The following is a 56238-nucleotide window of genomic DNA, read 5'->3' on the forward strand; positions in this document are numbered from 1 at the left end:
TCCGGCTGTGGAACCGGGTCGGCAAAGTCCGGGCCATCTCGGCCGTCGCGATCCTCGCGGCGCTGCTGGGCGGGCTCGTGATCGCCAACCGACTGACCCAGCACGACGCGTCCGCCAGCCCGGCCAAGGCCGCCGGCGCCGCGTTCCCGCTCTCCTCGTCGTCCGCGACCCCGTCCGCGTCGCACGACCCGGTGAACATCGACGAGGCCGACGCCTTGGCGAAGGCGAAGGACGCCGCCTCCGACGCCTCGGCCGAGGCCAAGGCCGCCGACGACGAGGCCCGCAAAAAGGCCGAGGAGGCCGCGAGCCGCTCGAACCAGCGCACCACGACGACCACGAGCGCCCCGCCCACGAACTCCCCGCCGAAGTACCCGGTGCCGAGCTCCTGCAACGTGTACTCGGGCAACAAGAAGGTCGGCTGCGCCGTGCTCGTGGCCTACGGCTTCGGGCTCGACCAGATGCCCTGCCTCGAGAAGCTGTGGGACAAGGAGAGCCACTGGAACGTCAGTGCCTCGAACAAGAGCAGCGGCGCGTACGGCATCCCGCAGGCCGTGCCGGGCAGCAAGATGGCCACCGTCGGCGCCGACTGGAAGACCAACCCCGAGACCCAGATCCGCTGGGGCCTGAACTACATCAAGAGCAGGTACAAGACTCCGTGCGGCGCGTGGTCGCACAGCCAGTCCTCCGGCTGGTACTAAAAGCCAGGGCCTCGATCGCCACGCCACCGGTGGCGCCGCTTGCGCGGACCTGTTACATCAGTGGCGTGGCGATCGACCCTGAGCGGCAGTCCGACCCGACGCGATTCGGCACCGAGGCGTTCTACGCCTCCATCGGCCGGGCGTTCGTGGCCATGTGCGCGTTCGTCCCGGTGCTGTTCCTCATCGAGTACTTCGACCGCCTGTCCGGGCACCGCCTGGACCAGGAGGGCGGCATCCGGCCCCACCACGTCGACGGCCTCGACGGCATCGTGTTCGCGCCGTTTCTGCACGTGAGCTTCGACCACGTGCTGGCCAACAGCATCCCGCTGATCCTGCTGGGCACGTTCGTGCTGGCCGCGGGCGCCGGCCGGTTCTGGCTCACCACGGTGTTCATCGCGATCGTCGCCGGCGTCGGGGTGTGGTTCACCGGGGCCGGCAACAGCGTCGTGGTCGGCGCCAGCGGGGTGATTTTCGGGTACCTCGGCGTCATCCTCATGCGCGGCGTGGTCGAGCGCAGCTGGTGGCACATCGCGGTCGGCCTGCTGATCGGTCTGCTCTACGGCTGGCAGCTCACCGGCGTCCTGCCGGGTGACCCGGAGATCTCCTGGCAGGGGCACTTGTTCGGATTTGTCGGCGGGCTGGTCGCCGCGATCCTGTTCCGCCGGCGCCGGCCGCGCAACTCCCGACCGGTCAACTCGGACGACACCCTTTCACTCGGCCCCGACCTGTCGTAGCGTCTGGCCCATGCGCGAAGTTGACCTCGCCATCGTGGGCGCGGGACCGGCGGGGCTGTTCGCCGCCTACTATGCGGGATTCCGAGGCCTGTCCACCGCGATCATCGACGCGCTGCCCGAGCCGGGTGGGCAGGTCACCGCGATGTACCCGGAAAAAATGATCTTCGACGTCGCCGGCTTCCCGGGCATCCGCGGCCGCGACCTGGTCGCCAACCTCGTCGACCAGGCCGCCCAGTTCAACCCGGAGTACCTGCTCGGCGTGCGGGCCGACGGCCTGTCCTATGAGGAAGAGCGGCCGGTGCTCACCCTCTCCGACGGCCAGGTGCTGCACTGCGGTGCGGTGCTCATCACCGGCGGCCTGGGCAGCTTCACGGCCCGCCCGCTGCCCGCCGCCGAGGGGTTCGCCGGCGAGGGCCTGGTGTTCTTCGTGCCACACCTGGCCGACCTGGCCGGGCACGACGTGGTCATCGTCGGCGGCGGCGACTCCGCCTTCGACTGGGCCCTCGCGCTGCAGCCGATCGCCAAGTCGGTGACCCTGGTGCACCGGCGCGACAAGTTCCGCGCGCACGCCTCGACCGTCGCCAAGGTCCAGGCGCTGCCGGTCGAGATCATCGTCAACGCCGAGGTCACCAAGATCCACGGCGACGACCGCTGCAGCGGGGTCGAGGTGGTGGTCCGCAGCGGGGAGGTGCGCACGCTGCCCGCCGACACGGTGGTGGCCGCGCTCGGGTTCACCGCCGACCTCGGGCCGCTGGCCGACTGGGGCCTGGAGCTGTCCAAGCGGCACATCCTGGTCGACTCGACCACGGCCACCAACCGGCCGAGGGTCTTCGCCGCCGGAGACATCAGCGAGTACCCAGGAAAAGTCCGCCTGATCGCCGTGGGCTTCGGCGAGGCGGCGACCGCCGTCAACAACGCCGCCGTGATCATCGACCCGGCCGCGCACCTGTTCCCCGGCCACTCCTCCGACAACGGCTGAACCACCCGGACCGCAACCTCTCAACCGCCGTCGGGCACCGCCGATGTGAACAGGCGTGGTGGGCGTCCGTCTCCAGGTCTGCGGCGTGCTGGCGCTCGGGCTGCTGCTCTCCGGCGGCCTGGGCCTGCTGATGCACCGCGTCGAGCTGGACGGCGCCGACGGCCACCTCGACGACGGCATGTTCTTCGGCGGCCTGGCGCTCACGCTGGTGATGGCGGCGCTGGTGTACACCCTGGCCACCTCCCGCCGCCGGGCCGAGGAGGGGGTCGAGCGCGCCACCGCCGGGCTGCGCGCCGCCGGGGAGCGGCTGCGCTCGTCGGAGGAGCTGCTGCAGCTGCTGCTGGACGGCGCGCGCGACTACGCCATCTACATGCTCGACCCGGACGGCCGCGTGGTGAGCTGGTCGAGCAACGCCGAGCGGCTCAAGGGGTACCGCGGCGAAGAAATCATCGGCGAGTCCTACACCCGATTCTTCACGCCCGAGGATCGCGCGTCGGGGCTGCCGGGCCACCTCCTGGCGCAGGCGGCCGAGCGGGGCCGGGTCGAGATCGACGGGCCCCGGCTGCGCCGGGACGGCACCCGGTTCTGGGCGCACGGGCTGCTCAGCGCCGTGCGCCGGCCGGACGGGTCGCTGCGCGGCTACGTCAAGGTCACCCAGGACGTGACCGCCCGCCGGCGGGCCGACCAGGTCATCGCCCGGCTCAACGCCGACCTGGAGCAGCGGGTCGCGGAGCGCACCGCCGACCTGCGCGAGGCCAACGCGGAGCTGGAGTCGTTCTCCTACAGCGTCTCGCACGACCTGCGGGCCCCGCTGCGCGCCGTCGACGGCTTCGCCAAGATGCTCGCGCTGGACTACTCGGCCGTGCTGGACGACCGGGGCCGCCGGTACGTCGGGCGGATCCGGGCCGGCGCCCAGCACATGGGTGAGCTCATCGACGGGCTGCTGGCGTTCTCCCGGCTGCAGCGGCAGGAGCTGGCCCGCCGCCCGGTGCGCCTCGACCGGCTCGTCGCGCAGCTGTGGGAGGAGCTCGCGGTCGAGCGCGGCGACCGGGACGTCGAGCTGGTCGTCGGCGAGCTGCCCGACGCGCTCGGCGACCCGCGGCTGGTCCGGCAGGTGGTGGCCAACCTGCTGGGCAACGCGGTGAAGTACACCCGCGACGCCCACCCGGCCCGGATCGAGGTCGGGCACCAGGTGACCAGCGACGGGGAGGCGACCTACTTCGTGCGGGACAACGGCGCCGGCTTCGACATGCGCTACGCGGACAAGCTGTTCAAGGTGTTCCAGCGGCTGCACTGGGCGGAGGACTACGAGGGCACCGGGATCGGCCTCGCGCTCGCGCACCGGATCGTGCACCGCCACGGCGGGCAGATCTGGGCCGACGCGGCGCCCGGGGCGGGGGCCACCTTCTGGTTCACCCTGCCGGTGCACGTACCGGCGCTGGAGCCGGCGCGATGAACCGGGTGCTGCTCGTCGAGGACAACCCCGACGACCTGGAGCTGGCCCGCCTCGCCTTCGCGCGCGGCCGGTTCGGCACCGCGGTCGACGTGGCGCGCGACGGCGCCGAGGCGCTCGACTACCTCTTCGCGCCCGGTCAGGAACCGCCCCAGGTGGTACTCCTCGACATCAAGCTGCCGCTGGTCGACGGCATCGACGTGCTGCGCCGGGTGAAGAGCGACCCGCGGACCCGGCACATCCCGGTCGTCATGCTCACCTCCTCGGCCCAGGACCGCGACCTGCACGCCTGCTATGAGCTGGGGGCCAACAGCTACATCGTCAAACCCGTCGACATGGAGCACTTCATGGCCGCCGTCAACAAGATCGGCGCGTACTGGCTGGGCCTCAACCTCACCGACCAGAGCTCATGAAGATCCTGCTCCTCGAGGACAGCCCCGACGACGCCGAGATGCTCGTGGACGAGCTGCGGCGGGCCGGGTTCGCGCCCACCTGCCGGCGGGTCGAGGCGCGCGCGGAGTTCCGGTCCGCCCTCGCCGACGTCGCCGGTCCGCCCGACGTCATCCTCGCCGACTACTCCCTGCCGCAGTTCAACGCCCTGGAGGCGCTGGAGGTGCTGCGCGCCGCCGGCCTGGAGATTCCGGTCATCGTGGTCAGCGGCGCGCTGAGCGAGGAGGCGTGCGTCGACGCGCTGCGCCACGGCGCCGTCGACTACCTGCTCAAGGACCGGCTGAGCCGGCTCGGGTCGGCGGTCGAGCACGCGCTGTCGCAGCGGCGGCTGCTCGCCGAGCGCCGCCGCGCCGAGCTCACCTTCCGGGCGGCCTTCGACCACGCGCCCGTCGGCATGGCCGTCACCGACCTGGCCGGCCGGGTGCTGCAGGTCAACCAGGAGCTGTCCCGGATGACCGGCCTGGGGCCCGCCGACCTCCTGCCCGCCATGATCTGCGACGACGACCGGCCGCTGGTCGAGGAGCGGCTCAAGCGGCTCGTCGCCGGCGAGGCCGACCGGGTCAGCACGCAGCTGCGGCTGACCCGGGCCGACGGCTCGATGCTCTGGGGCCAGTACTCCGCGTCGCTGATCGGCGGCGAGGCCTCCAGCGTGGTGCACCAGATCGCCGACGTCACCGACCGGCGCCGGGCCGAGGAGGCGCTGCAGCGGCAGGCCGAGAAGCTCGCGCGCACCAACAGCGAGCTGCAGGAGCTCGACCGGCTCAAGAGCGAGTTCGTGGCCACGGTCTCGCACGAGCTGCGCACGCCGTTGACGAGCATCCGGGGGTACACCGAGATCCTGGCCGACAGCGACGCGACCGCGCTCGGCCCGACCGAGCGCAAGATCGTGGCGATTATCGACCGCAACGGCCGGCGCCTGCTGGACCTCATCGAGGACCTGCTCACGTTCTCCCGGATCGAGTCGGGCACGCTCACCCTGTCGGTCGGGCCGGTGTACGTCCGGCAGCTGCTCGACGCGGCCGGCGAGGCGATCCGCCCGGCGCTGGAGACGGCCGGGCTCCAGCTCCTGCTCGACGTGGACGAGCACATCCCGGTGCTGCAGGGCGACGCGGAGCAGCTGGAGCGGGTGGTGCTGAACCTGCTCGACAACGCCGTCAAGTTCTCCGACCCGGCGGGCACGATCACGGTCACCGGCCGCGAGCGCGACGGCGAGGTCGTCGTCTGGGTGCGCGACACCGGCGTCGGCATCCCCGACCACGAGCAGGGTATGATCTTCAACCGCTTCTTCCGCACCGCCGACGCGCAGCAGCGCGCGATCAAGGGCAGCGGCCTGGGCCTGGCCATCTCGAAGGCGATCGTCGAGGCCCACGGCGGCTGGATCGCCCTCGAGTCCATCGAGGGCAGCGGCACGACGGTGGGCTTCGGTCTCCCGACGCCCTGAGCGCTCGCGTTATGGCTTGAGGCTCTCGGCCAGCTGCTGGAGCTGGCCCTCCTTCGCCTGGCCGACGATGATCACTGTGCGCGGGCCGGTGGTCTGCACGATCGCGCGCTCGCCCGGACGACCCTGCGAGTAGCGCTGCCACTGCGCGCCGGCGATCGTCACCTCCCCGTCGGCGTGGGCGTCCTGGCCGACGACGGCCGGCACGAGTACCGACGCGGGATTGGCACTTTCGGCCAGCTGCAAGGCGCCGTCGTCCGGGGCGTTGAACCCGAGCCGGAGGACGCCGTCGGTGTAGGTCGCCGACGCGATCCGCCAGCCCGGCGGCAGGCCCTCGGGCTTGAGCAGCTCGAACTGCCCGGCCCGCTGCACCGAGCCATACGCTTCGCCCGGATCGACGGTGGGCGGGGTTTCGTGGCCGAGATACCGGTAAAAGGCGACGATCAGGAACACCGGCACGAGCAGGACCAGCATGGACAGCGCCATGTCCCGGGGGCGGCGGGCCCTGGTCTCCCGGGTCGGCTGCTGTGTCGGAGTTGCCACGTGACCATCTTGACAGGCCGCGGGCGCCAGGTCCCTGTCAGGATTGCTCTGTTACCGAACACACCCACGCAACGACGCGCGAGGAGTGCACGATGAGTCGTGAGATGGACCGGAACCTGGCTCTCGACCTCGTCCGGGTGACCGAGGCGGCGGCGATGGCGGCCGGGCGCTGGGTCGGCCGGGGAGACAAGAACGGCGGAGACGGCGCGGCCGTCGACGCGATGCGCCTACTGATCAACTCCCTGCCGATGAAGGGCACGGTGGTGATCGGCGAGGGCGAGAAGGACAACGCCCCGATGCTGTACAACGGCGAGACCGTCGGCGACGGCACCGGCCCGGAGGTCGACGTGGCGGTCGACCCGGTGGACGGCACCACACTGATGAGCAAGGGCATGCCCAACGCCCTGGCCGTGCTGGCGGTGGCCGAGCGGGGCGCGATGTTCGACCCGTCGGCCGTCTTCTACATGGAGAAGCTCGCCGTCGGCCCGGACTGCGCCGACGTCGTCGACATCGAGGCCGGGGTGGAGGAGAACCTGCGGCGGATCGCCAAGGTGAAGCGCTCCAGCGTCTCCGAGCTCACCGTCTGCATCCTGGACCGCCCGCGCCACCAGGACCTCGTCCAGCAGGTCCGCCAGACCGGCGCCCGCATCCGCTTCATCTCCGACGGCGACATCGCGGGCGCGATCAGCGCCGCCCGCGAGGGCAGCGAGACGGATGTGCTGATGGGCGTCGGCGGTACTCCGGAGGGCATCGTGGCCGCGGTCGCCCTAAAATGCATGGGGGGCGCCATCCAGGCCAAACTGTGGCCGCGCGATGACACCGAGCGCGAGAAGGCCTTGGCCGCGGGCCACGACCTGTCGCGCGTCCTGCACACCGACGACCTGGTGAGCGGCGACAACATGTTCTTCTGCGCCACCGGCGTGACCAGCGGCGACCTGCTCAAGGGCGTCCGCTACCGCTCCGGCGGCGCCTACACCCAGTCCATCGTCATGCGCTCCCGCTCCGGCACGATCCGCTGGATCGACTCGTTCCACCGCCTGGAGAAGCTGCGCGCCTACTCCCTCGTCGACTTCTCCTAATCCTCCGGCAGCGCCGCGGGGCCCCACCCCGCGGCCCAGCCCTCACCCCGCACCACCCTCCCGCAGCCCGTGCGCCCCAGCCTCCCCGTGCTGCCGCACGGCGCCTGCGGCTACGGGGGCCAGCGGCGGGGCGGGTCAGTCTGCGGCTTGCGGGGCGCGGCGGCCCCGGGTTGCGCGGCGGCCTGCGGCTACGGGGGTCAGCGACGGGCCGGGGACGGTCTGCGGCTGGCGCGGCGGCTTGCGGCAGCGGCTTGCGGCAGCGGCTTGCGGCAGCGGCTTGCGGCGGGGTGGCGGCCTTCGGTCGCGCGGCGGCGGGCTGCGGCTTGCGGGCGGCGGCCAGCGGCGCGGCGGCGTCTCGGCGATGCGGCGTTACGCGAGCCAGTTGCGGTTGTGCCGATATGTCGGGCGACTCCGTCGCCGCGACATATCGGATTTTTCGCCTGTCGGGCGATAAGTCCGATAAGTCCGGATGCGAAGCGTCTGGACTTATCGCTGAACTCGTGTCGGGCCCTGGCGGGCCACGGCGTAGGGACACTGGCGCCCCGATGCGACCGAAACTCTCCGTGATCATGCCGGACTCGCCACCGACACCACCGGTTTTTCATGATCGTGGAGCAAACATGTACACCCGTGTACCTTATGTTTCCGCGATCATGGCGAACCGCGGTGCGGCCGTGGCAACCCGCATGATCACGGAGATATACCGCGCGCCAAGTCCTCCCAGATCGGGTTTAACGGATTTCCCGCCTGCCAGGCGAAATATCCGGAAATCATATTATTTGGGCGAAGTTGGCCCAGGCGCGGGCAGAGTGGGAGCGGTGCCAGCGGCCGGGGAAGCGGTGCTCGGGAAGAGCGCTGCGGGGCGAGCGCGAGGATACGGCGGGCTCGGGCTGCGTCGGGCACAGCGCGGGGTGAGTGCGGTGCTGGGGCGAGTGCGGCGGGGCGAGTGCGGCGCGGGGCGCGGGCGGCCGGGCGACGGCGGCGCGGCGCGGGCGCGGTGTGGGGCGAGGGTGGCGTGGAGTCGGGGGCGTGGGGCCGGGCGGTGGTGGGGGGAGTGGGGGCGGAGGGGGTTAGGAGTTGGCGGGTGGGGTGAGGCGGGCGCGGGCCGCGTCGAGCCAGCGCTGGCAGATGGCGGCCAGTTCCTCGCCGCGCTCCCACAAAGCCAGGGACTCCTCGAGGGTTGAGCCGCCCGACTCGAGGCGTTCGACGACGGTGGCGAGCTCGGCGCGGGCCTGCTCGTACGTCACGGCGGCGTTCTCGGTCACGGGGCGATTCCCTCTCCGGAAAGGAACAGTACTGAGTCGGTGCGGCGGTAGCCGACCCGGGCGTAGACGCGCTCCTGCGCGTCGCCGGCCGGGGTCAGGAAGGTCAAGGTTGCGCCGGCGGTGAAGGCGGACCGGGTCAGGTGCAGGGTGAGGGCGCCGCCGAGGCCGCGGCGTTCGTACTTCGGGCGGACTGCGATGCCGGCGATCTCGCTGATGCCGTCCCGTACCGCGACCGCCACGCCGCCGCCGGCCGGCTCGCCGGTGGTGGTGTCCTGCGCTAGGAGCTGGAGCTGGCCCGCGGCGGCCTTCGAGCGGGTGGCGGCGACGTGGGGCGGCGAAGGTGGCGGCTCGCCGAAGGCCTCGTGTTGCGCGGAGAGCATGGCCAGGACCTCGTCGTCCGTCGCGGGAGTCACGAGCACGATGCCGGCCGGGAGCGGCTGGTCGAGTTCGTCGCCCGGAGCGCATGACATGAGGGGTAGCCGGTCGGCGACGGTGAAGCCGGCGGACAGCAGGGCCGGCTCGACGTCGGGGGCCAGGCCCGGCAGGTACTCCAGGCGGGGCACCCGGTCGTGGGCGGCGAAGGCGGCGCGGAGGGCGGCCACGTCGGCGGGGGTCGGGGACGCGAAGGGGTCGGGGATGGCGTAGTTCAGGTAGACGTTGGGGTCGTGCTCGGTGATCGTCACTGTGAACGGGCCGGCGCGCTCCACGGTGCGGCCGGTGCTCGCGCTGGCCAGCATGTAGTCCTGCAAACGGCGGGACATGTTCAGCCCTCCACGATCGCGGACAGGGTGCCGTCGGCGAGCCGGATGCGCAGCGCGTCCTTGGCGGCCACGTCGGAGGGTGCGCGGACGACCGTGCCGTCGTCGCGCTGGACGATGGCGTAGCCGCGCTGGAGGGTGGCCAGCGGTGACAAGGTGCGCAGGCGGGCCAGGGTGTGCCCGAGCTCGGAGCCGGCCCGGTCCAGGCGGTGGGCCAGGCTGCGGGCGGCGCGGTCGCGCAGGGCGGTGACGTCGGCGGCGCGGGTGTCGACCATGGTGAGCGGGCGGGCGATCGACGGGCGGGAGCGCAGCGCGTCGAGGCGGTGCTGCTCGCGGTCGAGCAGGCCGCGCAGGGCGCGGTCGAGGCGCTGCTTGGCCTGGCCGATCAGGCGTAGCTCCTCGGCGAGGTCGGGGACGATCCGTTTGGCCGCATCCGTGGGCGTGGAGGCGCGCACGTCGGCGACGAAGTCGACCAGTGGCACGTCCGTCTCGTGGCCGACGGCCGAGACGATCGGGGTGCGGCAGGCGAAGACCGCCCGGCACAGCGCCTCGTCGGAGAAGGGCAGCAGGTCCTCGACCGAACCGCCGCCGCGGGCCAGGACGATGACGTCGATCGTCTCGTCGCGGTCGAGGACGGCGAGCGCGTCGATGATTTGCGGTACCGCGGAAGGCCCTTGAACGGCCACGTTGATGACCCGGAAGTCCACCGTCGGCCAGCGCCGGCGGGCGTTGGTGAGCACGTCGCGCTCGGCGGCGCTGGCCCGGCCGGTCACCAGGCCGACCCGGCGCGGCAGGAACGGCAGGCGGCGCTTGCGCTCCCGGGCGAAGAGACCCTCGGCCTGCAGCAGCTTTTTCACCTGTTCGAGGCGGGCCAGCAGCTCGCCCAGCCCGACCTGGCGGACCTCGTCGGCGCGCAGGCTCAGCGAACCCCGCGCGGCGTAGAACTCGGGGCGGGCGTGCACGACGATCCGCGCGCCGTCGGAGAGCCCGGGCGCGCCGAGGTCGACGACGTCGCGGTTGGTGGTGACGGTCAGGCTCAGGTCGGCCGACGGGTCGCGCAGGGTGAGGAACACCGTGTTGGTGCCGGGGCGCCGGGTGATCTGCGCGACCTGGCCGTCGACCCAGATCCAGCCCAGCCGCCCGATCCACTGCCCGATCTTCTGGCTGACGACCCGGACCGGCCAGGGCTTGTCGCTCGACGAAGCGGCGCCGTCCAAGTCGGTCATGCCGACCACCCTAACCGCGCAGGTAGGCCAGCACCGCCCGCACCCGCCGGTGTACGTCGTCGTCGGGCGGCAGGTCCAGCTTGGCCAGCAGACCGTTGATGTGCTTGGCCACCGCCGCCTCGCTGACCACCAGGGCGCGGGCGATCGCCGCGTTGGAGCGGCCCTCGGCCATCAGGGCGAGCACCTCGCGCTCCCGCGGGGTGAGCCGGGTGAGCGGGTCGCGGCGCCGGCCGAGCAGCTGCGCGACGACCTCCGGGTCGACCACGGTGTGCCCGGCGGCGACCCGTTCGACCGCGTCGGCGAACTCGGCCACGTCGCCGATGCGGTCCTTGAGCAGGTAGCCGACGCCGGCCCGGCGGCCGGACTCGAGCAGTTCGGCGGCGTACGTCTGCTCGATGTACTGGCTGAGTACGAGCACCGGCAGCGTGCTGTGCTCGGCCCGCAGCGCGATCGCGGCCTGCAGGCCCTCGTCGCTGAACCCGGGCGGCATCCGCACGTCGGTCACCACCAGGTCCGGCCGGTGGTCGCGGACCGCCGCGACGAGCGCCGGCGCGTCGCCGACCGCGGCGACGACCTCGTGACCGAAGCGCCGCAGCAGGCCGGCGATGCCCTCGCGGATGAGCACGCCGTCCTCGGCGATCACGACCCGCAAGGCAGCTCCACGTGTACCACCGTAGGTCCTCCTGCCGGGCTGGCCAGGGCCACCGTCCCGCCCGCCGCGGCCACCCGGTCGGCGAGGCCCGACAGGCCGCTGCCGCGGGCCGGGTCGGCGCCGCCGCGGCCGTCGTCGCGCACCTGCACGGTCAGCCGCCCGGCGGCGGTCGAGGCGACCACCCGCGCCCGGGTCGCGCCGCTGTGCTTGGCCACGTTCGCGAGCGCCTCGACGACGACGAAGTACGCGCACGCCTCCACCGCCGCGGGCAGCCGGTCGGGCAGCGCCGCCTCGACGTCCACCGGCAGCGGGGCCCGGTCGGCGACCTCGCGCAGGGCGGCGTGCAGCCCGCGATCCGCCAGGATTTTCGGGTGTACCCCCCGAATCAGCTCCCGCAGCTCCGCCAATGCCTCCTTGGCCAGCTCGTAGGCCCGCGCGACCGGCTCCGCGGCCGGGGACGACCCGGGCAGCTCCAGCCGGGCCAGGCCGAGCTGCATGCTGAGCGCGAGGAGCCGCTGCTGCGCGCCGTCGTGCAGGTCGCGCTCGATGCGCCGGCGCTCCACCTCGAACGCGTCGACCAGCCGGGCCCGGGACCGGGCGACCTCGGTCAGCCGGGCGTCGGTCTCCATCCGCGGGCCGAGGACGGCCTGGGTGATCGCGGCGCGGGCGGCCGCCCAGGCGCTCATCGGGTAGAGCAGCACGACGCCGAGGACGAGGCCGAACACCGAGCCGGCCAGGGTCAGCGACAGCGGGGAGTCGCGGATGTACAGCGGCCCGCAGACCAGCGCCGACACGCCCCAGGCCCAGACCGCGACGATCATCCCGTCGAGCCAGCACAGGGCGCTGGTCATCAGCATGGTGTACCCCAGCTCGCGCCACGTCGCCGGCTCACCCATCCGGGCGAACAGCCAGCCGCGCAGCCCCGGCCGGGCCGGCGGGCGGTGCGGGTCGGTGAGCCGCACGTCGTCGACGATGCGCACCCGGCGCCGCTCGATGCGGGCCACCACGATGCCGGACAACGCCGCGGCCAGGAACGCGGCCAGCCCGACCACCAGCACGCTGAGCAGGACGCCGAGCACCAGCAGGCCCAGCAGCACCGCGCCGACGGCGAGGCCGAGCACGCCGCCGGTGAGCAGGTACACCAGCGACCGCCACGGCCACCACGACCTCAGGAACCGCGCCGGGGGCAGCCGCAGCGCCTCCGTGACGGATCGGGGCCGCATGCTGCGACGGTACCGGCGGGGGCCCGCGCCGGCGGTAGTGCTGGCGTTACCGTGCGGTCTCACCGCCGCGCGACTGCGCCCGCGCCCGCGCGCCGGTTCGATCGAAGGCGTGACAACGACGCTGCAGACACACCAGGCGGTCGAGCTGTGGTCGGTGACCCGCCGCTACGGCGAGGGCGAGCGCGCCGTCACCGCCCTCCACGACGTCTCCGCCCGCTTCGCCCCGGCCAGCTTCACCGCGGTCATGGGCCCGTCCGGCTCCGGCAAGTCGACCCTGCTGCACTGCGCGGCCGGGCTCGACCGGGTCACCGCCGGCCGGGTGCTGGTCGACGGCGTCGACCTGACGCCGCTGTCCGAGCGGGCGCTGACCCGCCTGCGCCGGGAGCGGGTCGGCTTCGTCTTCCAGGCGTTCAACCTGGTCCCCGCGCTCACCGCCGAGCAGAACGTCGAGCTGCCGCTGCGGCTGGCCGGCCGGCGTGCCGCCCCCGGGCAGGTCCGCGCGGTGCTGGCCGAGGTGGGGCTGGCCGATCGGGCCCGGCACCGCCCGGGCGAGCTGTCCGGCGGCCAGCAGCAGCGGGTCGCGATCGCCCGGGCCCTGGTCACCGCGCCCGCGGTGCTCTTCGCCGACGAGCCGACCGGCGCCCTGGACACCGCCGCCTCGCGCGAGGTGCTGCGGCTGCTGCGCGCCGCCGTCGAGCGGCACGCGCAGACGGTCGTCATGGTCACCCACGACCCGCTCGCCGCCGCCCACGCCGATCGGGTGCTGTTCCTCGCGGACGGGGCGATCGCCGACGAGCTGCGCGAACCCGCCGGCGCGGAGCAGATCGCGGCCCGCATGGCCCGGCTGGAGACGCGATGAGCCTGTCGATGCTGCGGTACCACCGGGGCTCGTTCCTCGGCACCTTCGTCGCGCTGCTGCTCGGCGTGGCCGTGATCGCCGGCTGCCTGTCGCTGTGGGCCTCGGCCCGGCCGCGCGTGCCGGCGGAGCTGTCGGCCGCGGAGGTGATCGTCGCCGCGCCCCGCTACGATCCGCCCGGCGCCGGCTTCGCCTCCCACCGCCCCTGGTCGGCCGATGAGGTGGACCGGCTCGTGACCGCGCTCGCGCGGACGCCCGGGGTCGCCGCGGCCGTGCCCGACCGGCCGTTCTACGTGCAGCGGCTGGTCGACGGCCGGCCGGACGACGACGCCGTCGGCGGGCGCGGATGGGCGTCGGCCGGGCTCGGCCGGTACCCCCTCAAAACCGGCAAACCGCCGCAGCACCCCGGCGAGGTCGTCGTCCCGGAGAGGCTGGGCGTGCCCGTCGGCGCGCCGCTGCCCATGCTCACCGCGGCCGGCCCGGCGACCTGGACCGTGACCGGCACGATCGACGCTCCGGGGTACTACGCCGACGATGCCACCGCGCGCTCGCTGGCCGGCGGGGTGAAGTTCATCGGCCTGCGGCTGGCCCCGGGCGCGCGCCCGGGCGACGTCGCCGCGCGGCTGCCGGCCGCGCTCGGCGGGCTGGGCACCGCGCTGACCGGCGACGCGCGCGCCGCGGCCGAGCCCGAGCGCGACGCGCGCAGCCGCTGGATCGGCACCCAGCTGATCATCGCCACGGTGTTTGTCGGCGGGTTCGTCGCCGTGTTCGTGGTCGCCTCGACCTGCGCGTTCGGCGTGGCCCAGCGCCGGCGCGAGCTCGCCCTGCTACGCGCGGCGGGCGCCACTCCGGGCCAGGTCCGCCGGCTGCTGCTGGCCGAGGCCGGGCTGGTCGCGGCCGCGGCCGGGCTGCCCGGCGCGCTGCTCGGCACGGCGCTGGCGCCGCTGCTGTCCGGCCCGCTCGTGGCCGTGGGCCTGGAGCCGGCCGGCTTCCGGGTCGGGTTCACCTGGTGGGCGCCGCCGGCCGCGCTGGCCGCCGGGTTGGTCGTCGGCGTGGCCGGGGTGTGGCTCGCGGCCCGCCGGGCGAGCCGGGTGCCGGCGCTGGACGCGTTGCGCGTCGCCGCCGCCGAGCCGCGCCCGATGACGCTGTCGCGCTGGCTCGTGGGCCTGCTCGCACTGGTGGTGGGCGGCGGCCTGGCGCTGCTGGTGCCCGGCGCGACGGCGGAGCGGAAGGCCACGATCGTGCTGGGTTCCGCGATGGTACTGCTGGTGGCGGCCGCCCTGCTCGCCCCCGTGTGCGTGGCGCCGATCGTGCGCCTGGTGACCTGGCCGGTCCGCCGCGGCGCGACCGGGCTGCTGGTGCGGGCGGGGGCGCGGGTCGCCGCCCGGCGGGTGGCCTCGGCCGCGGCGCCGGTGCTGGCCGCCGTCGGGTTCGCGGTGCTGCTGGTCGGCACCTTCCAGACCGCGGAGGCGGCGGTCCGCATCGAGGACACCGGGAACATCCCCGAGGCGGCGGTGGCCGCGCCCGGCATCGCCGCGCCCGGGCTGTCCGAGGCGGCGGTCCAGGCCCAGGCCGGGCGGTCCGAGCTGGCCAGCACGGTGTACCTGGACTCGGGGCGCCCGCTGGACGCGGCCGGGGCCGCCGTCGAGGGGCTGGTCGCCTCGCCGACGCTGGGCTGGGCGCCCGGCCGGGCGGTGTCGCTGCGGTTCGTCGACGGCTCGGTCCGGTCGCTGACCGTCGCCGAGGTCTCCGACCGGGCCTTTCCCGACTCGGTGGTGCTGCCCCGGGACCTGATCCGCGCCCACGACCCGGCCGCGCTCACCCCCGTGGTCTACCTCGCGGGCGATTTCGTGCCCGCGCCCGGCGCCGAGCGGCTGACCGCGCGGCAGTACGTCGACCGGAAGGCCGGCGAGGAGGCCGACCTCGTCGACCTGTTCCTGGCGGTACTGCTGGGCATCGCCGTCGGCTACACCGCGCTGTCGGTCGCCAACACGCTGCTCATGGCCACGCACGCGCGACGGGCCGAGTTCCTGGTGTGGCACCAGGCGGGCGCGACGACGGGGCAGAGCGTGCGGGTGGTCGTGGCCGAGGCGCTGCTCGCGGTGCTGGTGGGCGCGCTGCTGGGGCTCGCGGTGGCGGTACCGGCGCTGCTGGAGGCGCGGGCCGGGTTCCAGGAGGAGATCGGGCGGCCGGTGAGCCTGGTCATGCCGTGGGGAACGGCGGCCGCGGTGGTGAGCGCGTGCGCGGCGCTGGCGGCGGCCGCGGCCGCCTGGCCATTCCTGCGCCGTCGGCCGGGCTCGGCCACGGCACGTACGATGGCGGGGTGACTGCTTCGAAGCGCGTCCTGCTCGCCAAGCCCCGCGGATACTGCGCCGGTGTGGACCGGGCGGTTCAGACCGTGGAGGAAGCCCTGAAGCTCTACGGCGCTCCGATCTACGTGCGCAAGGAGATCGTGCACAACAAGCACGTGGTCAACACGCTGCAGGCCAAGGGCGCGATCTTCGTGGCGGAGAACGACGAAGTGCCCGAGGGCGCCACCGTCGTCTTCTCCGCGCACGGGGTCGCCCCGGAGGTGCACGAGCAGGCCAAGTCCCGCAAGCTGCGCGCGATCGACGCGACCTGCCCGCTGGTCACCAAGGTGCACCAGGAGGCCCGCCGGTTCGCCGCGGACGACTACGACATCCTGCTGATCGGCCACGAGGGCCACGAGGAGGTCATCGGCACGACGGGTGAGGCGCCGGCGCACATCCAGCTGGTCGACGGCCCCGACGGCGCCGACAAGGTCACGGTCCGCGACCCGGCGAAGGTCGTGTGGCTGTCGCAGACCACGCTCTCGGTCGACGAGACCCTGGAGACGGTGGCCCGGCTGAAGCGGCGCCTGCCGCTGCTCATGTCGCCGCCGAGCGACGACATCTGCTACGCCACCTCCAACCGCCAGGACGCGGTGAAGGCGATGGCGCCCAACTGCGACATCGTGCTGGTCGTCGGCTCGCAGAACTCGTCGAACTCGCAGCGCCTGCGCGAGGTGGCGGTCGACGCCGGCGCGAAGGCGGGCTACCTGATCGACTACGCGAGCGAGATCCGGGACGAGTGGCTCACCGGCGCAACGACGGTCGGCGTCACCTCCGGCGCCTCGGTGCCCGACGAGCTGGTGATGGAGGTCCTCGACTTCCTCGCGAGCCGCGACTTCACCGACGTGGCCGAGATCACCACGGCCCAGGAGCGCCTGGTCTTCTCCCTGCCGCAGGAGCTCAAGCGCGACATGAAGGCCCGCGCCTCGGCCCGCTGACCCGCGACCACAACTCTCCGCGATCATGCGCGTCTTGCCGCCCGCGCACGCGTTTTTCCTGATCGCGGAAGGTTGATGTACCCATAGGTACCCTAAGTCTCCGTGATCAGGAAAAACTCTCCGCGCGCCGGCGGGACTCGCATGATCACGGAGAGATTCGTTGTAACTATTCAGGTTGGGGTGGGAGCCAGGCGTTGCCGGTGAGGGCGTCGCGCAGGGCGGTGAGGACGTGCAGGCCGTTTTTGCGCACGGTGGAGACGTAGCTGCGCACGGTCAGCCAGTGCTGGGCGCCGTGGGGGGTGCGCCAGCCGCCGGAGATCTTCTGCTGGATTTTGACCATGCGGATGTCGCGTTCGGCTTGGTTGTTGTCGAACGGGACGGTGAAGGTGTGGGCGAAGCGCCAGATCTCGCGCCGGAATCCGTGCATCCGGTCGATCAGCGCGAGGATCTTGCCGCGGCCGCCGCTGGTGGGGGGTGGGTTGGCGGCGTAGCCGGCCTGGACGGCCTGGTCCCAGCGGTGCAGCAGATCGGTCAGGACGGTCTGGTCGAGACGGTCCCGGCCGGCGGCGACGGCCTGGTTGACCTGGTGTTTGCCCTCGCGGAGCAGCCCGGCCAGGGTCCCGGCCCAGGTGTGGGCCGGGTCGTGTTCGGCCCAGCCGTCCAGTTCCCGCAGGTGGTGAGCGTTGCACAAGGCATGCCCGGCGGTGTCGTAGGCGGGGTGCAGGTACGACTTGAAGCCGTCGTGGACCGCGGTCTGGCCCGCGCCCAGCGCGGTGAGCACACCGATGACGTCGATGGCGTCCCGGCCGCGTTTGTCGTCCAGGTGGTAGAAGGTGCCCAGCGGGGTGCAGGCCACGTGCAGCCACCGCAGCCGGCCGGCCACCCGCAGCCCGGTCTCGTCGAAATGCACCACCGCCGCGGTGCGCAGGACCTGCCGCAGCCGTTGCGTGAAGCCGGTCAGCCGGGTCGCGGCGCGCCCGGTCAGCCCGGCGATCCACCCCGCCGACGGCGCCGCACCGAACAGATCAGCCAGGATCTGCGCGGTACGGTCCACCGGCGTGTGATGGCCGACCAGCAGATAGACCGTCAGGGCCGCGATCGACGGCCCGTACTGCGCCGGCGCGTCCACCCCCACCGGCGCCGCGGCTGTGGTGTGCGTCCCGCACGCGCAGGCGCACCGCCACAGCCGGTGCTCGGTCACCGCCAAGCGCATCGGCGGCAGGTCGAACACCTGCCGCGCCTCGAACCCGACCGGCGCGACACCGGCCAGGACCTCACCGCACCCGGCGCACGCCACCGGCCGGTGATCCACCACCGCATCCGGCTCATCCACCTGTGTCAACGCCGCACCCGGCGCGCCGGGCTGCTTGCCCGCCCGGCGGCCCGCCGCCCGCCGCTGCGACCGCGGCGCCGGCTTCCCCAGCCCATCCGAGGACGGCGGCTTCGACGAGTTGTGCGAGTCCAGCCCCAACCGCCGCTCCAACTCCGCCACCCGCGCCCGCAACACCGCGATCTGCTCAGCCTGGACCACCACCAACGCCGCCAACTCGTCATAGCTGGGACGCGGACCGGCACTCACAACGGACACCGTGCCCTAAACCACCCAGACGATCAAGTCCCTGCCGCCAACCACCTGAATAGTTACGATTCGTTCGCTCCGGGTCGTTATCGGAAAAATCCAGACACTTCGTGTCCGGATTTTTCCGACTTATCCCCTGACGGGGGATTTATGTGATCCTCAGCGGGCGGTCGCGATCACGCTGACCGGCGGGTCGCCGTGGCGGTACAGGGTGTCGACCACGACTCGGAGGCCGGGGTTGGTCCGCACCCGGTCGTAGGCGCGGTCGCGGATCCGGTCCCGGTCGAAGTCGATCTTCTCGGGGCGGGCCGGCTCGTAGCGGACCCAGGTCTCCTCGCCGATCATCGGGCCGGCGGTACCGCGCAGCTTGACCTTGATCGCCACCTCGAACGGCGTGGCGCCGTCCGGGTACACCCGCACCAGCACGGTGTAGCGGGCGGTGCGCGTCCCGCCCTGGTCGTCGACGTTCTGCAGGCCGAGGTCGACGTGCACGATCTCGCCGCGGGCGGTGATCGCTGTGGCGCCGGGTCTCCGGCCGAATCCGAACATGCCGGGGACGGTAGGCGGTGATACCCGCCGACTCGGTCGCGTCTGCGACACAGTGTGGTACGCCAGGCGACACAACTACTCGGGCAGGCCCAAGTAGCGGGCGTGGGCGCGCATCTGGTGGGTGAAGAACTCGTCGCGGGCGTCGATGGTGTTCTCGAACTGGCCGAAGAGCTCGAAGCTCACGTGGCCGAAGAGCGCCACCCAGACCGACAGGCCGCGGGCCATGGCCGCCGGGGGTACGTCGGGGCCCACCACCTCGCTGATGTGCCGCACGTCGGCGGCCGGGCCGGGGGGCAGGGGCGGATCGGCGGGTGAGGGCAGGACGCCGGCCGCGACGGCGTCGTTGAGGATGCGGCCGAGGACGGTCACCGTCCGGACGGCGGCGGGAACCGTGTCCTGGGGGGCCCGGTAGCCGGGGACCGGGCTGCCGTAGATCAGCGCGTACTCGTGCGGGCGGGACAGGGCCCAGTCGCGCACCGCGGCGCTGGCGGCGAGAAAGCGGGCCGTGTAGGCGTCGCGCGGGGCCTGGGCCTCGGCGTCCTCGACCGCGGCGCCCAGGGCGTTGTAGGCGTCCAGGATCAGGGCGGTCAGCAGGTCGTCGCGGCTGGCGAAGTAGCGGTACACCGCCGAGCTCACCATGCCCAGGTCGCGGGCGACCGCGCGCAGCGACAGGTTGGCGCCGTCGGTGGCCAGGTGGCGGCGGGCGACGTCCTTGATCTCGTCGGTCATCTCCGCCCGGACGCGGGCCCGGATCGAGTTCGCCTTCATGCGGTTCATCATCGCACATGCTCTTATATGAGAGCACTGCTCTTGAAATTGAGCGGGCGATCGTCCTATGCTCTATTGCGAGAGCGCTGCTCTCAAACCGCGCCACCGGGGGTGGTCTCTCCGGCTGGCCGGTCGATATGTCGGGCGCTGGCGCGCCCGACATATCGGACATTTCATGAAATTGGAGGATGTCATGCAGGTCGTCGTCGGGTCGGGTTCGGTCGGTACGGTCATCGCGCTGCGGCTCGCGGCGCAGGGCGAGGAGGTGCGTGTCGTCACGCGCAGCGGCAGCGGGCCCGAGCATGCGCTGGTCGAGCGGGTCGCGGCGGACGCCGCGGACGCGGAGGCCATGCTGCGGGTCGCCAAGGGGGCGAGCGTGATCTACAACTGCGCGAACCCGAACTACTACGAGTGGCCGACCGCCTGGCCGCCGATCTCAAACGCGTTGCTGCGGGCGGCCGAGGCCAGCGACGCGGTGCTGGCGATCACCGGGAACCTCTACGGCTACGGGCCGGTGACCGGGCCGATGACCGAGGACCTGCCGCTCGTCGCGAAGACCGTCAAGGGCCGGGTGCGGGCCCGGATGTGGCAGGACGCGCTGGCCTCGGGCGTGCGGGCGATCGAGGTGCGCTCGTCGGACTGGATCGGGCCGCGGTACACGGTCATCGAGCGGGCGCTGCCGGCCCTGCGGGCGGGCAAGACGGCCTGGCTGCCGGCGCCGCTGGATGTGCCGCACACCTACACGTACTTCGCCGACGCGGCACGCACGCTGGTCACGCTGGCCGCGGACCCGCGGGCGTGGGGGCGGGCGTGGCACACGCCCTCGGTGCCGCCGTTGACGGCGCGGCAGCTGCTCACCCGGGTGGCCGAGCTCGGCGGGCTGCCGGCGCCGCGGCTGCGGGCCTACCCGGGCGCGGTGGTGCGCGGCTTCGGGCTGTTCGACAAGATGGCCAAAGAGTTCGCCGAGATCCGGTACCAGCACGCCGAGCCCTTCGTCATGGACTCCTCGCGGGTGACGGCGGAGTTCGGCATCACCGCCACCCCGCTGGACGAGGCGATCACGGAGTCGCTTCAGGCCGCGTAATGGAACTCTCGCCCACTGATGACGATAAATCGTGATATGTCCGATAAGTCGTGGCGCGGAGCGCCCGACTTATCGGAGCTCTTGGCGCTGCGGACCTGGCGCGGACGCTCTTGGCGCCGCGGACCCGGCGCTGACGCTGTTGGCGCCGCGGACCGAGCGCGGCCGCTTTCCGCGCCGTGGACCGAGCGCGTCGCTCTTGGCGCCGCGGACCCGGCAGGGTCGGGGCCGCCCGTTCAGGGCAGGCCCCGGCCCGTTTCGCCCAGTCTGGCTCGGTGGAGCTTCGCATAGACCGACCCAGACCAGGCGCTGACGGCAGCAACGGTCGTGCGTTGCACGGACCGGAGTCAAAATCTTTAGAAATCTCCGCCGAAGTCTCCGCCGCCGAAATCGCCGCCGTCCCAGCCTCCGCCGTCACCGCCGTCACCGCCGTCGAAGTCCCCTCCGTCGCCGCCGCCGTCGTCGTAAGCCTGGTCGACGCCCTGGTCATAGCCCTGATCGACGCCCTGATCGAAGCCGGCGTTGTAAGCGGCGTCGTAGCCGTGATCGCCCCAGCCCGGGTCGAACAGCGCGTCGAAGACCAGCACCGAGCCGATGCCCCACGCGCCCGCCACGAGGGCGGTCTTCCACCAGGGCTCGGAATACCAGCCGGCCGGGACGCCGCGGCCGGCGACCGCGCCACCCGGGTAGTAGTACGGGGTTGCGTTGCCGGGCTGGGGGCTCGCCCGGTAGGAGTGGCCCTGGACGGCGACCTCGCGCTCCTTGGTGATCTGCCCGGCGCGGGCGCCGGCCAGCGGGGGCAGGTCGGGGCCCGGGTCGAGGCCCATCGCGGTGCGGGCCGCGCGGATGTAGGCGAGGCCCTCCAGGGCGGTCTCGCGTGCCAGGTCGTACTGCTTGAGGCTGGTCGCCCGATCGAGCTGCCCGCCGGCGGCGTTGTAGCGCTCGCTCGCGTCGACCAGTGCCTGCTTGACCGCCGGGTCGTCACCCGAGAGGTTCATCAGCTGGCCGCCGAGGCGTTCGTACCACCGCAGGGCCTCCTCCCGCGCATCGGCCAGCTGTTGCGCCTCGCGCTTCCTGCGTCCGAAGCCGAACACCGTCACCACTCCAACCAGGACGAGTAACCCATGCCTTCGACGGTACCGGTTTCTGTCATACCCCTACGGCATGCTGAATAGCGTGGATCTCCTCCTCGTGCTCGTCGGCCTCCTGGCCGGTGCCGCCCTCGGTTGGTTCGTCGCCCGGTCGCGCTCCGCGGTGGAGCTCGCCAAGCTGGAGGCGACGCTGCAGGCCAAGCGGGACGGCGAGGCCCGGCTGGAGGCGTCGCTGCGGGCGCTGACGCTGGAGGCCCGCGGGCAGACCCAGGACGCCGTGGCCGACGCGGTGGCCCCGCTGAATGAGGCGCTGGTGCGCTACGAGCGGCGGGTCGCCGAGCTCGAGCGCGACCGCGTGGGGGCATACGAGTCGCTGCGCGAGCAGGTCCGCGCCATGCACGAGGTCTCCGGCGAGCTGCGCACCGAGACCCACCGGCTGGTCTCGGCGCTGCGCGCACCGACCGTGCGCGGCCGCTGGGGCGAGCACCAGCTGCGCCGGATCGTCGAGGCCGCCGGGCTGCTGGAGCACTGCGACTTCGACGAGCAGGTGACGGCCGCCACAGATTCCGGGGTGGTACGTCCCGATCTGGTCGTCCGCCTGCACGGCGGCCGGCAGGTGGTGGTCGACGCGAAGGCCCCCCTGGAGGCGTATCTGTCGGCCCTGGAGGCCCCCGACGACGCCGCCCGCATCGCCCGCCTGACCCAGCACGCCCGCCACCTGCGCGCCCACGTCGAGGCGCTGTCCGCCAAGTCGTACTGGTCGGCCTTCGAGCCGGCCCCGGAGTTCGTCGTGCTGTTCGTCCCCGCCGACACCTTCCTCGACGCCGCCCTCCAGCACGACCCGGCCCTGATGGAGCACGCCTTCGCCCGCAACGTGATCCTCGCCACCCCGGCCACCCTGGTCGCCCTGCTGCGCACCATCGCCTACGCGTGGCGCCAGGACTCCCTGACCGCCAACGCCCTGGCCGTCCACCAGACCGGCCGCGAGCTTTACGCCCGCCTGTCCACCCTCGGCGAGCACCTGGCCAAGGTCGGCTCATCCCTGTCGACCGCCGTGACGTCGTACAACCGCGCGGTCGGCTCCCTGGAGGCCCGCGTGCTGGTCAGCGCCCGCAAGCTGGCCGAGCTGGGGGTGAGCGCCGACGACCTGCCCACACCGCCCCAGGTCGAGGCCGCGCCCCGCCAGCTGCAGGCCCCGGAGCTGGTCGACAGCGAGTATCAGGCCCTGCTCGCCGCCCTCCGCGAGGACCCACCCCAGTGACACGCGCCGCGCGGGGGAGGCAAGATCACCGCGCGCGGTGGCGCAGGAGCAGCAGTGGTGCCCTGGGGCGCTCCCGCTGTCCCCGCCCACCGAGACCCGGGAAGCGGTCGACAGTGAGTATCCGGCCCTGCTCGCCGCCCGCGCGAGGACTCGGGCCTCAGTAACCCACCCCACCGCCTTGCCCGCGGGGTCGGTCGCTGCCTGTCGGCGGTCGGTCGGGCGCGCTTTGCCTTGCCGGCCGTCGGGTGGAACAGCCCGATCGCGCCGGCGCGGGGTGGGCCGGCCATAAGTCTCCGTGATCACGCCGGGAGCGGCGCGGGAACGGCGGTTCTTCATGATCGTGGAGTGTGAATGTACCTATAGGTACCATATGTCTCCGCGATCATGGCGGAGCCGGGGTGTCGAAGCGGCCGCGTGCATGATCGCGGAAAGTTCTGGTCCCTGGGGTCCGTGGGCGTGACTTACGTGGGCGGGGGTGCGGGCTAAGGCGGCGGGGCTGCGGAAATACGGCGTCTGCCCAAGGCGCGCCGGGTGCCTTAGTTCATACCGTCGTTGGCGACGGAAAACCCGGCCACCATCCACAGGGGAGAGTCATGAGGAAACGATCGGTGTTGATCGCCTTGGCGACCGGCGTCGGGGCGCTGCTGGCGGGCACCACCGCGTACGCCGCCTTCAGCGCCAGCAGCACCTTCACCACCACTTCGAAGGCGGCGACGATGACGCCGCTGACCGTTGTGTCGAGCGAGACCGACTACGAGGGCGACCAGACCGGGCTGTGGCCCGGTCACCCCGCCGACGTGCTGCTCACCGTGGCCAATGCCAACGAGGTACCGGTCAAGGTCCTCGGCTTCGCCTGGACCTCGTTCCTGGCCAGCCCGTCCTGCACCGGACTCAACAACTTCCAGATCGCCAACGGTGACCTGGCCAACGGCGCGGTCGTGCCCGCCCGCACCGGGCGGGGTCCCGGCCAGGCGACGATCCGGCTCACCAATGCGGTGACCCTCTCGCCCGATGCGCCCGACGGCTGCCAGGGCGCGACCGTGACCGTGAACTGGTCAGTCGTGGTCCAGGCCGCGTAACGGCGACCGCCCCGGACGGCGCGGTGCTCGGACCCCGCGCCGCCCGGGCGGCCCTCAACGAAGACGGCGACGACTGGGTCCCCGGCCCACGTCAATTGGCGATACAGGTGCTGGCCTTGAGCACCGCACGGCAAGCCACGTGTCAGGGGCCGTCCGACGTCAGTGTGGGCTTACCTTGACCTCCGGCGCGGGCAGGTATTCGAACCAGGTGGCCTCGCGCAGGGTGTTCAGAATGCGTGCCTGGCCCTGCGGGTCCTGCCGGTCGATGAACAGCACGCCGTCGAGGTGGTCGGTCTCGTGCTGGATGCAGCGGGCCATGAGCCCGGCACCGACGACCTGGACCGGATCGCCGTGCTTCGTGTAGCCCTTGGCCTCGACGTTCAGCCGCCGCTTCGTGTCCAGGTAGACACCGGGAATGGACAGGCAGCCCTCGATGCCGTCCTGCACCTCCTCGTCGGGGAACTCGAGGACGGGGTTGACCAGGTGGTCGAGCTTGAGGTCGTTGCCCGGCAGGTCCGGGTTGATGGCGAAGACCCGCAGGCTCACCCCGAGCTGCGGTGCGGCCAGGCCGGCGCCGTGCGAGGCGACCAGGGTCTCGTTGAGGTCCTGGACGAGCTTGTCCAGCTCGGCGTCGAAGTCGGTCACGGCCTCGGCGCGCAGGCGCAGCGCCGGGTCGCCGACTTTCCTGATGGGCAGAACGGTCATCGGACGTCTCCGTCCGCTGTTGCCGAGCATCTCCCGGCGATCACGAGACATTTACGGTTCACGCCTGTACGACGGCACCGGCGACGGGAATGTTCACGACCGCCGCACCATCAAGCTGAACCTGCTGCCCAGCAACAACCCCAAACGAGATGCGCGGGTCAGTAGCGGTGGGAGCCCTGGGCGCCGCGGAGGGCTCGCTCGGCCAGGGCCAGGTCCGAGGCGGCGGCCCGGGCGAACGGGCTCGAGGCGCCCAGCAGCTCGGCGTAGATGCTCTGGGCGGCGCGGTACTCCGTGATGGCCTCGTCCAGCCGGCCCAGGTCGTGCAGGACGCTGGCCAGGCGGTGCCGGGAGACGGCGGTGTCCAGGTGGACCGGGCCCAGCAGGCGCAGCCGGCTGCCCAGGACGGCGCGGTGCTCGGACTCCGCGTCGGCCAGGCGGCCGGCGTGGTGCAGGGCCGAGGCGAGCAGGCTGCGGCTCATCAGGGTGTCGCGGTGCTCGGCGCCCAGCAGGTGGGCGCGGGCGCGCATGACCGTGCGGTGCTCGTCGATCGCGCGGTCGAGCTCGCCCATGTCCTGGAAGACCTTGGCGAGGTTGCTGCGGCTGATCAGGGTCTCCTGGTGGTTCGCGCCGAGCACGCGGGTGCGGGACTCCATCACCCGCTGGTGCTCGGCCTCGGCCCGGGTCAGGTCGCCCAGCTGGTGGTAGATCGTGGCCAGGTGGCTGCGGCTGGTCAGTGTGTCGGGGTGGTCCTCGCCGAGGATGCGGATCCGGGCGGTCAGCGCCTCGTCGCACTCCACCAGAGCCTCGGCCAGGCGGTCGAGGTCGCGCAGGACGGTGGCGTGCTGGTCGCGGGCGGTCAGCGTGTCGGGGTGGTCCCAGCCCAGGGCGTGGGCACGGGCGTCGACGATCTCCCGGTACGCCTCCTCGGCCTCCTGCAGCTGGCCGCGCCAGTGCAGGTCGGTCGCGCGCTGCCAGGTGGCGGAGTCGTCGTAGACGCGCGGGGCGGGGGAGGGGCGGCGGCGCGGCTCCGGGGCGGGCCAGTCGGCCGGGTCGTCGGGCTCGTCGTCGTAGTGGGCGGCCGGGGGCGCGCCGTAGACGGTGGACGAGGTCATGTGCTGATACACGTCGTCGTCCAGCCGGGCCGGCTGCTGCTGCGGGATCGGCTGCGGCTGCGGCGGAGGGGGCGGTGGAGGCTGGGGCGCGGCGACCGGGCGGGTCGGGATGCGCACCGGCTCGTAGGGATCCGGCTCCTCGAGGACCTCGATCGGCAGGTCGATCGGCGACTCGTGGTCGCGCCGGCGCAGCTCGCGGCGCAGGGAGACGATGGCGTCGGAGATGGCGTCGGAGTGGTCGCCGATGCGCCAGGCGACGGCGGTGACCGGACGGTCCAGGGCCGTGCTGAGCTGGCGGACGGAGCTGAGGATCGAGTCGTCCGGCGAGGCGTTGACGATGACCAGCGCCGCCTGGAAGGCCGCCGTCGGGCCGACCAGCAGCGCCTGCAGCGTGGCCTGCAGGCGCGCGATCGAGAAGCCGGTGCCGGCCCGGATGTCGACGATGATGTGGGCCTCGGACATGGCGATGGGGCCGAGGAAGTAGCCGAAGACGGGCTGGAGCTTCTGCCCCTCGCGCCCGGCGGCCTCGTAGAGGGCGGCGTTGGCCCCCTCGTGGTAGGCGATGGCCTGCGGGGCGTGGCCGCGGATCAGCTGGACGAACCGGTCGTAGGCGCCCTCGGCGTCGCCGTCCTGCTGGGCCCGGCCGGCCGAGGCGAGCCGCTCCTCGCGGTCGCCGGAGCGGAAGACGATCACGCCGCCGGTCAGGCCCGCGAGGCCGACCAGCACGCCGGCGCCCACGAGGGCGGCGGCGCCGGCGGTGCTGCGGAACTGCACCGTCGTCAGCACACCCAGGCCGACCAGGGCGAGCCCGACGAGCACGACGAGCGATCGGGTCTGGGCACTCCATCGTCCGCCAGTCATAGGTCCTCTACACCGTCGAACAGGGGTCACTCCGGGCGACATGGCTAGATCCGTAGCGTGACGAGAATCCTCCCATGAACGCACTGTCCACGGTAGATCGACCGCGTGAACCGCGCCATTCACGCCGACGACCCTCGATGATTGTCAATTACCCGACACTTATGACAGCGAGTCGCGCCATTGCGCGTGCAACTCCGCGTAGTGGCCACCGCCGCCGATCAGGGCGGATGGCGGGCCGTCCTCGACGATCCGGCCGCCGGACATGACCAGCACCCGGTCGGCGATCTCCACTGTGGACAACCGGTGGGCGATCACCAGGGCCGTCCGGGATGCCAGGATCGTCCGCAACGCCCGCTGGACCAGCCGCTCGCTCGGGATGTCCAGCGAGGACGTGGCCTCGTCGAGAATCAGCACCGCGGGGTCGGCCAGGAAGGCACGCGCGAACGCCACGAGTTGCCGCTGCCCGGCCGAAAGTCTGCCTCCGCGCTTGCGCACGTCGGTGTCGTAGCCCTCGGGCAGCGCCCGGATGAACGCGTCCGCGCCGATCGCCGCCGCGGCCGCCTCGATCTCGGCCCGGGTGGCGCCCGGGCGGCCGAAGGCGATGTTCGACGCCACCGTGCCGGAGAAGAGGTAGTTCTCCTGGGTCACCATGACGATCGCGCGGCGCAGGTCGTCCTCGGCGAGCGAGCGCAGGTCGATCCCGTCGAGCGAGACGGTGCCGCCGGTCGGGTCGTAGAACCGGGCCACCAGCTTGGCCAGCGTCGACTTCCCGGCCCCGGTCGCGCCGACCAGCGCGACGGTCTGGCCGGCCGGCACGAACAGGTCCAGCGGCGGCAGCACCGGGCGGCCGGCGTCGTAGGCGAAGGCGACCGAGTCGAACGCCAGCTCGCCGCGCGGGCGGGGCAGCGCGATCGGCGCGCGGGGCTCGGCGACGGCGGGTTTCTCGTCGAGTACCGCCGCCAGCTTCTCCAACGCGGCCGTCGCGGACTGCAGCGTGTTGTAGAACTGCGACAGCTCCTGCATGGGCTCGTAGAACCGGCGCAGATAGAGCAGGAACGCGGCCAGCACCCCGACCTCGGTGCGCCCCTGCAGCACCCGCCAGCCACCATAGGTCAGCACCACGGCGATGGAGACGTTGCCGATCAGCTTGATGGCCGGCGAGTACGTCGCGGCGAGCCGCTGCGCGTGCAGGCTCGCCTCGGCGTAGTCGCCGTTGACCGCGGCGAAGATCTCGTCGTTGCGCCGCTCGCGGCGGAAGGCCTGCACCGCGCGGATGCCGCCGAGCGACTCCACGAAGTGGATGATGACCAGCGCGATCGTCTCGCGGGTGCGGCGATACGCCCGGGCGCTGGCCCGCTGGAACCAGCGCGACAGCCACAGCAGGAACGGGAACGACGCGAGCGTCACCAGCGCCAGCGGCGGGTCGAGCCAGAGCAGGATCGCGGCCACGGACAGCACCGACAGCGCGGCCAGCACGAGGTCGTCCAGGGCGCCGTCGACGAGCTCGGCGATGTTGTCCACGTCGCTGGTCAGCCGCGCGATGACCCGGCCCGAGGTGAACCGCTCGTGGAAGCCGATCGACAGCCGCTGCAGGTGGTCGTAGACGCGGGTGCGCAGGTCGAGCAGCACGGCGTTGCCGACCCGGCCGGACATCGCGAGGAACGCCCGGCGGGTGCCGAACTCGGCCGCCGTGGCCACCGCGAACAGCACCGTCACCAGCACGAGCGTCGACGGGTGGCCGATGCCCCGGTCGATGCCGAGCTTCACGAGATACGGCCCGGCCATCCCGGCCAGGTTCTGGGTCAGCAGCAGGGCGACCAGCGCGGCGATCGCGGCCCGGTGCGGGCGCAGCAGCGAGCGCAGCAGCCGCCGGCTCGCGACGCGCCCGGTCGGATCCGGCTCCTCGGTCGCGGTGCCCCGCCACCGCTGGACGTCAAGCGCCACGCAGCACATCCCGGTAGCCGGGGCAGGTGGCCAGCAGCTCGGTGTGGGTGCCGATGGCGGCCAGCCGGCCGTCGCGCAGGAACGCGACCCGGTCGGCGAGCGCGACGGTCGAGGGCCGGTGCACCACCAGCAGCGCGGTCGTGCCGGCCAGCACCGTGGCCAGGGCCGACTCGACCAGGGCCTCGGTGTGCACGTCGAGCGCGGACAGCGGGTCGTCGAGGACCAGCACCCGGGGCCGGCCGAGCACCGCGCGGGCCAGGGCGAGGCGCTGGCGCTGGCCGCCGGAGAGCGACAGCCCCTGCTCGCCGATGCGGGTGTCGAGGCCCCACGGCAGCTCGTAGGCGAAGCCGGCCTGCGCGATGTCGAGCGCCTCGGCGATCTCCGCTTCGGTGGCGTCGCTACGACCCAGTGTCAGGTTCTCCCGCACGCTCATCGAGAACAGCGTCGGGTCCTCGAACGCGGTGCCGACGATCCGGCGCAGCGCGTCGAGCCGGATGTCGCGGACGTCGATGCCGTCGATGGTGATCCGCCCGGCGTCGACGTCGTAGAGCCGCGGGACCAGCGACACCAGCGTCGTCTTGCCGCTGCCGGTGACCCCGACGACGGCCACCGTCTCGCCCGGCGCCACCTCCAGGTCGATCCCGCGCAGCACCGGCCGGCCCGGCTCGTAGCCGAACCGGACGTCGGAGAAGCGCAGCCGCCCCTCCACGGTGGACGGCGACAGCGCGCCCGGGCGGTCCACGATGGACGGCGGGGTGTCGAGCACCTCGTAGATCCGCCCGGCCGCGCTCATCGCCTCCTGCGCGTTGGCGATGATCCAGCCCAGGATGTCGATCGGCCAGACCAGCATCACCTGCAGCGCCACGAACCCGACCAGCGTGCCGACGGTGAGCTGCCCGCGGGAGACCTGGATCGCGCCGGCCACCAGCACCACGGCGAGCGTCACGTTGGGCACCAGGTCGAACTGCGACAGCGTGCGGGCCACCATCCGGCTCTTGCCCACGCCGAGGTCGTGCACGTGCCGGGCGCCGCCGGTGAACTGCGTGCTCATGTGGTCGCGCCGGCCGAACGCGCGGATCACCCGGATGCCCTGCGCCGACTCCTCGATGCGGGTGGTGAGGTCACCGAGGGAGTCCTGCAGCTCGCGGGAGGCGGCGAAGTAGCGGCTGGTGAACCGCCGCACGATGAGGAACAGCGGCAACGCGCTGAGCGTCACGAAGACGCCCAGCGGCCAGTAGAGGTGGATGAGCAGCACCGAGACGGCGATATACGTGCCGAGGTTGAGCACGAAGAAGAAGAGCCCGAAGGACAGGAACCGCCGGATCTGCGACAGGTCGGCGGTGGCCCGCGACAGCAGCTGCCCGGACTGCCACCGGTCGTGGAACTCGATCGGCAGGCGCTGCAGGTGTGCGTAAAGGTCCTCGCGCAGCCTGGCCTCCATGCCGACCGAGGACGCCGACTGCGCCCAGCGCCGGACGAAGATGAGCGCCCCCTCGCACGCCCCGAGCGCCACGGCGAGCCCGCCGAGCAGGATCAGCCCGCGGGTGTCACCGCGGCGCACCGGCCCGTCGACCACGCGCTGGATGAGCAGCGGAATGGCCAGGCTGGCCGCGGTCGCGGCGACGGCGGCCAGCATCGACCAGGCGGTGAGCGCGTAATACGGCCTCAGGTAGACCCGCATCCGCCAGAGCGAGTGCGCTCTGGCGGTCGGTGGCATGGGATCAAACGTACGTGCCAATCACATCGGCGCCAACCGATTTCAGATAGCTTCATGATCAAGCAGCCACCGCTTGACCGGCAGCCCCCAGCGGAAGCCGCCCAGCGTCCCGTCCAGGCGGATCACCCGGTGACAGGGGACGAACAGGGCCGCGGCGTTGCGGGCGCAGGCCTGCGCGGCGGCGCGGACCGCGGCCGGGCGGCCGGCCCGGGCGGCGAACTCGGTGTAGGTCACCGGCGCGCCGGCCGCCACCGCGCGCAGCACCTCCCACGCGTGGGTGAGGAACTCGCCGCTGCGCTGGCTGACCCGCACCCCGTCGATCGCGGTGAGGTCACCGTCCACATAGGATTTCAGAGCCTTCAGGGGTACTCCGGGATCCGCGCGCCGCTCGGGCATGACGCTCAGCCGGGCCAGCGTCGTCAGCTCGCGCACGTCGGTCGTCCAGCCGCTGGCCAGCACGGTCTCGTCGGCGTCGGTCACCATCGTGAACGCCCCGGCCGGGGTGTCGGTCGTGGTGTAGTAGGTCTTCACGGCATCCTCCAGAGTCGGATCGCGGCATAGGAACGCCAGGGCCGCCAGCGCTCGGCGTGCGCGGCCAGGGCCTTGGGCTCGTCGGGCAGGCCGGCGGCGCGCGCGCCACGCAGCACGCCCAGGTCGGTGGGCAGGAAGGCGTCCGGGTCGCCGAGGGCGCGCATCGCGGTGTACTGCGCCGTCCACTCGCCGATGCCCGGCAGGGCGCGCAGCCGCTCCACGGTCTCGGCGCGGTCGCCGCCGTCGAGGTCCAGCCCGCCCTCGGCCGCCGCGGTGGCGAGCGCGCGCAGCGTGCGGCGGCGGGACTCGGGCATCGCGAACGCCTCGTCGGGCAGGGCGAGCAGCTCCGCCGGGGTCGGGAACAGCCCGGCGTCGGCGGCGATGAGCCGGCGCAGCACGGTGCGGGCCGCGGCGACCGAGATCTGCTGGCCGACGACGGCGCGCACGGCGATCTCGAAGCCGTCGGTGGCGCGGGGTACGCGTACCCCCTCCTCCTTCGCCACCTGCGGCGCGAGGGCCGGATCGGCGCCGAGCACGGCGTCGACGGCCACCGGGTCGGCGTCGAGGTCGAACAGCCGGCGGCAGCGGGCCACCGCCGGCGCCAGGTCGCGCACGTCGGCCAGGTGGAGCGTGGCGGCCACGTGCCCGGCGCGGGGCACGAGCGTCACCCGTCCGGTGCCGTGCGGCAGCCGGAGATTGCGGTGGTACCGCCCGTCGTCGACCGCGTCGATGCCGTCCACGGCGCGGTCGCGCAGGAACGCGAGCAGCGCCTCGGCGTGCAGCGGCGCCCGGTGCGGCAGCCGCACCGACACCACGCCCTCGTCCTGCTCCGGCTGGGCGCGGCGGGCGCGCAGCTGCGACGGGGTCCGGCCGTACACCTCCCGGACCGTGTCGTTGAACTGCCGGACGCTGCCGAACCCGGCCGCGAACGCGATCTCGGCCAGCCCCAGGCGGGTCGTCTCGATGAGCACCCGCGCGGTCTGCGCGCGCTGGGCCCGGGCCAGCGCCAGCGGGCCGGCGCCGACCTCGGCGGCGAGCATGCGGTGCAGGTGCCGCTCGGTGTAGCCGAGCCGGCCGGCCAGCCCCGGCACGCCGTCGCGGTCCACCACGCCGTCGGCGATGAGCCGCATCGCCCGCCCGACCACGTCGCCGCGCACGTCCCAGTCCGGCGAGCCGGGCGCGGCGTCGGGGCGGCAGCGCAGGCAGGCCCGGTAGCCCTCGCGCTGCGCGGCCGCCGCGGTGGGCAGGAAGCGCACGTTCTCCGGCCGCGGGGTGACCGCCGGGCACGAGGGCCGGCAGTAGATCCCGGTCGAGGAGACGGCCGTGACGAACATGCCGTCGAAGCGCGGGTCCCGGCTGGTCGCCGCCTTGCGGCAGGTCTCGAAGTCCAGTTCCACGCCCCCATCCTGCCCCGGCTCGGGGGCGGGTGACTGGCGGTTTTCGGACCTGCACGTTGCCCTACATTGTGGGCATGAGTGAGTTCGAGACGGGCGTTTCCGGCCTCTCCGCCGCCGACCACGGCCCGGACGAGGGCGTTGCGGACGCCGGCCTGGAGTCGGCCGACGAGCCGAACATCGTCACGGTGCACGGCGAGCACGGCGAGACGATCTACGCGATGGACGTGGACCACGACAACGTCGCCGACGCCGCCGCCTACGACGACGACAACGACGGCGTGATCGACCGGGTCGCGATCGACACCGACCACGACGGCACGCTGGACACCGAGCTGCGCGACCTCAACGGCGACGGCCGGTTCGACGCGGTGTTCATCGACACCGACAACGACGGCGACAAGGACGTGGCGGTGCTGGACACCAACCACGACGGCGCCTTCGACCGGGTGGTCGCCGACACCGACAACGACGGCAACATCGACACCGACGTGCGTGACACGAACTTCGACGGCCGGCCCGACTACGTGGCCCGCGACGTCGACGGCGACGGCAAGACCGACATCACGGTCACCGACACCGACCACGACGGGCACTTCGACACCGTGCACTACGACGACCCGAAGAACGACCCCCTGGCACAGGCCTGATGTTCAGCGGTTCGCCGCGCGCTGGCCGAGCCAGCGCGCGGCGAAGTCGACCAGCTCCCGCTGGCGCATCAGCCGGGCGGTGCCGGCCCCGACCGGCCCGGTCCGCTCGCCCCCGGTGATCTGGGCGAAGTCCTTGGCCAGCGGCTCGAACAGCGACGTGTCGTCGGCCAGCTCGCGATAGGTGACCCAGCGCCGCTCGCCGTCGACCAGCACGGGCGATCCCTGCCGCAGGTACTGTTTCGGCGCCGCCGCCCGGTACTCCGCCAGGTGCAGCGACGTGTTGTTGCCGTGCCCGACGCCGAGCAGCAGCACCCAGGCGTCCGCCTCGTAGAGCCGGGCCAGCGGCGAGCCCTCGCCGAGCCCGTCGTCGAGCTCGTGCCCGGCGGTGATGCGCTCCGCCAGCGGCCCGCGCGCGGCGAACGACACCGTCGGGTGGTCGCTGCGCAGCACGCCCGGGAACGACCGGAAGCACTCGACCACGGCGCCCATGTAGCCGGTCGGCGTGGTATGCGGGTCGTAGGCGGGCGTCTCCGCGCGGATGATTTCCCACCAGTCCTGCGGCACCGGCGGGTTGCCCCAGTCGGCCGGCTCGGTGAGGTGCCGGGAGTGGGTCGGCATCACCAGCGTGCCGTCCGGCCCGATCGCCCGCAGCAGCGCCAGGACCACGGCCTGGGCGCCGCCGGCCACCCAGCCGAGCCGGGACAGCGAGGAGTGGGTGATGACCGTCGCGCCCGCGGGCAGGCCGAGCTCGCGCACCTGCCGCGCGATGCCTTCGACCGTCCCCGGCCGGCTCGCGCGGGCCACCGCATCCGCTTCCATACCCCCATAATGTCGGGCATGACGCAGTGGACGCTGTCCGGGTTCGGAGACGAGATCGACGCCGATCCGGCGGTGCAGCTGCAGGTGCTGCTGGCCCTGGGCGCGTCGTACGTCGAGGTCCGCAGCGCGTGGGGCGTCAACGTGGTGGACATGAGCGACGAGGACGTCGAGCGCCTGTCCGCCTTGCTGCGCCGCCACGGCGTGGGGGTCTCCGCGATCGCCTCGCCGATCGGCAAGACCGGCGTCTTCGACGACGCCCCCACCGAGCAGGCCCGATTGGAGCGGGCGGTCACGCTCGCCCAGCGGCTCGGCGCGCGATACGTGCGGCTGTTCTCCTTCTACCGCCCCGACGGCGTCGACGTGGCCGCCACCCGCGACACGGTCGTGACCCGGATGCGCGCTTTCGCGGACGTGGCCGAGCGCGAGTCGGTGACCCTGGTGCACGAGAACGAGAAGGCCATCTACGGCGACGTGCCCGCCCGCGTGCTCGACCTCGTGGAGTCCGTCGGCTCGCCGGCCTTGCGCGTGGCCTGGGACAACGCGAATTTCGTCCAGGTCGGCGTCCGTCCGTTCTCCGAGGGGTACTCCATGTTGCGCCCACACCTCGAGTATTTGCAGGTCAAGGACGCCCTCGCCGCCGATGGCCGGGTGGTACCGGCCGGCGAGGGCGACGGCGAGCTGCGCGAGACCCTGACCGCGCTGCGCGACGACGGCTTCGCCGGTTTCGCCTCACTGGAGCCGCACCTGGCCGACCCCGCCCGGCCCGACGTGCTCTCCGGCCCGCGCCGCTTCGGCGAGGCCGCCCGCGCCTTCGCCACCCTCACCGCCTCACTGGGCATCGACCTGGTCTGACCTGTCGCCTTCACTGTTTTCCTGGGGATCGACCCCGGTCTGACCTGCCGCAGCAGGAAACCTCAACCACAGCGCCGGAGGCGCACCAGGCGACCGCGCGGGGACGTCAGGGGCGCGCAGCGCGGGAGGAAGTGGCCGCGGAGCGGTCATGGGGGGTCTGGGGTGGGAACCCCCCAGGTGTAGCGCCGCGACGGAGTCGCGCGTGGCGAGCTTCCGGCCGCAACCAAATGCGCCGGAGGCGCAGCAGGAAACCCCAACCCTGCGCCGGAGGCGCATCAGGGGACCGCGCGGGGACGTCAGGGGCGCGCAGCGCGGGAGGAAGTGGCCGCGGAGCGGTCATGGGGGGTCTGGGGTGGGAACCCCCCAGGTGTAGCGCCGCGACGGAGTCGCGCGTGGCGAGCTTCCGGCCGCAACCAAATGCGCCGGAGGCGCAGCAGGAAACCTCAACCACAGCGCCGGAGGCGCACCAGGCCGGCGGCCGCCGCGGGCTGGGTGTCGGTGGCCACCTTGGCGCACAAGCGGTCATCGGCGCCGACCCCTGGGGCGGCGCGGTGCGGCGGACCGGTGCGGATGTCGCACCCGCCGGGCGCAGCCTCCGATCCGCGCGGCCGGGCCGGGGACCGGAAGTCTCCGCGATCATGCTGTCCGCGGTGGCCGCACCACGGGTTTGCCATGATCCCGGAGACTTTCGGTACACAGGGGTACATCAGCACTCCACGATCATGAAAAACCGTTGGTGTCGACGCCGGATGAGCATGATCACGGAGACTTTCGGTCCCTGCGCCGTGCCGCGCGGCGTGGAGCGCCCGATGGGTGGGACGTGATCGCGGACCGTGCCCGCCTGTCGGGACGCGCGGGCCGGGCACCGGTGGCCGCCGGCGGGCATCGCGGACAACGGCGCGGGCCGGTGCCGGGGCGCGGCCGGAGCGCGGCCGGTGGGGCCGGCCAGCACCGGACACCGGCACGGTCGCGATGCGCCGCGTGTGCCCGTCCGCGGCGGACACACCAAGCTCATACACCGTGACCGCCGGAGGCGCAGCAAGAAACCCCAACCACGGCGCCGGAGGCGCGACACGCCGGCCGGACGACACTGCGTAAGCTCGATAGTCGTGGCACTCAGCATCGGGATCGTCGGCCTGCCCAACGTCGGCAAGAGCACCCTGTTCAACGCCCTCACCAAGGGGGACGCGCTCGCGGCGAACTATCCGTTCGCGACCATCGAGCCCAATGTCGGTGTGGTCGGGCTGCCCGACGGGCGGCTCGGGCGGCTGGCGGAGCTCTACGACTCGCAGAAGGTCGTGCCGGCGCCGGTGTCGTTCGTCGACATCGCCGGGCTGGTGCGCGGGGCGTCGAAGGGGCAGGGGCGGGGTAACGCGTTCCTGGCCAATATTCGCGACGCCTCGGCGATCTGTCAGGTGGTGCGGGCGTTCTCCGACCCCAACGTGGTGCACGTCGACGGGAAGGTGTCGCCGCGCGACGACATCGAGACGATCAACACCGAGCTGATTCTGGCCGACCTGCAGACGATCGAGAAGGCGCTGCCGCGGCTGGAGAAGGAGGCCAAGGTTCGCAAGGAGCGGGCCGGGGTCGCCGCCGCCGCGAAGGCCGCCGGTGAGCTGCTCAACGAGGGCAACACGCTCTACGGGGCCGGGTTCGACGTGTCGGAGCTGGGGGAGCTGCACCTGCTGACGGCGAAGCCGTTCCTCTATGTGTTCAACGTCGACGAGGCCGAGCTGGGCGACTCGGCGTTCCTGGACGAGCTGCGCGCGATCGTGGCGCCGGCCGAGGCCATCTTCCTCGACGCGAAGATCGAGTCGGAGCTCACCGACCTCGACGAGGACGAGGCGCTGGAGCTGCTGGCCTCGATCGGGCAGCCGGAGCCGGGCCTGCACCAGCTCATCCGGGTCGGGTTCCGCACGCTGGGGCTGCAGACGTACCTCACCGCCGGGCCGAAGGAGGCGCGGGCCTGGACGGTCCCGGTCGGCGCCACCGCCCCGGAGGCGGCCGGCGTCATCCACTCGGACTTCCAGCGCGGGTTCATCAAGGCCGAGGTGGTCTCGTTCGACGACCTGATGGCGGCCGGCTCGATGCAGGCGGCCAAGGCGGCCGGCAAGGTGCGCATCGAGGGCAAGGACTACGTGATGCAGGACGGCGACGTCGTGGAGTTCCGCTTCAACGTCTGACCTGCGCTTCGGTTTTTGCTCTTGGCACCGCGGACCTGGCAGCGCCGGGGCGCCCGTTCAGGGCTGGCCCGGTGCGGTGTCTCGCGGGAGGAACGGTCTGCAAGTGCGGCGGCCCGAGCCAGGAAATGGCTCTTATGCGGCGCCCGCGATGATCGTTTTGTACAGATCCTCGATTCGCGCGGCTAATGTGACCTCGCCGGGCGATAAGTCCGAATCATCGGATCCGGGCACACGGAGGCGGATTTGCGTGCGTCCGTCCAGGCGGCGGACGTCCGGGCGGACGCCGACCGCGTCGGCGACCACCTTCATGCGCTCGGTCAATGCCGCATGCTGGGAATCATCGAGCTGTAACGTGCGGCGGATCTCGCCGCCATCGTGCGTCCACCCTTGCAATAAGGCCAGCGCATCGCTGAGATAGTCACGGTGATCGTCGCTCCACCGGGCCCGCATCTCGACCTACCCTCCCTCGGCATCGTTGCCGGCTTGTGGCCGTTTCGAAGCCTGCCCGTCATCAACGGTGTCTGCAAGTCTGCCGAGCAACCGGTGGATCTGTCCACGGCCACATTTCCCTCGTCTGGTGAACAACAGGGCAGAGCCAGCCACCGGAACTTCATTTGGGTCTGGCACTCTGGTTGCCTGTGCAGACCGAACGGGTGATGCCAAGGATCATCGTTGGGGCCGCGATCGTCTCCGACGGTCGCGTTCTGGCGTGTGAGCGCGCGTTGCCGCCCGAAATGGCCGGTAGATGGGAGTTTCCCGGGGGCAAGGTCGACCCTGGCGAGACGGAGGTTCAGGCCCTGGTGCGCGAGTGTCAGGAGGAGCTCGGCGTCGAGGTCGCGGTGGGCCCGCGGGTCGGCGACGACATCGAGATGCTCGGCGGGACCGCGATCTTGCGGGTGTACCTCGCGACGCTGATCAACGGCTCGCAGCCGATGCCGCTGGAGCACAGTGACCTGCGCTGGCTCGCCGTCGGCGAGCTGGACAGCGTGCCGTGGCTGCCCGCCGACGCGCCGATCGTGCACGCGCTGGAGCCGTTGCTACCGTCGTCCGCGTGAACGTCACCTATCCCGAGGTGGGCGCGACCCGCGAGGGGCCGCTGCCGGCCGGATACAAACACGTCGTCCGCCGGGCCCGGCTCGGCCGGGTGGACTTCGCCGCGGCGGCCGACGCGGTCGCCCACTGGCAGCCCCAGCGGGGCGCCGGGCTGCTGGTGCGCAGCGACGCGGAGCGGGCCGCGCTCGGCGTGGAGTTCGCCTCGGGGATCGGCGTGGGGCCGCTGCGGCTGTGGGTGCCGTGCGAGATCGTGTGGGTCGTGGACGAGCCCGGGCGGTACGGCTTCGGGTTCGGCACGCTGCCCGGGCACATCGCCACCGGCGAGGAGTCGTTCCTGCTCAGCGTGGACGAGGCGGGCGAGGTGTGGTTCGAGGTGCGGGCGTTCAGCCGCCTCGCGAAGTGGTGGGTGCGGCTCGGTGGCCCGGTGACGCGCCTGATGCAGTCCGGGGTCACGGACCGCTACGTGAACGCGATGCGGAAGCTTCGATAGGGAAAGGGCCGCGGGAACCCGCGGCCCTTTCCGTTCGGGTCAGTGCCCGTCGGTCGGGTGCTGGTAGCGCAGCTGCTCCGGTGGCAGCGGGAACTCCTGGTCGTCGCCGAACGGCGAGGCCGCCGCGGCACGGTCCAGGTAGAGCTCGGCGACCGGCATCCTGCCGTCCGCGCCGAGGGCCGCCGCCTGGGGCAGCGGGCCCTGCTGGTGCCACTGCGTGCTGGTGTCCGACGTGGCGCCCGGGTTGGAGGCGTGGGCCAGCGCCGGGTCGTCCAGCTGGTCACGGCGGAAGATCTTGCGTCCGAGCCAGGTCACGGGGTCGTACCTCCGATCGACGACGCGTTCCTTCATCGGAATGATCGCATTGTCCGTGATCTTGATGTGCTCCGGGCACACCTCGGTGCAGCACTTGGTGATGTTGCAGTACCCGAGGCCCTGCTCGGCCTGCGCGAACTCCTTGCGGTCGCCGCGCGCGTCGAGCGGGTGCATGTCAAGCTCAGCGGCCCGGATGAAGAACCGGGGACCGGAGAAGGCCTTCTTGTTCTCCTCGTGGTCGCGGACCACGTGGCAGACGTTCTGGCACAGGTAGCACTCGATGCACTTGCGGAACTCCTGCGAGCGCTCCACATCGACCTGCTGCATGCGGTACTCGCCGGGCGCGGTGTTCTTCGGCGGGGCGAACGCGGGCAGCTCGCGGGCCTTCTGGTAGTTGAAGTTGACGTTCGTGACCAGGTCGCGGATCACCGGGAAGGTGCGCAGCGGGGTCACCGTCACCGTCTCGTTGTCCTCGAACGTCGACATCCGCGTCATGCAGCCCAGCCGCGGCTTGCCGTTGATCTCCATCGAACAGGAGCCGCACTTGCCGGCCTTGCAGTTCCAGCGAACGGCCAGGTCGGGGGTCTGCGTGGCCTGCAGCCGGTGGATGACGTCGAGCACGACCTCGCCGTCGTTGACCTCCACCTGGAAGTCCTGCAGCGAGCCGCCCGTGTCGTCGCCGCGCCACACGCGGAAGTGCCGGACGGTACCCATTACAGCTCCTCCTCGGTCATGTACTTGGACAGCTCGCTCTGCTCGAACAGCGCCTGGAGCTCTGGGCGCATGACCGGCAGCGGCTTGCGCTCCAGCTTGACGTCCTCGCCGTCCAGCGAGCAGACCAGGTTGATCTTGCGCCAGGTCGGGTCCATCTTCGGGAAGTCCTCGCGCGTGTGCCCGCCGCGGGACTCGGTGCGCTCCAGGGCCGCCTTCGCGGTGCACTCGGAGACGATCAGCATGTTGCGCAGGTCGAGAGCCAGGTGCCAGCCCGGGTTGTACCGCCGGCCGCCGCCGACGCCCACCTTCCTGACCCGCTCCTTGAGGTCGGCCAGGCGCACCAGCGAGTCGCGCAGCTCGCCCTCGCGGCGGATGATGCCCACCAGCGTGCCCATGATCTCCTGCAGGTCGTGGTGCAGGCCGTACGGGTTCTCGCCGCCCTCGCCGCGCTGCAGCGGGGCCAGCGCCGTCTCCACGGCCGCGTCGACCGCCGCCGCGGAGGGCTTGCGCCGCTTGGTCGCCTCGGCGTAGGCGGCCGCGTGCTCGCCGGCCCGCTTGCCGAACACCAGCAGGTCGGACAGCGAGTTGCCGCCGAGCCGGTTGGAGCCGTGCATGCCGCCGGACACCTCGCCGGCCGCGAACAGGCCCGTCACCGACGCCGCCGCGGTGTCGGCGTCGACCTCGACGCCGCCCATCACGTAGTGGCAGGTCGGGCCGACCTCCATGGGCTGCTTGGTGATGTCGACGTCGGCCAGTTCCTTGAATTGGTGGTACATCGAGGGCAGCCGCTTGCGCACCTGCTCGGCCGGCAGCCGGCTGGCGATGTCGAGCAGGACGCCGCCCGCCTGCGTGCCGCGGCCCTCCTTGACCTCGGCGTTGATGGCCCGGGCGACCTCGTCGCGGGGCAGCAGCTCCGGGGGGCGCCGGTTGTGGTCGGGGTCGCTGTACCAGCGGTCGGCCTCCTCCTCGGTCTCCGCGTACTGCTTGCGGAAGACGTCGGGGACGTAGTTGAACATGAACCGCTTGCCGTCGGTGTTGCGTAGCACGCCGCCGTCGCCGCGGACCGACTCGGTGACCAGGATGCCCTTCACCGACGGCGGCCAGACCATGCCGGTCGGATGGAACTGCAGGAACTCCATGTTGATCAGCGTCGCGCCGCTGCGCAGCGCCAGGGCGTGCCCGTCGCCGGTGTACTCCCAGGAGTTCGAGGTCACCTTGTAGGACTTGCCCACGCCGCCCGTGGCCAGCACGATCGCCGACGTCTCGAACAGCACGAACTCGCCGGACTCGCGGTAGTAGCCGAAGGCCCCGGTCACCGCGCCGTTCTCGATGAACAGCTCGGTGATGGTGCACTCCTGGAACACGCGGATCCGCGACTCGTAGTCCCCGGAGGTCGCGTAGTCCTCCTGCTGCAGCGACACGATCTTCTGCTGCAGCGTGCGGATCAGCTCCAGGCCGGTCCGGTCGCCGACGTGCGCCAGCCGCGGGTACTCGTGGCCGCCGAAGTTGCGCTGGCTGATCTTGCCGTCGCGGGTCCGGTCGAACAGCGCGCCGTAGGTCTCCAGCTCCCAGATCCGGTCCGGCGCCTCCTTGGCGTGCAGCTCGGCCATCCGGTAGTTGTTCAGGAACTTGCCGCCGCGCATGGTGTCGCGGAAGTGCACCTGCCAGTTGTCGTTGGCGTTGACGTTGCCCATGGCGGCGGCCGCGCCGCCCTCGGCCATGACCGTGTGCGCCTTGCCGAACAACGACTTGGAGATGATGGCGGTCTTCTTGCCCGCGAGCCGCGCCTCGATGGCCGCCCGCAGCCCGGCGCCGCCCGCGCCGATCACCACGACGTCGTAGGTGTGTCGCTCGATGTTCGTCATCGGGGGGTTCCTAATTCCAGATTCGGAGGTCGGTGATCCAGTTCGCGGACACCGCCATGATGTAAGCGTCCGTCAGGATGACCGTGAACAGCGAGGTCATCGCGAAGGTGCCGTGGCGGGTGTTGAGCTTGGAGATCAGCGTCCACATGCGGTACCGGATCGGGTGCCTCGAGAAGTGCTTCAGCCGCCCGCCCATGACGTGCCGGCACGCGTGGCAGCTGGTGGTGTAGCCGGCCAGGGCGATCACGTTGACCACGATGATCAGCGACCCGAGCCCGATGCCGAACCCGCCGTCGGTCCCCTTGAAAGCGTGGAACATGTCCCAGATGTTGATCAGCAGGATCAGCGACGCCAGGTAGAAGAAGTACCGGTGCGAGTTCATGAAGACCAGCGGGAAGCGGGTCTCGCCGCTGTACTTCTTGTGCGGCTCACGCACGGCACAGGCTTGCGGCGACATCCAGAGCGAGCGGTACCCGCTCTTGCGGTAGTAGTAGCAGGTCACCCGGAAGCCGGCGACGAACGGGAAGGCGGCCAGCCCCAGCGGCAGCCAGGCCGGGAACTTCCCGAACGGCGTCCCGAAGTGCGACGACCCGGCGACGCACGAATCGCTCAGACACGGCGAGTACAGCGGCGTGAGATATCCGTGATCTGCGACGAAGTACCACTTCGCCATGAAAATTCGAATCGTCGAATAGACGATGAAGAACAACAGAATGGCGGCGATGACCAACGGGGAAGTCCGCCACCCGTCCGTCCGCAATGTCTTGGCGCTGATCGCAGCGCGGGCCCCCGCGCCCGAAACTGACCGAGGCCTGATAGGCGTGGTCGTCATGAGTACTCCCTGGACGGGTGGTGAAGCGTTCTCCGATGTACCGATCTATGGTCGGTGCACACGTTACGCCCGATCCCGCAGCGTCGTGCGTTGGGAGTCTGGCGTGTGTCGGCGCGATGACGAAAGACCCTGTTGGAAAATCGGCCCGCCACTGTGGAGAACTTCACTCCCGCCCCGCCGGCCCCGCCAATCCCCGCCGCTGACCCGGCCCACCCCAGCTCCGGCCCGATCCGCCCGGTGTGCCGCCCTTGCCCACCGCCAGCGTGGCAGCCTTGTGTGACCCCGCAGCGTGACCAACATCAGGGCGCATCGGCCCGGCACGCCCGACGACCAGGCGCGTCGTCCCGCCATGCCCGACGGCTCCGCGCCTCACCTCGGTGGCGGATGGCCTGGCGTGCTTCGCGCACCGGGCGGCGCAGCAGATGGCTTGGCGTTGGGGCGCGGTTTGTTCGACGGCTTGGTGCCTCGGCTCGGTGTGGATGGTGCCTGAGTGTGGGGGTTCGGTCTGGATGGACGGCTAGCGTGTCGGCTTGTTCGGGCGCCGGGAATAGGGGGCGTGTTTCGGCTCTTCAGGGCGCCTCCGACCCGCCGTCCGCGCGTGACGCGGCCGTGTCCCACGCCGCAGGCTGGGCGTCGGTGGCCACCGGCGGGCGCGAGCGGTCATTGGCATTGGCCCCGGGGCTGCGCGGCGCGGCGGACCGGTGCGGATGTCGCACCCGTTGGGCGCGCGCCATCCGATCTGCGCGGCCGGGCCGGACGTATGTCTCCGTGATCATGATGTCTGCGGTGACCGCACACCGGGTTTGCCATGATCCCGGAGACTTGTGGTACACGGGGGTACATCAGCGCTCCGTGATCATGAAAAACCGTTGGTGTCGATGCTGCGTTGCGCATGATCACGGAGACTTACGGCCGCTGCGCCGTGCCTCGCAGGGCGCAACGACCGGCGGATGGGACGTGACCGCCGATCGCCCACCGCGCACAAGTGTTGGGACGCGCGGGCCGGGCGCCACGTGGCCGTCGGTGGGCATGGCGGCCAGCCGTGCCGGTTCCCGGGTGGCGCTGGCCGGTGCCGCAGTGTGGGCGGAGCGCAGCGGAAGCGGGCCGGCCGCGCCCCCGGCTGCACGCGGCGCATCACGGCCGGTTCGTGGCGGATACGCCAAGCTCATGCGCCAAGGTGGCGGACGTGAGCCGCGCCTCCGGCCGGACACTGAGGCTGTGCCCGGCTGTTCGACGCCACGCGTTCTGGCGGACGTCGTGGCCGCGCCCCGCCGCGTGACGCTGCGCCGTCCGCCCGGACGCTGTCACCGCGCCCCGCCGCGTGACCCCGCGCCTCCCGTCGAACGCCGCCTGCACAGCCAGCCACGGCCGAACCGCCTCGGGGGAGTGCGCCCGGCCCCGGCCCCGCCCCGGGTGTCCCGCCCGCAGACCCCGGTTTCTTGGGCCGCCGTCCCCGTCCCCGGCCGCCATCCCCGGCCCGGCCGCGGGGGACGACGCGCCGGGCCAGCGGTCGGGCGGCGCTACCCGGAAGCGCCGCCCGTGTAGTTCCACGAGGCCAACCGCAGGGCCGGCGCCACGAAGCCCGACTCTGCCCACGGTCCGGGCTGTTCGACCGCCGACGTGCCGATGCCCAGCACCGCTCCGGGCCCGAGGGCCTGCGCATACGACTGCGTGAACCGGAAGTTTCGCACCGGAGTCGTGATCTGCCCGTCCTCGATGAGCCAGACGCCGTTGCGGGTCAGCCCGGTCACGACCAGGGTGCGCGGGTCGAGCACCCGGGTGTAGTGGTTGTCCGTCACCAGCAGGCCGCGCTCGACGCCCGCGACCAGTGCCGCCACCGCCGAGTCCGCCGCCGGGCCGTCGACCTCGGCCGGCGCCGGGCCTTCCGTCGGCAGCAGCCGCAGGCTCGACGGGATCGCCCCGAACGCGGCGCCGCCGGGGATCGCGTGGCCGGTGGACTGGGCGCCGTTGCCGGCGCGGACGGCCGTGCGCCGGTCGTGCACCACGGCCGTGGACAGGCCACGGTCGACCAGCACCACACGGCGGCGCGGGGTGCCCTCGGAGTCGAACGGGATCGCGCTCGAGTCGGGCAGCGAGGCGTCCTCCACCAGCGAGACGGACGGGTCGAACTGTGCCTCGCCCAGCTGCAGGAACGACTGGCGGTCGAGCACCATCTTGGCGTTGAACCCGTAGAAGGCGAGCATCTGCAGCACGTCGGCGACCGCGGCGGGCTCGAGCACCACCTCGTAGCGCCCCGGCGGCAGCTCCACCGGGTCGACGCCGGCCCGCGCCTTGGCCGTGGCCCGGGCGCCGAGCACCGCGCCGTCGATGTCGGACAGCCGCGCCGCCGCGAGCCGGGCCAGCCCGTCGGACGAGGCGGTACGCACGATGCCGTCCATCGCCGCGCTGGCTCGCTCCGCGACCAGGTGCTGCCCGGCCGAGTTCGCGAACACGGATCGGGTCGAGGACGTGCGGCAGTATCCGGCCGTGTCCAGCCCTTCTGCCTGGTCGACGAACGCCCGCACCCGCGCCGCCCGCTCGTCCGGCGAGGCCGCCGCGGTCGCCTCGTCGACCTCGCCGGCGAACGCCAGCGGCTCCGGCGGCGTCAGCCCGGGCCACGTCGGATCGGCCGGCGCCAGCCGCATCGCGTCGACGGCTCGCCGGACCAGCTCGTCGAGCCCGCCGAGGGCGGTCGTGAACGTGGTGGCCGTGCGTCCGTCGGCGTGCAACCGAAGCCGCACCGCCGTCGCCTCGTCGGCGACATTCTGGTGGATGTACGAGTTGGCGAACCTGGTCAGCGCCAATGCGTGCCGCTCCACCGTCACCTCGGCCTCGATGCCGGGCCCGACCAGCTCCAGCACCCGCTGCGCCACATCGGTCTCCGTCGCCGCGACGCTCATCCCCGCACCCCCACGCGAACGTTCTGGAACCGGGCCGCCGCGGCCGGGTGCCCGGTGTGCCCGATCTGGCCGGGCTGGCCCTTGCCGCAGTTCGGCGTGCCCCACGAGACAAGCTCGGAGCTGAGCATGTCCATCGAGCCCCAGAACCGGGGCCCGATGCCGGTATACGTCGGGTTTCGCAGCATCCGCCCGAGCTTGCCGTTCTTGATTTCCCAGCCGATCTCGCACCCGAACTGGAAGTTGAGCCGCTTGTCGTCGATCGACCAGGACCGGTTGAGGTCCATCAGCACGCCGTCGTCGGTCGCCGCGATCATCTCCTCGAGCGTGTGCGGCCCCGGCAGCAGCCCGACGTTGGTCATCCGCACCATCGGCAGCCGCGCCCACCCGTCGGCCCGCACGCTGCCGGCGTAGTCCAGCCCGGCGACCGCGGCGGAGTCCCGCCCGGCGAGCGTCCCGACCCAGATCCCGTCCCGCACGGCGTATCGCGCCGCCGCCGGCGTCCCCTCGTCGTCGTAGCCGAACGAACCGAGCGCGCCCGGAATCGTGGGGTCGATGGTGATGTTCATCAGCTCCGACCCGTACCGCAGCTGATTGATCTTGGCGAGGTCGAGCCACGACGTCCCCGCGAAGGCCGCCTCCCAGCCGAGAATCCGGTCGAGCTCGATCGCGTGCCCCACCGACTCGTGGATCTGCAGCGCCATCTGCTCGCTGCCCAGGATCAGCGTCGTCTCACCGGCGGGACACTGCGGCGCGGCGAGCAGCGCCCGCGCCTCCTCGGCGATCCGCGCCGCGTGCGCCTGCAGGTCCAGCTCGTCGACGAGTTCCCAGCCGCGAGTGCCGTATTGACCCCGGTAGGACGGATAGGACCGGCGCTGTGTCTCGCCGTCGCCGATCACCGTCGCCGAGATGCCCGCCCCCGACTCGCGGATGTGCTGGTCGATCCGGTGCCCCTGCGACGACACGAACCACTTGCGCGTGTCCCAGACGCGATAGAGGCCTTCGGCGATGTCGGCGCCCGCCTTGTGCGACTCGGCGGTGGCCGCGGTCAGCAGGTCGCCCTTCGTCGACAGCGCCACCGTCAGCGGGTCGACCTCGCACGCGCTGGCCCACGAGTCCACCCGCGCCTCGACCTCGACCAGGTCGAGCTGCGGACCGGGCACCGTCGCCGACGCCCGCGCGATCGCCGTGGCCCGCTCACCCGCACGCCGCGCCGCGTCGGAGCCGAGATCTGGCACCGCGAAGAAACCCCAGCTGGATCCCACGAGGGCCCGCACTCCGACGCCCGCGTCCTCGTCCTGACTGAGCTCCTCGATCTCGCCGTTGCGCGCGCTCATCGACTCGGACCGGCGGTGCATCACACGGGCATCGGCATATCGAGCACCGGCCGCCAGCGCCGCCTCGACCGCCGCAGTAGCCACGTCGAACTGGGTCATGGTTGGACAGTACCGAGGGGGTGTGACAGTTTTTCGCCAGACAACCCTATGTCGATGGGCCGGCTACCCGATCAAACTGTTGATCTGCCGCGCGAGCGCGAGATCCTTCTTGGTCACCCCGCCCGCCGAGTGCGTCGACAGCCGGAACGTGACCGTCCGCCACCGGATGTCGATGTCAGGATGGTGGTCGGCCTGCTCGGCGACGTGCGCGACCTCCGCCACCAGCCGAATCCCGTCCAGGAACGAGGGCGCCGTCACCGACCGCTCGATGCCGTCCGTGCCGCCGGACCACCCGGCCAGGTCCACCAGGGCGGCGGAGAGTTCGTCACTGCCGAGCACATCAGCCATGCCCAGAACCTACCCCCGGCGCCTGCGACTACGGATGATTGTCTGGAGTACCGCCAAAAACACGACGACCACCGCCGCAGCCCCGACGGCGGCGATGACCGCGACCGAGTCGGCACCACCGCCGCCCTCACCCGGCGCCGAGGTTTGCGGCGCGGCGCTGGAGGGCAGCGGCGGTACTTCGGCGGTGAGTGCCTTGACGGGGTCGACGATGCCGAAACCGTAGACCGGATCCCGGCCGGGCTCACCCTTGTCCTGCGCGGTGAGCGTGAGCCGCCGGACCACCTCCGCCGCGCTGAGAGCGGGATACTTCGCCCGCACGAGCGCAACGACGCCCGCCACGACGGCATTCGCGTCGCTGGTACCGGTACCCACGTGCGTCTTCCCGCCGACGTCGGTGGTGACCATGTCGACACCGGGCGCGGTGAGCACCATCTCGGGCCCGGCAACCGAGACGGAGGCGCGTTCCCCGTGCCGATCGACGGCGCCGACCGCGACCACTCCAGGCATCCTGGCCGGGAAGTCCACCGATCCGACAGCGGGTTTGTTCCCGGCGGCCGCAACGATCACGACGTCGGCGGCGAATGCCTTCTTGATGGCCATCTTGACCTCGTCGGCCTCGCTGGTCCCCAGCGAGATGCAAATGACCTTGGCTCCGCGACTTACCGCATAGTCGATGCCCGCGGCGAGGTCCTTGGGGTAGCCCCCGAGATCGAGGTATTTGGCCACCTGGATCGGCAGTATGGTCGCCTTCGGGGCGATGCCTAACACACCATCGTCCGCGCCCCTGCCGCGACCCGCGATGAGGCCGGCCATCGCTGTGCCATGCCCGACGGTGTCGTTGCGGCCGTCGCTGCTGCCACCGCCGAAATCCTTGCCCGGCACGACTGCCGAGGCAAGCTCCGGTGCCTGCGCGTCAACGCCGGAGTCGGCCACCGCGACCAGCACCCCTTCGCCCTGGCTGATCCGCTGGGCCTCCGCGATGTGGAGAAACTCCAGGTGCCACTGTTGGTCGCGTACCGCGTCGGCGTATGCCGTGGCCGGAAACGCCGACGCCGCGATCGTTGCCAGCAGGGCTGGCATCGCGAAACGCCGAAGGCTCAACGGTCGATTCCGATCACGCCGGGCGCCGCATCGTGCACGGTCTGTGCCTTCGGCGACTCGAGCACCGGCGCCACCCCCTCGGCAACCTGCCATTGGTCGTCGGCGTCCCGCTTTCGGCCGGCCCGTCTCCGGGCATAAGCTTCATAGCTTCGATCGCGCCAGCCACCTGGCGGCGTAGGCTCATGAGCTTCCGTGGGACCCCCGGTGGCCGATACGCGGCTTGAGCCCCGTTTGCCAGTCCCTCGCGCGACCGGCTGCCCTGTCTGGGATCCGATCACACCCGGTCCGGCGAAAACTTTGCTGGTAGGTCCAGTCTCCGTGCTGCGCAGCACATCCGGTTCGCCGCTCGGCGGGCGCTCGACGGAAGCGCCCGAACGTGGCCCGATGACGCCCCCGGGACGGAGGGCACGCTGGCCCGATGGTGTTTGGATCATCCAGCCGGTATCCAAGGCCGTAGGCGGCACGGTCGCCGGTGCGACGGGAGAAGTCAGCACCGGTGGAGTGACGACCGGCGACGGGGCTCCAGTGAGGAACGGCCCGAGCCCGCTGTCGTCTGGCGCCGACGCGGGCCCATTGTTGCCTACTGGCCCACCGTCCGGTGTTGGCGGCGTGAACGCTGGCTGCGGAACGTAACGACCGCTCGTGTTGCCGCCACCAGTGGCTTGCTGATCGACCTGGGCCAGTGGCATGGCCCCATCCTCGTATCGACCCATCGATGGAATCACGACTGTGTCGGCAGTCGCCTCAGTGACCTTTCGGTCCGCGGTCTCCATGATCACGCGGGCTTGCTCGTCAAGACGGTTCTGATGAAGACCCAGCACAGCATTGCCCATGCCGTCCGGCAGGCCCATGGTCGGCACTCGGTCGTCGGGCACTGCGCTCAGGAGGGGGCCAAGCGGGCTACTGTTCCTGACGTAGGTCCGCAGAGCTGCCTTCGAGTCGTAATACGACTCTCGGAGCGGTTCCAGTTTCCTCTTCGCCTCGAACAACGCATCGGTGACGGCGGCGAGCGTACGTTGTACGTTGGCCGCCGCCTCGCTGGCGGTGGTCATGAAGCCGATCATCTGATCGAGTTCATCGATGAACCTCTGCGCCGCGACGCTCGTCGCTGGATCCCAGCACGCGGTGACCTGCTCCCGAAGACTCCGCAGGTTGGCGATCTGCGAGTTCAGCAGTGTCTGCTTCTGTGCCCAGGCGCTCTCGTGGGCAGTGTTATTGGCCGAGTTCTCGTCGACCACCATTCGCCAGAGCGCCGGAACGCGGTAGCTGTCGTACGTGCCGCTCATCGCCCGGCTCCGTGGCTGTGGAGCTGGCGGTTCTCGTCGAGCCTGTCGCGTTCTTCGGCTGCGCGGGCTTGCTGTTTGGCGTCGTTCGCCGTTCGCTCGTCGTTCGTCACCTCGGTTGATGCGCCGCCTTGCACCGTCTGGAGGAAGTCGGCGGACTGTCCGTCGGCCTCGCGATAGGTCGTGACGATCTCCTGTGCCACCTTGGCCAGCGTCGCAGCGTTGTGTGCGAGAGTGTCCAAGAACCGCATCGCCTCCTCCATGCGGCGCCAGTAGTCGAGTGCCGCCTGCTGGACGGCCGGGCTGGCACTGTGCACGCCGAAGGAGGCGTAGAACTGCAGCTGGTTCTTGACGCGCTGAGCCGTCGGGATGATGTCCTTGTCGACCGAGGTCTGCAGCTTGGTGCTGAAGTCGTGCAGGCCGGCCGCGTCGACTTGGATGCGGGTGCTGTCTGCCACGGTGGTACCCCCGTCCCCATGCATTGACAGACTTTAAGGTAGCCGAGTCGCGGTAGGTAGGGAGGGCCGTATGTCGATCGGTGGGGTCACGCGGGAGCTGGTCGTGCGCTGTGTCGACATCTGGGCGCCCGGGAATCTGCATGCTTCGCATGGAGCGACATTTCTGTACGCCTCGGGCATCGGTATTGACCACGAGGTGGCGGTGGCGGGGGTGCGGGCGTTCGCGGAGTTCTCGGATCGGTTGCGGGGGCGGCTCAACCTGCTGTTCGTAGCGCCCGGAGTGGAGTCGCTGCAGGAGCGTGTGACTCGGCTGCAGCGGGAATTGCGGACGCCGCCGGAAATGGGGTGTACGTCGTGCCGAATGGGAATGTGGCGGCCGCCCTCAAAGCGGTTGGCGGGGGCTCGGTGCTGGCGGTCATCGACGAAACGGTCGAGAAGAGCTTTTCCGCGGCGGTGGTACTCCTGCGCGCGCCCGCGGGCACGTGGCGGGCTCAGCAAGCCGAGTTGGAGCGGGCGGGGCTGGAGCTGACGGCCGGCGTGGAACTGGTGGACGGCGATGAGGAATTGCTCGTCGGGTTCGGTACTCGGTCGGCGAAGACGCTCGAGGCGTTCAAGACCGAGCTCTGGGCGCTCGACGAGTACGCGGGCGTGCGCTACCGCGACCCGCGCGACCCCGAAGGCCACCTCATGGACATCTCGCTCGAGCCCAATCCGGGCGCGCTGCGGCGGGAGATGCTGCAGCGGCTGCGCGGCGGCGGGATGAGCGTCACGCAGCTGAAGCGGTTCGCGCTCACCGAGACCGTGTACCGCGCCTCCGACGCGCAGAAGGTCATCGTCGCCCTGTTGCACGCGGGCGTCGTGACCCGCGTGCCGGAGGGCGGGCGGCTCGGCGGGGACGTGGTGATCAGCCTGGCGCCGGCAGCGAGCGGCGGATGAAGTCGAGCTCGATGCGCAGCAGCTTCTCGGCCAGGCCGCCGGCGGCCATGTGCGTGGCGCCGGTCAGCGGGATCATCGAGTGCGGGCGGCCCGTGGCCAGCAGCGCGGCCGACAGGCGCAGCGTGTGCGCGGCGACCACGTTGTCGTCGACCAGGCCGTGGACCAGCAGCATCGGGCGGGCGTCCTCGGGGCGCACCGGGGGCTCGGAGGCCAGCTCGATGAGCGAATTGTGCGCGTACACCTCGGGCGCGTCGGCGGGCAGCCCCAGGTACCGCTCGGTATAAGCAGTGTCGTAGAGGCTCCAGTCGGCCACGGGCGCGCCGACGACGGCGCAGTGGTAGACATCCGGGCGGCGCAGCACGCCCAGCGCCGACAGCCACCCGCCGAACGACCAGCCGCGGATGGCGACGCGGCCCAGGTCCAGGTCGGGGTGCTTGTCGGCGAGCGCGGCCAGCGCGTCGACCTGGTCGCCGAGGATCACGTCGGAGAAGCGGCGGTGGATCGCCTTGTCGAAGCTGGGCGCGACCCCGGGTGTGCCGCGGTTGTCGATGGACACGACCGCGAAGCCCTGGTCGGCCCACCACTGCTTTTCCTGCCAGCGGGCGCGCGCGGCGACGACCTCCTGATGACCCGGGCCGCCGTAGACGGCCACGAGCACGGGCAGCCGGCGGCCGGACACGTGACTGCGCGGATAGAGCACCCCGGCCGGCAGGCGCCGGTCCGTCACCCGCTCGAGCGCGGGCCTGGGCGCATAGGGCGGCGGCGTGGCCAGCGACGGGATCTCGCCGATCGTTTCGCCGTCATGGATGATTTGGTACCCCGACCCGTTGCCTTCCAGCGTCTGCGACCCGATGACGACGGTACGGCCGGCGGCCTGCGCCTGGTGCCAACCGGGCTCGGTCGTCAGGCGGGTCGCCCGCGGGCTGGAATGGGTGACCGGAATGTGGAAGACGTGCTGCTCACTCGGGTCGCCCTCGCTCGCCTCGACCACCAGGTCGGCGCCGATGCGGCCGGCCACTCTCCGGACGTACAAATTCGGGGGGCTGATCAGACTGCCGTCGGCGAAGAGGCATCGCGCGTCGTATCCGTCGTGGGCGAGCTCGCCGCCGACCAGCACTCGGCCGTCGGCCAGGTGCACCGGCGTGCCTGGAATCGGCTCGACCCAGCGTGGGTCCGCGAGCTCGGCGTGCACCTGCGTCTCGCCGGTGCGCGGATCGACGGCGATGATGAGGCCGTGCTGCTGCAGCCGGCGCAGCACCGCGAGCAGCGGGCCGCCCTGCTCCGACCATGCGGCGGCGACCAGATACGGGTATGTCTCGCGATCCCAGTGCACGTCGACCCAGCCGCCGTCGAGGTCCAGCACGTGCAGCGTGACCTTGGCGTTGGCGGCACCCGCGTGCGGGTAGGCGATCGTCGTGGGCGGCTGCTCGGGCAGCGAAGGGTCGTGCAGGTGCCAGCGGGGGACGCGGGACTCGTCGACCCGGGCCGTGAGGATGCTGCGGCCGTCCGGGCTCCACCAGTACCCCCGGAAGCGGTGAAACTCCTCGGCTCCGACGAACTCCGCGAGACCCCAGGTCACGCCGGCCTCGCCGGCCAGCACGCCGTCGGTGCCGTCGGTGTCGATGACGCGCAGGGCGCCGCCGGTGACATACGCGATCCGGCGCCCGGTCGGGTCGAGCCGCGGGTCGACGACCGGGCCGGCCGTGTCGAGCTCGGTCACGTCGCCGGTGAGCAGGTCGACGCGGAACAGCCGGCCTCCGAGCGGGAAGACGGCGAGCACGCCGGCCCCGTCGAGCGCGAACGAGCCGATGCCGCCGGCGGACAGCCGCAGCCGCTCGCGCAGCGCCCGCTCGGCCGGGGGCAGGTCGGGCTGGTCGCGTAACAGCGTCGCGGGGTCGGCCAGGCGGCGCTCGGTGCGGGTGGCGACGTCGAAAACCCACAGCGCATCGCTGGGATCCTCGGGGCCCGACGAGCGCAGGAAGATCACCCGCGCGCCGTCCGGGCTCACCGTCACGGCGCGCGGCGCGCCATAGGAGAAACGACGGGTTCGTGCGGCCAACTCCGGATAGTCCACCCCGGAATGTTGACTCCTGCCCGGCGGATTGTCATGTGATTGGGCCGGAACGTCACTGCCGGTACACTCCCGGCTACCCGGGCCGTGGCGGTTGGAAAAACTGTCAGAGGTACACCGTAGAGTTGCCCCCGTGAGTGCTCGGAGCATCCTTTTCGTCCATGCACACCCCGACGACGAGTCCATGGGGACCGGTGCCACGATGGCCCGCTACGCGGCCGACGGCGCGCACGTCACCCTGGTCACCTGCACGCTCGGTGAGGAAGGCGAGATCCACGTGCCCGCGCTGGCCGGGATCGCCGCCGCCGAGGGCGACCAGCTCGGCGGTTACCGCATCGCCGAGCTCGAGCGCGCCTGTCAGCACCTGGGCGTGGCCGACCACCGGTTCCTCGGCGGCGCCGGGCGGTATCGGGACTCCGGCATGATGGACACCCCGGCCAACAAGCACCCGCGCGCCTTCTGGGGCGCCGACCTCGACGCCGCCGCGGGCGAGCTGCTCGAGGTGATCCGGGAGGCGCGGCCGCAGGTTGCCGTCACCTACGACCCCAACGGGTTCTACGGCCACCCCGACCACATCCAGGCGCACCGCGTGCTGACCCGCGCCGTCGAGCTGGCCGAGGCGGAGGGGATCGCACCCCAGAAGGTCTACTGGACGGCCGTGCCGCGCAGCGTGCTGGAGGCCGGCATGCGGGAGTTCCGCGGGTCGTCCGACAACCCGTTCGCCGACATCGAGAGGCCCGAGGACCTGCCGTTCGGCACGCCCGACGACGACATCGCGGCCCGGGTGGACGCCCACGAGTTCGCCGACCGCAAGACCGCCGCCCTCAAGGCCCACGCGACGCAGATCCCGCCGTCGTCGTGGCTGTTCTCGATCGCGGGCAACTTCGGCGCCGAGTTCATGGGCGTCGAGTTCTACCAGCTGGCGCGCGGCGCGAAGGGGCCCGGCGTGGGCCCGTTCGGCTGGGAGGAGGACCTGTTCGCGGGCCTCGACCTCGACGCGCCCCGCCCACCGGCGCCACGCCCGGTGCCGGCCGGGGCCTCGACGGCCCTGGAGACGGCGGCGGAATCCGGTGCGTCATGAGCACGAAGCGAAAGGGTTCGCCGCGCCCGGGGCCGCGCTCGTCAACGCGGCTCGCTCCCGGCCCCGCGCCGGCCAACTCTCCGGGTCTCGCGGTGGACGACCCGTCGAGCCTCGCGCCGGCCGGCTCCCAGGGTCCCGCGTCGGCTGAGGCCCAGGGCTCTGCGCCGGCCGGGTCCCAGGGTTCCGCGTCGGCTGAGGCCCAGGGCTCTGCGCCGGCCGGGTCCCAGGGTTCCGCGTCGGTCGAGGCCCAGGGCTCTGGGTCGGTCGAGGCCCAGGGGCCTGGGTCGGCCGGCTCCTTGGGGCCTGCGGTTGGTGGCTCGGCGGGGCCGGTGCCGGCCAAGGTTCCGGAAGCGCGCTCGCCCGGCGCCGGCGGGGCTGAGGCGGGCGCGGGTTCGCGGGGGCGAGCGGCGGACGGCGGCGGCGATCGTGGTGCGGAGGCGGGCGGACTCGCCGATGTGACCGAAATGGCCGACAATTCGGATATGTCCGACACGGTGAATGGGGCCGCGCAGGGAGATGGCGAGCCTGCGCGGCGGCAGTTGTCCGCGGAGTGGGCGCGGCGGTTCGACATCGGACTTCTCGTTGCCGGGCTGATTGTGACCGCGCTGCTGGCGGCCGGGCTGGCGATCATCGAGGCGCTGTTCTCGCCGCTGCGGATCGGTGGGTTCCGGGTGCCTGTCTCGCTGGTCCTGGCGGTGGTGACGAATCCGTTGCTCGGGTGGTTCGCGTTCGCCACCAGCCGGAGGCGGTTCGCGGCGCTGGTGCCGGCGGCGGTGTGGTGCACCATCTGGATCATTGCGTCCGGGCGCACCAGCGAAGGGGACTTGATCCTCACCAATGACAACTGGGTGGGGCTGCTGACGCTGTTCGTCGGGTCGCTGGTGTTCGCGATCGGGATCTACCTGTCGACGCTGCGGCATCGGATCGGGCCGAGTCGCCCCAAGGCGGGAGGGGCGTAGGCGGCGTTCCGCGCGCATTCGAGAAAGGCGGACCGCGCCTTTGTTCAGGCGGGAAGCCGACAGTCGGGCGGGGCCCAGCGAACTCCAAGGCGACGGGTCTTGCGCGCGCGCAGTGTAGACGGGTAAACACGTTTCCGCACCGCGGTTGATGCGGGGTTACCGGCGGGATGGAGGCTTGCGATGAGGGAGCGGTGGTTGCCGATCGGGTTCGTCGCGGCGGGCCTCTTTCTGGTCAATGTCATCGCGCGGCTCGTGGTGCGGTTCGGGGCCGGTAGCGACGATGACAAGCAGATCACCATCGGGCTTTGGGCGCTGTTCGCGGTCGGGGCTGTGATGATTCCGGTCGCGTTCTGGTATGGGCGGAAATACCCGGTGATCCGGGTCGTGGGCGAGCTCGGGGTCGCCGTCGTCGCGGCGTGCGTGCTGTCCGTGCTTGTCGGGCCGTTCGTGTCCGGGGCGCAACCGTTCGGCGACGGGGTCGGGCTGGTTTTCCGGCAGTTCTTCTACTTCGTGGGCCTGTCCGCGATCGGCACGGTCATCGGGCTGCTTGTATTGATGACCACCGGGCTGGACTACCGGTCGCAGTCGTGGAAGCGCTACATCGAGCGGGCCGGAACGAAGCCCCGCAAGATCGTGCGGCGCTAGCTGGGCGAGGTCGTGCGGCGCTAGCTGGGCGAGGTCGTGCGGCGCTAGCTGGGCGAGGTCGCGCGGCGCTAGCCGGGCAAGGCCGTGCGGCGCTGGTGCGGTGTCCGCCTGCTTTCGCCGGCTTCAGCAAGCCGGCGACCAGCGGCGATCGGCTACGGCAACCAGGCCAACGTTTCCGGCCACGGCACTGGCCGGGCGAGATCGTGCGGCGCTGGTGCGGTGTCCGCCTGCCTTCGCCGGCTTCCGCAGGCCGGCGACCAGCGGCGATCGGCTACGGCAACCAGGCCAACGTTTCCGGCCACCGCCCTGGCCGGGCGAGGTCGTGCGGCGCTAGCCGGGCAGCAGGCGGCGCGACGAGTAGACGTGGTGCGTGGTGAAGCCCAGTTGGGAGTACAGGGTCACGGCGGCCTCGTTGCGCTGCTCCACCTGGAGGTAGGCGTCGCGGGCGCCCAGCGATACGGCCCAGTCGGACAGGGCGGCGACCAGCCGGCGGGCCAGGCCCTGGCGGCGGGCCTCTTCGACCACGCCGATCAGGGTCAGGCCCAGCCAGCGCGACTCCGGGTCGGCCACGACGCCGCGGGCGGTGGCCAGCAGGGCGCCCTGGGCGTCGCGCCACTCGGCGAAGCGCACGTTGGGGACGGACGTCAGGACGTGGTGGGCCGATTCGGGGAGGGGGCCCTTGCGGCCGGCGACGGCGGTCAGCCACTCCGCCGACGGGGAGGTCGCCAGGTGGACGGTTCCGGCGGGTGAGGCCGCGGGGGCGGGGGCGGGCAGCGGCAGTCTCGCCGTCATCACCTGGGTGAGCGGCATGGCGAACCAGCCCCGGCGCTCCAGTTCGTCGTCCAGGCGGCGGAAGAGGGGCACGGGCACGCTCACGGCGGGTGCGAGGCCTCGTTCGCGGTACCATTGCTGGACAAAGTCGATCGCTTCGGGCG

The 56238-nt window shown here is 72.0% G+C and carries 50 protein-coding genes and 2 pseudogenes (2 of these 52 running past the window's edge); 22 read left to right on the forward strand and 30 right to left on the reverse strand.

The window, feature by feature from the left end; translation table 11 throughout:
• The 6 genes from ACQPXD_RS04490 to ACQPXD_RS04515 form a co-directional block, all read left to right on the forward strand.
• Positions 1 to 698 carry the 3' portion of a lytic transglycosylase domain-containing protein gene (locus tag ACQPXD_RS04490; protein WP_432835088.1) on the forward strand. Its footprint begins 16 nt before the window's first position, so only the last 698 of its 714 coding nucleotides appear in the window; the start codon falls outside the window, past its left edge; it ends in the stop codon at positions 696 to 698.
• A gap of 65 nt (positions 699 to 763) precedes the next feature.
• Entirely contained in the window at positions 764 to 1432 is a 669-nt protein-coding gene (locus ACQPXD_RS04495; RefSeq protein WP_432835090.1) for a rhomboid family intramembrane serine protease, read from the forward strand.
• 10 nt (positions 1433 to 1442) lie between these two features.
• The gene (locus tag ACQPXD_RS04500) at positions 1443 to 2411 is read left to right on the forward strand and encodes an NAD(P)/FAD-dependent oxidoreductase (protein WP_432835092.1); all 969 of its coding nucleotides are present in this window, start codon (positions 1443 to 1445) and stop codon (positions 2409 to 2411) included.
• 55 nt (positions 2412 to 2466) lie between these two features.
• Positions 2467 to 3867: a sensor histidine kinase gene (locus ACQPXD_RS04505; protein ID WP_432835094.1), complete on the forward strand. Its 1401-nt coding sequence runs from the start codon at positions 2467 to 2469 to the stop codon at positions 3865 to 3867.
• Positions 3864 to 4277: a response regulator gene (locus ACQPXD_RS04510; protein WP_432835096.1), complete on the forward strand. Its 414-nt coding sequence runs from the start codon at positions 3864 to 3866 to the stop codon at positions 4275 to 4277. Before ACQPXD_RS04505 ends, ACQPXD_RS04510 begins: the two co-directional genes overlap by 4 nt.
• The gene (locus ACQPXD_RS04515) at positions 4274 to 5755 is read left to right on the forward strand and encodes an ATP-binding protein (RefSeq protein ID WP_432835098.1); all 1482 of its coding nucleotides are present in this window, start codon (positions 4274 to 4276) and stop codon (positions 5753 to 5755) included. The genes ACQPXD_RS04510 and ACQPXD_RS04515 overlap by 4 nt, the downstream gene beginning before the upstream one ends.
• Before the next feature lie 9 nt (positions 5756 to 5764).
• Here the strand turns inward: ACQPXD_RS04515 and ACQPXD_RS04520 are convergent, their stop codons facing one another.
• Positions 5765 to 6295: a DUF4245 domain-containing protein gene (locus tag ACQPXD_RS04520; RefSeq protein WP_432835100.1), complete on the reverse strand. Its 531-nt coding sequence runs from the start codon at positions 6293 to 6295 to the stop codon at positions 5765 to 5767.
• A gap of 92 nt (positions 6296 to 6387) precedes the next feature.
• Here ACQPXD_RS04520 and glpX point away from each other — a divergent pair, with 92 nt between their 5' ends.
• Positions 6388 to 7374 carry a class II fructose-bisphosphatase gene (gene glpX, locus ACQPXD_RS04525; RefSeq protein WP_432835102.1) on the forward strand — a complete coding sequence of 329 codons (987 nt, stop codon included), beginning with the start codon at positions 6388 to 6390 and terminating at the stop codon, positions 7372 to 7374.
• Between the two features lie 1070 nt (positions 7375 to 8444).
• Here the strand turns inward: glpX and ACQPXD_RS04530 are convergent.
• The 5 genes from ACQPXD_RS04530 to ACQPXD_RS04550 are packed head-to-tail and all read right to left on the reverse strand — an operon-like array spanning position 8445 to position 12498.
• The gene (locus ACQPXD_RS04530; protein ID WP_432835104.1) at positions 8445 to 8639 is read right to left on the reverse strand and encodes an exodeoxyribonuclease VII small subunit; all 195 of its coding nucleotides are present in this window, start codon (positions 8637 to 8639) and stop codon (positions 8445 to 8447) included.
• Positions 8636 to 9400: a GNAT family N-acetyltransferase gene (locus tag ACQPXD_RS04535; protein WP_432835106.1), complete on the reverse strand. Its 765-nt coding sequence runs from the start codon at positions 9398 to 9400 to the stop codon at positions 8636 to 8638. The genes ACQPXD_RS04530 and ACQPXD_RS04535 overlap by 4 nt, the downstream gene beginning before the upstream one ends.
• A gap of 2 nt (positions 9401 to 9402) precedes the next feature.
• On the reverse strand, positions 9403 to 10623 hold the full coding sequence (gene xseA, locus ACQPXD_RS04540; RefSeq protein WP_432835108.1) for an exodeoxyribonuclease VII large subunit: 1221 nt from the start codon (positions 10621 to 10623) through the stop codon (positions 9403 to 9405).
• Between the two features lie 10 nt (positions 10624 to 10633).
• Positions 10634 to 11275 (reverse strand): response regulator, encoded by a 642-nt coding sequence (locus ACQPXD_RS04545; RefSeq protein ID WP_432835110.1) that lies wholly within the window; start codon positions 11273 to 11275, stop codon positions 10634 to 10636.
• Complete coding sequence (locus ACQPXD_RS04550; RefSeq protein WP_432835112.1) at positions 11263 to 12498, reverse strand: sensor histidine kinase; 1236 nt, start codon at positions 12496 to 12498, stop codon at positions 11263 to 11265. The genes ACQPXD_RS04545 and ACQPXD_RS04550 overlap by 13 nt, the downstream gene beginning before the upstream one ends.
• Positions 12499 to 12607: 109 nt before the next feature.
• On the opposite strand from ACQPXD_RS04550, the gene ACQPXD_RS04555 reads away from it, so the two are divergent.
• From ACQPXD_RS04555 to ACQPXD_RS04565, 3 genes are read left to right on the forward strand one after another with little or no spacing between them, the layout of a single operon-like run.
• Positions 12608 to 13357 carry an ABC transporter ATP-binding protein gene (locus ACQPXD_RS04555; RefSeq protein ID WP_432835114.1) on the forward strand — a complete coding sequence of 250 codons (750 nt, stop codon included), beginning with the start codon at positions 12608 to 12610 and terminating at the stop codon, positions 13355 to 13357.
• On the forward strand, positions 13354 to 15681 hold the full coding sequence (locus ACQPXD_RS04560; protein WP_432835116.1) for an FtsX-like permease family protein: 2328 nt from the start codon (positions 13354 to 13356) through the stop codon (positions 15679 to 15681). The genes ACQPXD_RS04555 and ACQPXD_RS04560 overlap by 4 nt, the downstream gene beginning before the upstream one ends.
• On the forward strand, positions 15630 to 16643 hold the full coding sequence (locus ACQPXD_RS04565) for a 4-hydroxy-3-methylbut-2-enyl diphosphate reductase (RefSeq protein ID WP_432843634.1): 1014 nt from the start codon (positions 15630 to 15632) through the stop codon (positions 16641 to 16643). Before ACQPXD_RS04560 ends, ACQPXD_RS04565 begins: the two co-directional genes overlap by 52 nt.
• A 166-nt stretch (positions 16644 to 16809) precedes the next feature.
• Here the strand turns inward: ACQPXD_RS04565 and tnpC are convergent, their stop codons facing one another.
• The 3 genes from tnpC to ACQPXD_RS04580 all read right to left on the reverse strand — a co-directional run bounded on the left by tnpC (position 16810) and on the right by ACQPXD_RS04580 (position 19539).
• Positions 16810 to 18222, reverse strand: coding sequence for an IS66 family transposase (gene tnpC, locus ACQPXD_RS04570; RefSeq protein ID WP_432835118.1), 1413 nt, complete (start codon positions 18220 to 18222; stop codon positions 16810 to 16812).
• Positions 18223 to 18381: 159 nt separating this feature from the next.
• Complete coding sequence (locus ACQPXD_RS04575; RefSeq protein WP_432835120.1) at positions 18382 to 18771, reverse strand: hypothetical protein; 390 nt, start codon at positions 18769 to 18771, stop codon at positions 18382 to 18384.
• Positions 18772 to 18846: 75 nt separating this feature from the next.
• On the reverse strand, positions 18847 to 19539 hold the full coding sequence (locus ACQPXD_RS04580; RefSeq protein WP_432835122.1) for a TetR/AcrR family transcriptional regulator: 693 nt from the start codon (positions 19537 to 19539) through the stop codon (positions 18847 to 18849).
• Between the two features lie 175 nt (positions 19540 to 19714).
• On the opposite strand from ACQPXD_RS04580, the gene ACQPXD_RS04585 reads away from it, so the two are divergent.
• Positions 19715 to 20623 (forward strand): NAD-dependent epimerase/dehydratase family protein, encoded by a 909-nt coding sequence (locus tag ACQPXD_RS04585; protein ID WP_432835124.1) that lies wholly within the window; start codon positions 19715 to 19717, stop codon positions 20621 to 20623.
• 353 nt (positions 20624 to 20976) lie between these two features.
• Here the strand turns inward: ACQPXD_RS04585 and ACQPXD_RS04590 are convergent, their stop codons facing one another.
• Positions 20977 to 21714, reverse strand: coding sequence for a hypothetical protein (locus tag ACQPXD_RS04590; protein ID WP_432835125.1), 738 nt, complete (start codon positions 21712 to 21714; stop codon positions 20977 to 20979).
• Positions 21715 to 21796: 82 nt separating this feature from the next.
• On the opposite strand from ACQPXD_RS04590, the gene ACQPXD_RS04595 reads away from it, so the two are divergent.
• Positions 21797 to 22972 carry a DNA recombination protein RmuC gene (locus tag ACQPXD_RS04595; protein ID WP_432835126.1) on the forward strand — a complete coding sequence of 392 codons (1176 nt, stop codon included), beginning with the start codon at positions 21797 to 21799 and terminating at the stop codon, positions 22970 to 22972.
• Positions 22973 to 23580: 608 nt separating this feature from the next.
• Positions 23581 to 24051 (forward strand): hypothetical protein, encoded by a 471-nt coding sequence (locus tag ACQPXD_RS04600; RefSeq protein ID WP_432835128.1) that lies wholly within the window; start codon positions 23581 to 23583, stop codon positions 24049 to 24051.
• Positions 24052 to 24210: 159 nt separating this feature from the next.
• On the opposite strand, the gene def is transcribed toward ACQPXD_RS04600, so the two are convergent.
• From def to ACQPXD_RS04630, 6 genes are all read right to left on the reverse strand, one after another.
• The gene (gene def / locus ACQPXD_RS04605) at positions 24211 to 24756 is read right to left on the reverse strand and encodes a peptide deformylase (RefSeq protein WP_432835130.1); all 546 of its coding nucleotides are present in this window, start codon (positions 24754 to 24756) and stop codon (positions 24211 to 24213) included.
• Between the two features lie 158 nt (positions 24757 to 24914).
• Positions 24915 to 26729, reverse strand: a complete 1815-nt coding sequence (locus ACQPXD_RS04610; protein WP_432835132.1) for a tetratricopeptide repeat protein — start codon at positions 26727 to 26729, stop codon at positions 24915 to 24917.
• A gap of 159 nt (positions 26730 to 26888) precedes the next feature.
• On the reverse strand, positions 26889 to 28682 hold the full coding sequence (locus tag ACQPXD_RS04615) for an ABC transporter ATP-binding protein (RefSeq protein ID WP_432835134.1): 1794 nt from the start codon (positions 28680 to 28682) through the stop codon (positions 26889 to 26891).
• The gene (locus ACQPXD_RS04620; protein WP_432835136.1) at positions 28663 to 30390 is read right to left on the reverse strand and encodes an ABC transporter ATP-binding protein; all 1728 of its coding nucleotides are present in this window, start codon (positions 30388 to 30390) and stop codon (positions 28663 to 28665) included. The genes ACQPXD_RS04615 and ACQPXD_RS04620 overlap by 20 nt, the downstream gene beginning before the upstream one ends.
• Positions 30391 to 30432: 42 nt before the next feature.
• Positions 30433 to 30873, reverse strand: a complete 441-nt coding sequence (locus ACQPXD_RS04625; RefSeq protein WP_432843636.1) for a methylated-DNA--[protein]-cysteine S-methyltransferase — start codon at positions 30871 to 30873, stop codon at positions 30433 to 30435.
• A gap of 44 nt (positions 30874 to 30917) precedes the next feature.
• The gene (locus ACQPXD_RS04630) at positions 30918 to 32318 is read right to left on the reverse strand and encodes an AlkA N-terminal domain-containing protein (protein WP_432835138.1); all 1401 of its coding nucleotides are present in this window, start codon (positions 32316 to 32318) and stop codon (positions 30918 to 30920) included.
• A 74-nt stretch (positions 32319 to 32392) separates the two neighbouring features.
• Here ACQPXD_RS04630 and ACQPXD_RS04635 point away from each other — a divergent pair, with 74 nt between their 5' ends.
• Positions 32393 to 32965, forward strand: coding sequence for a hypothetical protein (locus ACQPXD_RS04635; RefSeq protein WP_432835140.1), 573 nt, complete (start codon positions 32393 to 32395; stop codon positions 32963 to 32965).
• Between the two features lie 3 nt (positions 32966 to 32968).
• Here the strand turns inward: ACQPXD_RS04635 and ACQPXD_RS04640 are convergent, their stop codons facing one another.
• A complete protein-coding gene (locus ACQPXD_RS04640; RefSeq protein ID WP_432835142.1) occupies positions 32969 to 33784 on the reverse strand; it encodes an aminoglycoside N(3)-acetyltransferase in 816 nt (271 codons plus the stop codon).
• Between the two features lie 18 nt (positions 33785 to 33802).
• Here ACQPXD_RS04640 and ACQPXD_RS04645 point away from each other — a divergent pair, with 18 nt between their 5' ends.
• A complete protein-coding gene (locus ACQPXD_RS04645; protein ID WP_432835144.1) occupies positions 33803 to 34636 on the forward strand; it encodes a sugar phosphate isomerase/epimerase family protein in 834 nt (277 codons plus the stop codon).
• A gap of 1109 nt (positions 34637 to 35745) precedes the next feature.
• Positions 35746 to 36819 (forward strand): redox-regulated ATPase YchF, encoded by a 1074-nt coding sequence (ychF, locus tag ACQPXD_RS04650; RefSeq protein ID WP_432835146.1) that lies wholly within the window; start codon positions 35746 to 35748, stop codon positions 36817 to 36819.
• A gap of 132 nt (positions 36820 to 36951) precedes the next feature.
• Here ychF and ACQPXD_RS04655 read toward each other — a convergent pair whose 3' ends face one another.
• Positions 36952 to 37269 carry a 4a-hydroxytetrahydrobiopterin dehydratase gene (locus ACQPXD_RS04655; protein WP_432835148.1) on the reverse strand — a complete coding sequence of 106 codons (318 nt, stop codon included), beginning with the start codon at positions 37267 to 37269 and terminating at the stop codon, positions 36952 to 36954.
• A gap of 206 nt (positions 37270 to 37475) precedes the next feature.
• Between ACQPXD_RS04655 and ACQPXD_RS04660 the strand changes: the two genes are divergently transcribed.
• Positions 37476 to 37874, forward strand: a complete 399-nt coding sequence (locus ACQPXD_RS04660) for a (deoxy)nucleoside triphosphate pyrophosphohydrolase (protein WP_432843638.1) — start codon at positions 37476 to 37478, stop codon at positions 37872 to 37874.
• Entirely contained in the window at positions 37871 to 38362 is a 492-nt protein-coding gene (locus ACQPXD_RS04665; protein WP_432835150.1) for a DUF1990 family protein, read from the forward strand. The genes ACQPXD_RS04660 and ACQPXD_RS04665 overlap by 4 nt, the downstream gene beginning before the upstream one ends.
• Positions 38363 to 38401: 39 nt before the next feature.
• Here ACQPXD_RS04665 and ACQPXD_RS04670 read toward each other — a convergent pair whose 3' ends face one another.
• The 9 genes from ACQPXD_RS04670 to ACQPXD_RS04710 form a co-directional block, all read right to left on the reverse strand.
• A complete protein-coding gene (locus tag ACQPXD_RS04670; RefSeq protein ID WP_432835152.1) occupies positions 38402 to 39391 on the reverse strand; it encodes a succinate dehydrogenase/fumarate reductase iron-sulfur subunit in 990 nt (329 codons plus the stop codon).
• Positions 39391 to 41256, reverse strand: a complete 1866-nt coding sequence (locus ACQPXD_RS04675; protein ID WP_432835154.1) for a fumarate reductase/succinate dehydrogenase flavoprotein subunit — start codon at positions 41254 to 41256, stop codon at positions 39391 to 39393. The genes ACQPXD_RS04670 and ACQPXD_RS04675 overlap by 1 nt, the downstream gene beginning before the upstream one ends.
• Before the next feature lie 10 nt (positions 41257 to 41266).
• A complete protein-coding gene (locus ACQPXD_RS04680; RefSeq protein ID WP_432835155.1) occupies positions 41267 to 42088 on the reverse strand; it encodes a hypothetical protein in 822 nt (273 codons plus the stop codon).
• Positions 42089 to 43608: 1520 nt separating this feature from the next.
• Positions 43609 to 44988: a TldD/PmbA family protein gene (locus ACQPXD_RS04685; RefSeq protein WP_432835157.1), complete on the reverse strand. Its 1380-nt coding sequence runs from the start codon at positions 44986 to 44988 to the stop codon at positions 43609 to 43611.
• A complete protein-coding gene (locus ACQPXD_RS04690) occupies positions 44985 to 46421 on the reverse strand; it encodes a TldD/PmbA family protein (protein WP_432835159.1) in 1437 nt (478 codons plus the stop codon). Before ACQPXD_RS04690 ends, ACQPXD_RS04685 begins: the two co-directional genes overlap by 4 nt.
• Positions 46422 to 46484: 63 nt before the next feature.
• The gene (locus ACQPXD_RS04695) at positions 46485 to 46769 is read right to left on the reverse strand and encodes a 4a-hydroxytetrahydrobiopterin dehydratase (protein ID WP_432835161.1); all 285 of its coding nucleotides are present in this window, start codon (positions 46767 to 46769) and stop codon (positions 46485 to 46487) included.
• Positions 46770 to 46778: 9 nt separating this feature from the next.
• Positions 46779 to 47849, reverse strand: a complete 1071-nt coding sequence (locus ACQPXD_RS04700; protein ID WP_432835162.1) for a S8 family serine peptidase — start codon at positions 47847 to 47849, stop codon at positions 46779 to 46781.
• A 17-nt stretch (positions 47850 to 47866) separates the two neighbouring features.
• Positions 47867 to 49156 (reverse strand): hypothetical protein, encoded by a 1290-nt coding sequence (locus ACQPXD_RS04705; RefSeq protein WP_432835164.1) that lies wholly within the window; start codon positions 49154 to 49156, stop codon positions 47867 to 47869.
• Positions 49153 to 49611, reverse strand: a complete 459-nt coding sequence (locus tag ACQPXD_RS04710) for a hypothetical protein (protein WP_432835166.1) — start codon at positions 49609 to 49611, stop codon at positions 49153 to 49155. Before ACQPXD_RS04710 ends, ACQPXD_RS04705 begins: the two co-directional genes overlap by 4 nt.
• 345 nt (positions 49612 to 49956) lie before the next feature.
• Here ACQPXD_RS04710 and ACQPXD_RS04715 point away from each other — a divergent pair, with 345 nt between their 5' ends.
• Positions 49957 to 50547, forward strand: coding sequence for a hypothetical protein (locus ACQPXD_RS04715; protein WP_432835168.1), 591 nt, complete (start codon positions 49957 to 49959; stop codon positions 50545 to 50547).
• Here the strand turns inward: ACQPXD_RS04715 and ACQPXD_RS04720 are convergent.
• A pseudogene (locus ACQPXD_RS04720) lies at positions 50516 to 51316 on the reverse strand (alpha/beta hydrolase family protein); the annotation flags it as partial. The gene ACQPXD_RS04715 and the pseudogene ACQPXD_RS04720 overlap by 32 nt on opposite strands.
• 65 nt (positions 51317 to 51381) lie before the next feature.
• Positions 51382 to 52621: pseudogene (locus ACQPXD_RS04725) on the reverse strand (DPP IV N-terminal domain-containing protein); the annotation flags it as partial.
• Between the two features lie 181 nt (positions 52622 to 52802).
• Between ACQPXD_RS04725 and mshB the strand changes: the two are divergent.
• From mshB to ACQPXD_RS04740, 3 genes are all read left to right on the forward strand, one after another.
• Positions 52803 to 53699, forward strand: a complete 897-nt coding sequence (gene mshB / locus ACQPXD_RS04730; protein WP_432843640.1) for an N-acetyl-1-D-myo-inositol-2-amino-2-deoxy-alpha-D-glucopyranoside deacetylase — start codon at positions 52803 to 52805, stop codon at positions 53697 to 53699.
• A gap of 329 nt (positions 53700 to 54028) precedes the next feature.
• On the forward strand, positions 54029 to 54658 hold the full coding sequence (locus ACQPXD_RS04735; protein ID WP_432835170.1) for a hypothetical protein: 630 nt from the start codon (positions 54029 to 54031) through the stop codon (positions 54656 to 54658).
• Positions 54659 to 54838: 180 nt separating this feature from the next.
• The gene (locus tag ACQPXD_RS04740; protein ID WP_432835172.1) at positions 54839 to 55303 is read left to right on the forward strand and encodes a hypothetical protein; all 465 of its coding nucleotides are present in this window, start codon (positions 54839 to 54841) and stop codon (positions 55301 to 55303) included.
• Positions 55304 to 55633: 330 nt separating this feature from the next.
• Here the strand turns inward: ACQPXD_RS04740 and ACQPXD_RS04745 are convergent, their stop codons facing one another.
• Positions 55634 to 56238, reverse strand: the 3' portion of a protein-coding gene (locus tag ACQPXD_RS04745; protein ID WP_432835174.1) for a GNAT family N-acetyltransferase. Its footprint extends 355 nt past the window's final position; the window shows 605 of its 960 coding nt (coding positions 356-960); its start codon lies off the right edge, out of view; its stop codon occupies positions 55634 to 55636.

Origin of the sequence: Dactylosporangium sp. CA-092794, assembly GCF_050948465.1 — a bacterium.
In the GTDB taxonomy this organism is placed as follows: domain Bacteria; phylum Actinomycetota; class Actinomycetes; order Mycobacteriales; family Micromonosporaceae; genus Dactylosporangium.

What these genes read in the sequence shown, in the direction of transcription:
- ACQPXD_RS04500 (WP_432835092.1), top strand. Translation starts at nt 1,443, where the DNA reads ATGCGCGAAGTTGACCTCGCCATCGTGGGCGCGGGACCGGCGGGGCTG.
- ACQPXD_RS04510 (WP_432835096.1), top strand. Translation starts at nt 3,864, where the DNA reads ATGAACCGGGTGCTGCTCGTCGAGGACAACCCCGACGACCTGGAGCTG.
- ACQPXD_RS04515 (WP_432835098.1), top strand. Translation starts at nt 4,274, where the DNA reads ATGAAGATCCTGCTCCTCGAGGACAGCCCCGACGACGCCGAGATGCTC.
- glpX (WP_432835102.1), top strand. Translation starts at nt 6,388, where the DNA reads ATGAGTCGTGAGATGGACCGGAACCTGGCTCTCGACCTCGTCCGGGTG.
- ACQPXD_RS04535 (WP_432835106.1), bottom strand. Translation starts at nt 9,400, where the DNA reads ATGTCCCGCCGTTTGCAGGACTACATGCTGGCCAGCGCGAGCACCGGC.
- xseA (WP_432835108.1), bottom strand. Translation starts at nt 10,623, where the DNA reads ATGACCGACTTGGACGGCGCCGCTTCGTCGAGCGACAAGCCCTGGCCG.
- ACQPXD_RS04550 (WP_432835112.1), bottom strand. Translation starts at nt 12,498, where the DNA reads ATGCGGCCCCGATCCGTCACGGAGGCGCTGCGGCTGCCCCCGGCGCGG.
- ACQPXD_RS04560 (WP_432835116.1), top strand. Translation starts at nt 13,354, where the DNA reads ATGAGCCTGTCGATGCTGCGGTACCACCGGGGCTCGTTCCTCGGCACC.
- ACQPXD_RS04575 (WP_432835120.1), bottom strand. Translation starts at nt 18,771, where the DNA reads ATGTTCGGATTCGGCCGGAGACCCGGCGCCACAGCGATCACCGCCCGC.
- ACQPXD_RS04580 (WP_432835122.1), bottom strand. Translation starts at nt 19,539, where the DNA reads ATGAAGGCGAACTCGATCCGGGCCCGCGTCCGGGCGGAGATGACCGAC.
- ACQPXD_RS04585 (WP_432835124.1), top strand. Translation starts at nt 19,715, where the DNA reads ATGAAATTGGAGGATGTCATGCAGGTCGTCGTCGGGTCGGGTTCGGTC.
- def (WP_432835130.1), bottom strand. Translation starts at nt 24,756, where the DNA reads ATGACCGTTCTGCCCATCAGGAAAGTCGGCGACCCGGCGCTGCGCCTG.
- ACQPXD_RS04610 (WP_432835132.1), bottom strand. Translation starts at nt 26,729, where the DNA reads ATGACTGGCGGACGATGGAGTGCCCAGACCCGATCGCTCGTCGTGCTC.
- ACQPXD_RS04615 (WP_432835134.1), bottom strand. Translation starts at nt 28,682, where the DNA reads ATGTGCTGCGTGGCGCTTGACGTCCAGCGGTGGCGGGGCACCGCGACC.
- ACQPXD_RS04620 (WP_432835136.1), bottom strand. Translation starts at nt 30,390, where the DNA reads ATGCCACCGACCGCCAGAGCGCACTCGCTCTGGCGGATGCGGGTCTAC.
- ACQPXD_RS04625 (WP_432843636.1), bottom strand. Translation starts at nt 30,873, where the DNA reads ATGGTGACCGACGCCGACGAGACCGTGCTGGCCAGCGGCTGGACGACC.
- ACQPXD_RS04635 (WP_432835140.1), top strand. Translation starts at nt 32,393, where the DNA reads ATGAGTGAGTTCGAGACGGGCGTTTCCGGCCTCTCCGCCGCCGACCAC.
- ACQPXD_RS04640 (WP_432835142.1), bottom strand. Translation starts at nt 33,784, where the DNA reads ATGGAAGCGGATGCGGTGGCCCGCGCGAGCCGGCCGGGGACGGTCGAA.
- ACQPXD_RS04645 (WP_432835144.1), top strand. Translation starts at nt 33,803, where the DNA reads ATGACGCAGTGGACGCTGTCCGGGTTCGGAGACGAGATCGACGCCGAT.
- ACQPXD_RS04655 (WP_432835148.1), bottom strand. Translation starts at nt 37,269, where the DNA reads ATGCGGGCCCGGTGGAGCGACGATCACCGTGACTATCTCAGCGATGCG.
- ACQPXD_RS04660 (WP_432843638.1), top strand. Translation starts at nt 37,476, where the DNA reads ATGCCAAGGATCATCGTTGGGGCCGCGATCGTCTCCGACGGTCGCGTT.
- ACQPXD_RS04670 (WP_432835152.1), bottom strand. Translation starts at nt 39,391, where the DNA reads ATGGGTACCGTCCGGCACTTCCGCGTGTGGCGCGGCGACGACACGGGC.
- ACQPXD_RS04675 (WP_432835154.1), bottom strand. Translation starts at nt 41,256, where the DNA reads ATGACGAACATCGAGCGACACACCTACGACGTCGTGGTGATCGGCGCG.
- ACQPXD_RS04680 (WP_432835155.1), bottom strand. Translation starts at nt 42,088, where the DNA reads ATGACGACCACGCCTATCAGGCCTCGGTCAGTTTCGGGCGCGGGGGCC.
- ACQPXD_RS04685 (WP_432835157.1), bottom strand. Translation starts at nt 44,988, where the DNA reads ATGAGCGTCGCGGCGACGGAGACCGATGTGGCGCAGCGGGTGCTGGAG.
- ACQPXD_RS04690 (WP_432835159.1), bottom strand. Translation starts at nt 46,421, where the DNA reads ATGACCCAGTTCGACGTGGCTACTGCGGCGGTCGAGGCGGCGCTGGCG.
- ACQPXD_RS04695 (WP_432835161.1), bottom strand. Translation starts at nt 46,769, where the DNA reads ATGGCTGATGTGCTCGGCAGTGACGAACTCTCCGCCGCCCTGGTGGAC.
- ACQPXD_RS04700 (WP_432835162.1), bottom strand. Translation starts at nt 47,849, where the DNA reads ATGCCAGCCCTGCTGGCAACGATCGCGGCGTCGGCGTTTCCGGCCACG.
- ACQPXD_RS04705 (WP_432835164.1), bottom strand. Translation starts at nt 49,156, where the DNA reads ATGAGCGGCACGTACGACAGCTACCGCGTTCCGGCGCTCTGGCGAATG.
- mshB (WP_432843640.1), top strand. Translation starts at nt 52,803, where the DNA reads ATGGGGACCGGTGCCACGATGGCCCGCTACGCGGCCGACGGCGCGCAC.
- ACQPXD_RS04740 (WP_432835172.1), top strand. Translation starts at nt 54,839, where the DNA reads ATGAGGGAGCGGTGGTTGCCGATCGGGTTCGTCGCGGCGGGCCTCTTT.